52 protein-coding genes and 7 tRNA genes (2 of these 59 only partly in view) are annotated in these 57,671 nt (G+C 44.5%); 32 read left to right on the top strand and 27 right to left on the bottom strand.

The features are described from left to right. Positions 1-1,361: the 3' end of a DNA methyltransferase gene (locus N5J47_RS02590; RefSeq protein ID WP_279958742.1), read on the top strand. Its footprint begins 1,804 nt before the window's first position; only the last 1,361 of its 3,165 coding nucleotides appear in the window; its start codon lies beyond the left edge, outside the window; it ends in the stop codon at positions 1,359-1,361. A gap of 117 nt (positions 1,362-1,478) precedes the next feature. Further along, a complete protein-coding gene (locus tag N5J47_RS02585; RefSeq protein ID WP_279958741.1) occupies positions 1,479-4,793 on the top strand; it encodes a DEAD/DEAH box helicase family protein in 3,315 nt (1,104 codons plus the stop codon). On the opposite strand, the gene N5J47_RS02580 is transcribed toward N5J47_RS02585, so the two are convergent. Then, a complete protein-coding gene (locus N5J47_RS02580) occupies positions 4,784-4,939 on the bottom strand; it encodes an Arm DNA-binding domain-containing protein (protein ID WP_279958786.1) in 156 nt (51 codons plus the stop codon). The two genes, N5J47_RS02585 and N5J47_RS02580, sit on opposite strands and share 10 nt — an antisense overlap. Before the next feature lie 183 nt (positions 4,940-5,122). Further along, positions 5,123-5,212: transfer RNA gene (locus N5J47_RS02575), tRNA-Ser, on the bottom strand. Positions 5,213-5,332: 120 nt separating this feature from the next. Here N5J47_RS02575 and N5J47_RS02570 point away from each other — a divergent pair. From N5J47_RS02570 to N5J47_RS02560, 3 genes are all read left to right on the top strand, one after another. Continuing rightward, the gene (locus N5J47_RS02570) at positions 5,333-7,213 is read left to right on the top strand and encodes a potassium transporter Kup (RefSeq protein ID WP_279958740.1); all 1,881 of its coding nucleotides are present in this window, start codon (positions 5,333-5,335) and stop codon (positions 7,211-7,213) included. 159 nt (positions 7,214-7,372) lie between these two features. Further along, the gene (locus N5J47_RS02565; protein ID WP_279958739.1) at positions 7,373-8,446 is read left to right on the top strand and encodes a DNA/RNA non-specific endonuclease; all 1,074 of its coding nucleotides are present in this window, start codon (positions 7,373-7,375) and stop codon (positions 8,444-8,446) included. A gap of 70 nt (positions 8,447-8,516) precedes the next feature. After that, the gene (locus tag N5J47_RS02560) at positions 8,517-8,759 is read left to right on the top strand and encodes a hypothetical protein (protein ID WP_267980840.1); all 243 of its coding nucleotides are present in this window, start codon (positions 8,517-8,519) and stop codon (positions 8,757-8,759) included. A 39-nt stretch (positions 8,760-8,798) separates the two neighbouring features. On the opposite strand, the gene N5J47_RS02555 is transcribed toward N5J47_RS02560, so the two are convergent. Then, complete coding sequence (locus N5J47_RS02555; protein ID WP_279958738.1) at positions 8,799-9,806, bottom strand: AraC family transcriptional regulator; 1,008 nt, start codon at positions 9,804-9,806, stop codon at positions 8,799-8,801. Between the two features lie 117 nt (positions 9,807-9,923). On the opposite strand from N5J47_RS02555, the gene N5J47_RS02550 reads away from it, so the two are divergent. After that, positions 9,924-10,568: a sterol desaturase family protein gene (locus N5J47_RS02550; protein ID WP_005006322.1), complete on the top strand. Its 645-nt coding sequence runs from the start codon at positions 9,924-9,926 to the stop codon at positions 10,566-10,568. A 444-nt stretch (positions 10,569-11,012) separates the two neighbouring features. On the opposite strand, the gene hisF is transcribed toward N5J47_RS02550, so the two are convergent. After that, on the bottom strand, positions 11,013-11,771 hold the full coding sequence (hisF, locus tag N5J47_RS02545) for an imidazole glycerol phosphate synthase subunit HisF (RefSeq protein ID WP_279693624.1): 759 nt from the start codon (positions 11,769-11,771) through the stop codon (positions 11,013-11,015). Positions 11,772-11,882: 111 nt separating this feature from the next. Here hisF and N5J47_RS02540 point away from each other — a divergent pair, with 111 nt between their 5' ends. The 4 genes from N5J47_RS02540 to N5J47_RS02525 are packed head-to-tail and all read left to right on the top strand — an operon-like array spanning position 11,883 to position 14,211. Next, positions 11,883-12,833: a homoserine kinase gene (locus N5J47_RS02540; RefSeq protein WP_279958737.1), complete on the top strand. Its 951-nt coding sequence runs from the start codon at positions 11,883-11,885 to the stop codon at positions 12,831-12,833. Positions 12,834-12,842: 9 nt separating this feature from the next. Next, entirely contained in the window at positions 12,843-13,460 is a 618-nt protein-coding gene (locus N5J47_RS02535) for a DUF1294 domain-containing protein (protein ID WP_279958736.1), read from the top strand. 24 nt (positions 13,461-13,484) lie between these two features. Beyond that, complete coding sequence (locus N5J47_RS02530) at positions 13,485-13,877, top strand: hypothetical protein (protein WP_004683474.1); 393 nt, start codon at positions 13,485-13,487, stop codon at positions 13,875-13,877. Positions 13,878-13,890: 13 nt separating this feature from the next. After that, positions 13,891-14,211, top strand: coding sequence for an antibiotic biosynthesis monooxygenase (locus tag N5J47_RS02525; RefSeq protein WP_279958735.1), 321 nt, complete (start codon positions 13,891-13,893; stop codon positions 14,209-14,211). Between the two features lie 8 nt (positions 14,212-14,219). Here the strand turns inward: N5J47_RS02525 and N5J47_RS02520 are convergent, their stop codons facing one another. From N5J47_RS02520 to hisB, 6 genes are all read right to left on the bottom strand, one after another. Beyond that, complete coding sequence (locus tag N5J47_RS02520) at positions 14,220-15,110, bottom strand: DMT family transporter (RefSeq protein ID WP_279958734.1); 891 nt, start codon at positions 15,108-15,110, stop codon at positions 14,220-14,222. Positions 15,111-15,258: 148 nt separating this feature from the next. Continuing rightward, the gene (gene hisA, locus N5J47_RS02515; protein WP_004760490.1) at positions 15,259-15,990 is read right to left on the bottom strand and encodes a 1-(5-phosphoribosyl)-5-[(5-phosphoribosylamino)methylideneamino]imidazole-4-carboxamide isomerase; all 732 of its coding nucleotides are present in this window, start codon (positions 15,988-15,990) and stop codon (positions 15,259-15,261) included. 65 nt (positions 15,991-16,055) lie between these two features. Then, positions 16,056-16,718 carry a 3'-5' exonuclease domain-containing protein 2 gene (locus N5J47_RS02510; protein ID WP_279958733.1) on the bottom strand — a complete coding sequence of 221 codons (663 nt, stop codon included), beginning with the start codon at positions 16,716-16,718 and terminating at the stop codon, positions 16,056-16,058. A gap of 100 nt (positions 16,719-16,818) precedes the next feature. After that, complete coding sequence (locus tag N5J47_RS02505; RefSeq protein WP_279958785.1) at positions 16,819-17,364, bottom strand: DUF805 domain-containing protein; 546 nt, start codon at positions 17,362-17,364, stop codon at positions 16,819-16,821. Between the two features lie 88 nt (positions 17,365-17,452). Next, a complete protein-coding gene (gene hisH, locus N5J47_RS02500) occupies positions 17,453-18,070 on the bottom strand; it encodes an imidazole glycerol phosphate synthase subunit HisH (protein ID WP_004760491.1) in 618 nt (205 codons plus the stop codon). Beyond that, on the bottom strand, positions 18,070-18,663 hold the full coding sequence (hisB, locus tag N5J47_RS02495) for an imidazoleglycerol-phosphate dehydratase HisB (protein ID WP_267980828.1): 594 nt from the start codon (positions 18,661-18,663) through the stop codon (positions 18,070-18,072). The genes hisH and hisB overlap by 1 nt, the downstream gene beginning before the upstream one ends. 104 nt (positions 18,664-18,767) lie before the next feature. Here hisB and N5J47_RS02490 point away from each other — a divergent pair, with 104 nt between their 5' ends. The 5 genes from N5J47_RS02490 (at position 18,768) to N5J47_RS02470 (ending at position 21,001) form a co-directional block, all read left to right on the top strand. Further along, positions 18,768-19,145: a GNAT family N-acetyltransferase gene (locus N5J47_RS02490; protein ID WP_004760493.1), complete on the top strand. Its 378-nt coding sequence runs from the start codon at positions 18,768-18,770 to the stop codon at positions 19,143-19,145. Between the two features lie 108 nt (positions 19,146-19,253). Then, positions 19,254-19,329: transfer RNA gene (locus N5J47_RS02485), tRNA-Phe, on the top strand. A gap of 138 nt (positions 19,330-19,467) precedes the next feature. Continuing rightward, positions 19,468-19,543, top strand: a tRNA-Phe gene (locus N5J47_RS02480). 222 nt (positions 19,544-19,765) lie between these two features. Beyond that, positions 19,766-20,212, top strand: a complete 447-nt coding sequence (locus N5J47_RS02475; protein WP_279958732.1) for a hypothetical protein — start codon at positions 19,766-19,768, stop codon at positions 20,210-20,212. Between the two features lie 57 nt (positions 20,213-20,269). Then, the gene (locus N5J47_RS02470) at positions 20,270-21,001 is read left to right on the top strand and encodes a hypothetical protein (RefSeq protein WP_279958731.1); all 732 of its coding nucleotides are present in this window, start codon (positions 20,270-20,272) and stop codon (positions 20,999-21,001) included. A 57-nt stretch (positions 21,002-21,058) separates the two neighbouring features. On the opposite strand, the gene N5J47_RS02465 is transcribed toward N5J47_RS02470, so the two are convergent. Beyond that, a complete protein-coding gene (locus N5J47_RS02465) occupies positions 21,059-22,579 on the bottom strand; it encodes an acetyl-CoA hydrolase/transferase family protein (protein ID WP_004760495.1) in 1,521 nt (506 codons plus the stop codon). Positions 22,580-22,786: 207 nt separating this feature from the next. Between N5J47_RS02465 and N5J47_RS02460 the strand changes: the two genes are divergently transcribed. Next, positions 22,787-23,143: a hypothetical protein gene (locus N5J47_RS02460; RefSeq protein ID WP_279958730.1), complete on the top strand. Its 357-nt coding sequence runs from the start codon at positions 22,787-22,789 to the stop codon at positions 23,141-23,143. On the opposite strand, the gene N5J47_RS02455 is transcribed toward N5J47_RS02460, so the two are convergent. Together N5J47_RS02455 and ompR are read right to left on the bottom strand one after the other, a co-directional pair. Then, positions 23,140-24,591, bottom strand: a complete 1,452-nt coding sequence (locus N5J47_RS02455) for an ATP-binding protein (protein ID WP_279958729.1) — start codon at positions 24,589-24,591, stop codon at positions 23,140-23,142. The two genes, N5J47_RS02460 and N5J47_RS02455, sit on opposite strands and share 4 nt — an antisense overlap. A 17-nt stretch (positions 24,592-24,608) precedes the next feature. Beyond that, positions 24,609-25,373, bottom strand: a complete 765-nt coding sequence (gene ompR, locus N5J47_RS02450) for a two-component system response regulator OmpR (RefSeq protein ID WP_004678831.1) — start codon at positions 25,371-25,373, stop codon at positions 24,609-24,611. A 587-nt stretch (positions 25,374-25,960) separates the two neighbouring features. Here ompR and N5J47_RS02445 point away from each other — a divergent pair. The 4 genes from N5J47_RS02445 to N5J47_RS02430 all read left to right on the top strand — a co-directional run bounded on the left by N5J47_RS02445 (position 25,961) and on the right by N5J47_RS02430 (position 31,030). Next, complete coding sequence (locus N5J47_RS02445; RefSeq protein WP_279958728.1) at positions 25,961-28,318, top strand: Tex family protein; 2,358 nt, start codon at positions 25,961-25,963, stop codon at positions 28,316-28,318. A 98-nt stretch (positions 28,319-28,416) separates the two neighbouring features. After that, a complete protein-coding gene (locus tag N5J47_RS02440; RefSeq protein WP_279958727.1) occupies positions 28,417-29,829 on the top strand; it encodes an IS1182 family transposase in 1,413 nt (470 codons plus the stop codon). Between the two features lie 179 nt (positions 29,830-30,008). Beyond that, positions 30,009-30,716, top strand: a complete 708-nt coding sequence (locus tag N5J47_RS02435) for an AzlC family ABC transporter permease (protein ID WP_279958726.1) — start codon at positions 30,009-30,011, stop codon at positions 30,714-30,716. After that, positions 30,713-31,030: an AzlD domain-containing protein gene (locus N5J47_RS02430; RefSeq protein ID WP_279958725.1), complete on the top strand. Its 318-nt coding sequence runs from the start codon at positions 30,713-30,715 to the stop codon at positions 31,028-31,030. The genes N5J47_RS02435 and N5J47_RS02430 overlap by 4 nt, the downstream gene beginning before the upstream one ends. A gap of 47 nt (positions 31,031-31,077) precedes the next feature. Here the strand turns inward: N5J47_RS02430 and N5J47_RS02425 are convergent, their stop codons facing one another. Continuing rightward, complete coding sequence (locus N5J47_RS02425; RefSeq protein WP_279958724.1) at positions 31,078-31,833, bottom strand: SDR family oxidoreductase; 756 nt, start codon at positions 31,831-31,833, stop codon at positions 31,078-31,080. Between the two features lie 106 nt (positions 31,834-31,939). On the opposite strand from N5J47_RS02425, the gene N5J47_RS02420 reads away from it, so the two are divergent. Together N5J47_RS02420 and N5J47_RS02415 are read left to right on the top strand one after the other, a co-directional pair. Next, complete coding sequence (locus N5J47_RS02420) at positions 31,940-32,824, top strand: LysR family transcriptional regulator (protein WP_279958723.1); 885 nt, start codon at positions 31,940-31,942, stop codon at positions 32,822-32,824. A gap of 99 nt (positions 32,825-32,923) precedes the next feature. Then, complete coding sequence (locus N5J47_RS02415) at positions 32,924-33,688, top strand: HD domain-containing protein (RefSeq protein WP_279958722.1); 765 nt, start codon at positions 32,924-32,926, stop codon at positions 33,686-33,688. Between the two features lie 66 nt (positions 33,689-33,754). Here N5J47_RS02415 and N5J47_RS02410 read toward each other — a convergent pair whose 3' ends face one another. Both N5J47_RS02410 and N5J47_RS02405 read right to left on the bottom strand, forming a co-directional pair. Beyond that, positions 33,755-35,047, bottom strand: coding sequence for an MFS transporter (locus N5J47_RS02410; protein WP_279958721.1), 1,293 nt, complete (start codon positions 35,045-35,047; stop codon positions 33,755-33,757). Positions 35,048-35,258: 211 nt separating this feature from the next. Next, entirely contained in the window at positions 35,259-35,636 is a 378-nt protein-coding gene (locus N5J47_RS02405) for a MerR family transcriptional regulator (RefSeq protein WP_279958720.1), read from the bottom strand. A gap of 101 nt (positions 35,637-35,737) precedes the next feature. Between N5J47_RS02405 and N5J47_RS02400 the strand changes: the two genes are divergently transcribed. Beyond that, a complete protein-coding gene (locus N5J47_RS02400) occupies positions 35,738-36,838 on the top strand; it encodes an SDR family oxidoreductase (protein ID WP_279958719.1) in 1,101 nt (366 codons plus the stop codon). A gap of 61 nt (positions 36,839-36,899) precedes the next feature. Here N5J47_RS02400 and N5J47_RS02395 read toward each other — a convergent pair whose 3' ends face one another. Together N5J47_RS02395 and N5J47_RS02390 are read right to left on the bottom strand one after the other, a co-directional pair. Beyond that, on the bottom strand, positions 36,900-37,787 hold the full coding sequence (locus N5J47_RS02395; RefSeq protein WP_267980814.1) for an SDR family NAD(P)-dependent oxidoreductase: 888 nt from the start codon (positions 37,785-37,787) through the stop codon (positions 36,900-36,902). 249 nt (positions 37,788-38,036) lie between these two features. Further along, a complete protein-coding gene (locus N5J47_RS02390; protein ID WP_279958718.1) occupies positions 38,037-39,314 on the bottom strand; it encodes an aminotransferase class I/II-fold pyridoxal phosphate-dependent enzyme in 1,278 nt (425 codons plus the stop codon). Between the two features lie 569 nt (positions 39,315-39,883). Between N5J47_RS02390 and ettA the strand changes: the two genes are divergently transcribed. Further along, entirely contained in the window at positions 39,884-41,545 is a 1,662-nt protein-coding gene (gene ettA, locus N5J47_RS02385; RefSeq protein ID WP_279958717.1) for an energy-dependent translational throttle protein EttA, read from the top strand. Between the two features lie 57 nt (positions 41,546-41,602). Here ettA and N5J47_RS02380 read toward each other — a convergent pair whose 3' ends face one another. Then, complete coding sequence (locus tag N5J47_RS02380) at positions 41,603-41,971, bottom strand: sel1 repeat family protein (RefSeq protein WP_267980811.1); 369 nt, start codon at positions 41,969-41,971, stop codon at positions 41,603-41,605. 227 nt (positions 41,972-42,198) lie between these two features. On the opposite strand from N5J47_RS02380, the gene N5J47_RS02375 reads away from it, so the two are divergent. The 5 genes from N5J47_RS02375 (at position 42,199) to N5J47_RS02355 (ending at position 49,699) form a co-directional block, all read left to right on the top strand. Then, positions 42,199-42,597, top strand: a complete 399-nt coding sequence (locus N5J47_RS02375; protein ID WP_279958716.1) for a cation efflux protein, CzcI-like — start codon at positions 42,199-42,201, stop codon at positions 42,595-42,597. Between the two features lie 54 nt (positions 42,598-42,651). Further along, the gene (locus N5J47_RS02370) at positions 42,652-44,076 is read left to right on the top strand and encodes a TolC family protein (protein WP_279958715.1); all 1,425 of its coding nucleotides are present in this window, start codon (positions 42,652-42,654) and stop codon (positions 44,074-44,076) included. A 4-nt stretch (positions 44,077-44,080) separates the two neighbouring features. Further along, entirely contained in the window at positions 44,081-45,328 is a 1,248-nt protein-coding gene (locus tag N5J47_RS02365; protein ID WP_279958714.1) for an efflux RND transporter periplasmic adaptor subunit, read from the top strand. Further along, positions 45,318-48,479, top strand: a complete 3,162-nt coding sequence (locus N5J47_RS02360; protein ID WP_279958713.1) for a CusA/CzcA family heavy metal efflux RND transporter — start codon at positions 45,318-45,320, stop codon at positions 48,477-48,479. The genes N5J47_RS02365 and N5J47_RS02360 overlap by 11 nt, the downstream gene beginning before the upstream one ends. A gap of 275 nt (positions 48,480-48,754) precedes the next feature. After that, complete coding sequence (locus tag N5J47_RS02355) at positions 48,755-49,699, top strand: cation diffusion facilitator family transporter (protein ID WP_279958712.1); 945 nt, start codon at positions 48,755-48,757, stop codon at positions 49,697-49,699. Positions 49,700-49,730: 31 nt separating this feature from the next. Here the strand turns inward: N5J47_RS02355 and N5J47_RS02350 are convergent, their stop codons facing one another. Next, positions 49,731-50,069: a hypothetical protein gene (locus tag N5J47_RS02350; protein ID WP_005156642.1), complete on the bottom strand. Its 339-nt coding sequence runs from the start codon at positions 50,067-50,069 to the stop codon at positions 49,731-49,733. A gap of 229 nt (positions 50,070-50,298) precedes the next feature. Here N5J47_RS02350 and N5J47_RS02345 point away from each other — a divergent pair, with 229 nt between their 5' ends. Beyond that, a complete protein-coding gene (locus N5J47_RS02345; RefSeq protein WP_279958711.1) occupies positions 50,299-51,918 on the top strand; it encodes a hypothetical protein in 1,620 nt (539 codons plus the stop codon). A gap of 200 nt (positions 51,919-52,118) precedes the next feature. Beyond that, positions 52,119-53,027: a hypothetical protein gene (locus tag N5J47_RS02340; protein ID WP_267980881.1), complete on the top strand. Its 909-nt coding sequence runs from the start codon at positions 52,119-52,121 to the stop codon at positions 53,025-53,027. Positions 53,028-53,111: 84 nt separating this feature from the next. Here N5J47_RS02340 and N5J47_RS02335 read toward each other — a convergent pair. The 7 genes from N5J47_RS02335 to N5J47_RS02305 all read right to left on the bottom strand — a co-directional run bounded on the left by N5J47_RS02335 (position 53,112) and on the right by N5J47_RS02305 (position 57,258). After that, a tRNA-Glu gene (locus tag N5J47_RS02335) sits at positions 53,112-53,187 on the bottom strand. Positions 53,188-53,226: 39 nt separating this feature from the next. Then, a tRNA-Glu gene (locus tag N5J47_RS02330) sits at positions 53,227-53,302 on the bottom strand. Positions 53,303-53,547: 245 nt separating this feature from the next. Beyond that, positions 53,548-54,954, bottom strand: a complete 1,407-nt coding sequence (locus N5J47_RS02325; RefSeq protein WP_279958710.1) for an amino acid permease — start codon at positions 54,952-54,954, stop codon at positions 53,548-53,550. 113 nt (positions 54,955-55,067) lie between these two features. Next, positions 55,068-55,143 (bottom strand) — tRNA-Glu (locus N5J47_RS02320). Positions 55,144-55,198: 55 nt separating this feature from the next. Then, positions 55,199-55,274: transfer RNA gene (locus N5J47_RS02315), tRNA-Ala, on the bottom strand. A gap of 58 nt (positions 55,275-55,332) precedes the next feature. After that, positions 55,333-56,841 (bottom strand): glutamate--tRNA ligase, encoded by a 1,509-nt coding sequence (gene gltX, locus N5J47_RS02310; protein ID WP_279958709.1) that lies wholly within the window; start codon positions 56,839-56,841, stop codon positions 55,333-55,335. A gap of 108 nt (positions 56,842-56,949) precedes the next feature. Then, positions 56,950-57,258: a DUF4179 domain-containing protein gene (locus tag N5J47_RS02305; protein ID WP_267980802.1), complete on the bottom strand. Its 309-nt coding sequence runs from the start codon at positions 57,256-57,258 to the stop codon at positions 56,950-56,952. Between the two features lie 411 nt (positions 57,259-57,669). On the opposite strand from N5J47_RS02305, the gene N5J47_RS02300 reads away from it, so the two are divergent. Then, on the top strand, positions 57,670-57,671 hold a 2-nt sliver of the coding sequence (locus N5J47_RS02300) for a sulfate ABC transporter substrate-binding protein (protein WP_267980801.1). Its footprint extends 994 nt past the window's final position; a 2-nt sliver of its 996-nt coding sequence is all that appears in the window; only part of the start codon is in view: it crosses the right edge, with 2 bases visible at positions 57,670-57,671; its stop codon lies off the right edge, out of view.

Below are 57,671 nucleotides of genomic sequence, written 5' to 3'. Positions count from 1 at the left end.
GTTTAGATAAAAGTGAGAAATCTTTAGCACGATATCCGAAAGAAGATAGCAAAGGACGTTTCTCGTGGGCAAACTTTATTAGATCTGGAAATAATGATAAAAGAGAAGATCGTCCTAAACTTTATTACCCAATTTTTGTTAGTGATAATGATCAAATTAGAGTTCCTAAAATGGAATGGTCTGATTTGGAGGGGCAATACGTATTACTTGAGCAACCCTTACCAAACGAAACTATTGTTTTTCCTGATGTTAATAAGGATGGAAAAATTATACAAAAAAATTGGCAAAGAGGTAACCAACGAGTTGGAACAGAACTTGAAGAATATAGAATTCGCAGAGATCAGGATAATAAGATTTCAATAGATTTTAAAATTAGAATGGATGTAACAGCATTACCAATAACTTGGTGGGATAAATCTACTTACGCATCTTCTAATTATGGAGCGTTAGAACTCAAAAATTTATTTGGTGAGAAATCTTTTGATTTTGCTAAAGCCCATGACTTAGTTTTAGATTGTTTAAGAACAAGCGGAGCTAAGTTAGAAAATAGTAATATTCTGGACTTCTTTGCTGGTTCAGGTACAACAGCTCATGCCACTATTGCTTTAAACCGTGATGACCCAGGTGGTCGTAAATATATCCTTGTGGAACAGGGTGAATATTTTGATACGGTCATCAAGCCACGTATCCAAAAAGTTGTGTATTCAGCAGATTGGAAAGAAGGAAAACCAACCAAACCTGAGTCAGGTATCAGCCATTGTTTAAAAGTTGTTAAACTTGAAAGTTATGAAGACACTTTAAATAACTTGGAGTTGGTACGTAAAGGCACACAGCAAAATCTTTTAGCAGAGCAAAAGACTTCAACGAAACCTGAAGATCAACAAGCCTATAACGATTATTTAATGCACTATATGCTTGAGTTAGAAAGCAAAAATTCATTGCTGAATGTTAAAGATTTCCAGAAGCCATTTAGCTATCAAATGAATATTACTACGGATAGCGCAGGCGCGTTTGAACGTAAAACGATCGATTTGGTTGAAACTTTTAATTATCTCATTGGATTGAATGTTCAGGAAGCCGATTACCAATTAGACAAAGGCTATGTACAAATCACAGGTAAATTGCGTACAGGTGAGTACACGACAGTTCTATGGCGTGACTGTGAAAAGATTGGCTATGCAGAACTTGATCAATTACTTGCAAAACTCAAAATTAATCCAAACGATGGCGAGTACCAATTGATTTATATCAATGGTGATCACAACGTAGCAAGCAAATATACCACTAAAGAGGGTGATGAGAAGCAACTCAAAGTCCGTTCAATTGAACAAACATTCTTAAAAAATATGTTTGAGGAGTAATGCACTGTGGCAAAGGCTCCTAAAGCAAAAACTAAAGCAGTTAAAGTAAATTTCCACGAGCAATTGATTTTAAATAAATGGTTGTGGTCGAAGTTTAATCCAAACCGTTTGGAGGGCATGAAGCAACAGCTAGACTATCCTCAGTTTGAGGGAATCGAGCATGAGGGTGATAATGCAGGTCAAACGAAATTTTTTAGTGTAATCACCAACACACTGTTTAATAAACAAGTTGTTGATATTGATGTTCTACGTCGTTATGACTTAAACATTGTGAAGCATTGGCAAAAAATCACTGAAAAACGTAATGAAATAGAAGGGCATGTTTTAAACCTAAAATATTTCCAATACCTTTCATTGCTATTTACAGAACTGTATTTAGATCAATATTTTAATCATCAAGCGGACATGCTCAATGAGCTAAATGTTGAACTTCAACAATATAATGATGATCAGAAAATTGATGCAGATCAATTTCAGCAATATTTACCTGAAGACCTAAATAAAATTGGTTATTGGAATGCGACAGGTAGTGGTAAAACACTGCTTATGCATGTCAATATTTTGCAGTATTTAGACTATTTCCAACATCAAAATGGCGATAGCACTTACCCAGACCAAATTATTTTACTTACACCGAATGAAGGTCTAAGTGAGCAACATTTGCAAGAACTCACTGACTCTGGTTTTCAAGCGACCTTGTTTGATAAGCAAAAAAGCCGTAATAGTCTTTATAGAGATGAAATTCAAATCATCGATATGAATAAGCTGAGTGATACGGATGGTGATAAAACTGTTGCGACGATGAGCTTGGAAGGTAAGAATCTTGTTCTGATCGACGAAGGGCACCGTGGTACGAGCAGTAGTGCAGGTGCTTGGATGGAGCGTCGTGATATTCTCACTAAAGATGGTTTTAGTTTTGAATATTCGGCTACCTTTGGTCAAGCTGTAAGTAAGGCAGACAACGTCTATAAACGCTTTGAAGATGCAAAAAAACAAAAAGCCAAAATGCTATATGGATCGACAGCGATTGGTAAGCTGACAGAAGAACAGCAAAAAAATATTCAGTTGGATGATTTAGATCAGCAAAAATACCGTCGTGAAGCGCTTAGAGAGGTCTATGCTAAAAGTATTTTGTTCGATTATTCGTACAAATATTTCTATGCGGATGGTTATGGCAAAGAAGTTAATATCCTTAACATGAAGGAATATCACGAGGATGATGAGCGTAATCTTTACCTAACGGCATGTTTACTCTCTTTTTATCAACAGCAATATTTGTTTAAAAAGAATCAGATAAAGTTAGCGAAATTTAATATTGAAAAACCTCTGTGGGTCTTTGTTGGTAACAAAGTTAATGATGATGACTCTGACATTTTGACCATCGTCAAATTTTTGGCAGACTTTTTGGATTCATCACGTAAACCTAAGGTAATCGGTTGGTTGAATGACTTGATCACGAATACATCTCGTTTGGTCGATACAAATGGCATCAATATTTTTGCTAATCGATTTGTACCACTACATGGTCAAGATGCAACTGAGCTTTATCAAGATATTTTAAAAAGCTTCTTTAACTCCACAATCAATCAACGATTGAATGTGGTACGTGTCACGGCAAACAAAGGTGAATTACGTTTACAGGTTGGTGAAAATATACCTTTTGCGGTGATTAATGTCGGTGATGAAAAAGGCTTATATGATAACTGTGAAGAATCAAGCCAGACACATTATCTAAATGCGCGTACTGATGATTTTGCTGAGTCATTGTTTCCAACATTGAATAATGATGATAGTGAAACAAACCTTCTCATTGGTTCTCGTAAATTTACCGAAGGTTGGAGTAGCTGGCGTGTATCGACCATGGGTTTATTGAACATGGGTACGGGTGAAGGTGCGCAAATTATTCAGCTCTTCGGACGTGGTGTACGTCTAAAGGGAGAGAGTTTCTCTTTAAAACGAACACCAAGAGAAATTTACAATAAAGCTGAGTATAAAGGGCTACATTTAGATTTGATGCAAACCATTAATATTTTTGGTTTACGTGCTGACTACATGGAGAAATTCCGTGAATACCTGAATGATGAAGGCATTATCCTGAATCAGGATTTGGTCACATTGGATTTTCCAACAAATAAAATTAAAGCGCCTCGTTTAAAAACGCTGACTTTAAAAGATGGCTATAAAGATAATCAAGCCAATGGTTTTAAGGCTCAGTCAAAACTGTCAATGTTCAAGATTCCAAAACACTATGAAGGAAAAATTAAAAAACCTTTTGTTGTTTTGGACTTGTATCCTCGTTTGCAGGCCTTTCATACAGATAAATCTAAGCGCCAAACGGACATAAAAGATAAGCGTCAAGAACATGAAATTTCACCAAAAATCATGTGTATGTTTGATTTTGATGAAATTTACTTACAACTTCAGCAATATAAGTTCCAGCGTGGATATAGCAATTTACAGTTGGATGTTGATGAGTTACAAGAGTTTTGCCTAAGAGATATCAAGTCCTCTATGGAAGATTGGTACAAGCTTTTGGTTGATTCGTCAGAATTAACCAATGACGTGAGTGGAATCAAAAAACAGCAAGCGATACTAATTGAGCTATTACAGTCTTATATGGATAAGTTCTATCATGCGATTAAGAATGCCTATGAAGGGCAGTTTTATGAAGTGACTGAATTTAGCTTAGATGATAAAGATTTACCTGTGCAAATCTGTGAGCAATATACCCTCACAGCGAAAGAAGGCAAAAATAACGAAGCACAAGAAGTATTTGACCGTCTAGAGGTCTTGAAGGACTTGGTTGCTAAGGGTGAGGTGGAAAAATTAGCACCGTGGAAAGAGGATGGTAGTTTTAGAGCGATTACTTTTGATCGTCATCTGTTCTATCCATTGTTGGATAAAAAGGATGAAAGCCTACCATTCACTTGGTCACCAATGTTGTTTGATTACACCAGTCATACGCAAAGTAGTGAAGTAAAGTTTGTTCTTGATTTACAGGATTATATTAATAAACCTGCTACTGATGAATTGCTCAAGGATTATGAACTTTACTTATTACGAAATGCGGATAATAAATATCGTGGATTAGGTTTTGCTTTGGCAGGTAACTTTTATCCAGACTTTTTATTATGGTTAGTGCATAAGGAGACAGGACAACAATATTTAACTTTGGTGGATCCAAAAGGCATTCGAAACATGAATCATGACGATGCTAAAATTGAGTTCTACAAAGAGATTAAAAATATTGAGGCTAAGCTTGAGCATCCTGATTTAATACTAAACAGCTTTATTTTGTCTATTACACCAATGAAAGATATTTTGAATAACTCTCTGTCCGAAGCAGAGTTTGCTGAAAGAAATGTTTTATTTATGGTAGGTAATGGAACTGCTTATCTTGAGAAAATGCTTAAAAAGATACTTCAAGAATAGGCTGGAATATTTTTTATTACAGCGGTATTAACATAAAACAATCTTTCACTTGATGTAATGACTTCCAGATACATGCCTTTTTCATCAGAATACTTGGCTTTCTTCTCTAATGGTTTGATCTTTCTGACCTGAGCATCTGTAAGCATTGCAACGCTTCCCGTAGAAATTTGGGGGTATAAAAATAGGGGTAATTTATTATACCCCCAGTTATACCCCCAGCTAATTCAGGATTCAATAGGGTCAATTGGAAAACATAAGGCAATAAAAAAAGCCTAAACCCTTTAGATTTAAGCTTTTCAGACATCATCGGATGTCGTCTGAAATAATCTTGGCGGTGAGAGAGGGATTCGAACCCTCGATACGCGCAAACGTATACACACTTTCCAGGCGTGCTCCTTCAGCCACTCGGACACCTCACCAAGGTGTGCGATAGTAACCAAAAAAAAGCGAGCTGCCAAGTTGTTACAGCATAGATTTGCAGAAAAACTTTTTGGCTAGTGATAATATTGCGCTATAACGCTCTATATTGAAGACAATATATGCAAAGTACTGCAAAAAAAGCCGCATTGCCTGCGATGACGCTGGCAGCCTTAGGGGTCGTATTTGGAGATATTGGAACGAGTCCGCTTTATGCAATACGGCAATGTTTTGTTACAGGGCATGTTGCGATTAATGAATCCACCATTCTGGGAATCCTCTCCCTGATTTTCTGGTGCATGAACCTCACCATTAGCTTTAAGTATGTATCGATGATTATGCGTGCGGACAACAATGGTGAGGGCGGGATCATGTCGCTCCTGGCACTGAATCTACGCTCAACGGTATTTACCGATAAAAATAAGATATTTCTGATCGCGCTTGGCTTTATTGGCGCATCACTGTTTTTTGGCGATGGTATTATCACCCCAGCAATTTCTGTCCTGTCAGCAATTGAAGGCTTAAGTTTGGTCACGCCAGCTTTGGACCAATGGCTGGTGCCAATTGCGCTGGGCATTTTAACGGCCTTGTTTCTGGTTCAGCGTCACGGAACCGCCACCATGGGCAAGTTCTTTGGGCCTATCACCCTGTTATGGTTTATTTCCATTGGTTTGATTGGGCTATGGAGTATTATCCAGACCCCTTATGTGCTGATGATGGTCAATCCCTATTGGGCGCTTCATTTCGTATTTGACCAGCCTGTGATTGCGTTCATTACTATGGGTGCGGTGATTCTGACCATGACAGGTGGTGAGGCACTGTATGCCGATATGGGGCATTTTGGACGCCTACCGATTAAACTAGCGTGGTTTATTGTGGTGTTGCCTTGCTTATTGCTCAATTATGCAGGACAGGGTGCTTTGCTGTTGCGCGATATCAAGGCCATTGAAAACCCATTTTATTTGCTGGTGCCTGAATGGGCGTTGTTCCCGATGATTGGGCTGGCAACTGCGGCAGCGGTCATTGCTTCACAGGCGGTGATTACAGGCGTATTTTCCATGGCGAATCAGGCAATGCAACTACGTTATTTACCCCGTTTGGCGGTTTACCATACTTCAGATGTGGAGCAAGGACAGATTTATTTACCTTTTATTAATTGGGTTCTTTATATTTCAGTGGTGATTTTGATTTTACTGTTTGAAAGCAGTGCGGAACTGGCCAGCGCCTACGGTGTTGCAGTGACCATGACCATGCTGTGCGGTACTATCTTAATCTCCACCCTAGCCTATGGTGTATGGCGTTGGCCGTTGTGGAAAGTGGCAATATTCGCAGTACCATTCTTGATCATTGATCTGGTTTTTGTGGGTTCGACCTCATTAAAAATTCTCTCAGGCGGATGGGTGCCAATCCTGATTGGCGTGGTGGTGTACACCATATTGATGACCTGGAAACGTGGACGGGAAATTGTATATACCCGTATGGAAACCAATGCCTTGCCAATTGAGCTATTCATTAAAAGTATTGGCATGAGCAAGGAAACCCATTTTGTGCCAGGTGAGGCGATCTTCTTAACAGGCACACCGAATATTGTTCCCCATGCCATGCTGCATAACATCAAGCACAACAAGGTACTGCATGAACGTAATGTGATGGTGACAGTGTATACACAGGACATTCCCTATGTGGCGGCAGAGGAGCGTTTAAAGGTTGAAAAACTGGATGATCATTTCTATCGCATCTTTATGTATTACGGTTTCAAGGATCAACCAAATATTCCGAATGCGCTGGAACAGGCTTATCAGCAGCTTGGCTTTGAGTTTGATATGATGCAGATGAGCTTCTTTATTTCACGCGACCGCATTGTGCATACGGTGGGGGATGGCATGTCGCCGTGGCGTGAAAAATTGTTTATTTCAATGCAGCGTAATACCAGTCCTGTGAGTGACTTCTACCAGATTCCAACCAACCGTGTGGTGGAGTTGGGGAGTCAAATCGAGATCTAGTGAAAATACAAATAAAATGGCACTTTCGAGTGCCTTTTTTATTGCCTGCTGATCAAGTGAACAGTTTTGCGACATAAAGTGTCGTTCTAAGCGGTAGCACGATATACAGCATGTCCCTGAATTGTTAAGCTTCGCGTTCATGTTGATCTTGATGTGGTTATGGCAAAGAAAACAACCAAAAAGGCTAAAACTCAAGCTAATTTTTTAAGCCAAAATGTTGGAAAGATTCTGCTCGCCCTAGTTGCAACGGGAAGTTTTGCAATCGCATTTGGCAGTGAAAAAATTGCCAAACTTCTTCCTGTCTCAGGCGGCAACAGTGGATGCCTAAAACAGTTCTACCGTGATGTACCACCTATACTCAACAGGGAAAGCCTGAAAAAAGACAGTTATGCGCTGTGCTTTAACGACTTTAACGTGATGTATTCGGGGGTCTCTAAAACCCCGTTGTGGTCAGCCGAGTATCTGACACCTGAGCGTTTAAGCATCAAGATCAAGCGTGAAGACAATTTCCATGAGGAAACACGGGTGCAACAGGCGCATCGTGCATTGCTGACAGACTATCGTGGTTCAGGCTATGACCGTGGACACATGGCACCAAATGGCGATATGGGCAATACGGCTGCCCAGTTTGATAGTTTTTCTCTCGCAAATATTGTGCCGCAGGCACCCAAGAATAATCAGGAAGTCTGGCGCAAGCTGGAGGAAGCCGTGCGCGCGATTGTGACCAAACAACATAGGGATGCCTATATTGTCACGGGACCTGTGTTTGAGGGAAAACGGCTCAAAACCATTGGACAGGGCGTGATTGTGCCGACAGCCGTGTATAAGGCGGTCTATTTGCCCAAACAGGGCATTAGCGGTGCCTATTATGCGCCCAATAATGATTCCCAGCAGGTCAAGGTGGTCAGCATCTGTTATCTGGAAGAGAAGCTAGGCATTAATTTATTCCCGCAACTGACCGAGCAGCAGAAGCGTAACATCTATCAATTGCCAGTATCGGCACAACAGGTCAAGGCCAACAAGGACATCAGCTATTCACACTGGGATGGGCAAAGCCAGTGTGAGGAAGAGGTGGACACAGCCAGCATTCAGGCTCAACAGAAGCAGTTTGCTTCAGGGCAAACCCAGACCGCTGAAAGTAAGTTCCCACAAATTGATGAGGAAACCAAGCAGGCCATGATCAAGCAGTTGGTGGATATGCTGGTGCAGTATTTTTTACAATTGTTGAGATAATGTAGAGCATCTTGCAAATCATCTATGTTTAGCTCAGTGTGATGAAAAGAGAATAATAATGGGGAACAAGATGTTTAAGCCTTTTGTGGATGGAAATGAGTCTTCGGCAATCTATGACCTGACCCTGGAAAATCAGGTTGATTGTGTGAGTCTATATGGCAACCTACAGATCACCAAAGATCAAGAGGGATTAAAAACAGCCAAGGCCCTGCAAGACTTTATTAATGCGGTGGTGGTAGCCTTGGAACAGGAAAATCTCCCTGAGAAAATTCAGCGCCAACCTGAACAGGAAATCGAAAATCCATTTCTATAAAAAATGCTTTAAGAAACCATTGTTTCCTTATCAACTTGATTAAGAACTATAAATGGTATTGTTCTTCCGCCACTGTTGTGGGGTTAAACCAGTCCAAAGCTTAAATGCGCGCTGAAAAGCGCTTTGTTCTGAATAGCAAAGCAGCAGGGCAATCTCCTGTAAACTCAGGTGTGGGTCTTTTAGATATTCAGTTGCCAGCATAAAGCGAACTTCCTGTACCCGTTCCTGAAAAGTGGCATTTTGCTGTTGCAGGTGGCGTTGTAACTGCCGAACCGAAACCCCCAGTTTCTTCGCAATAAAGTCGATCTGGTATTGGTTCTTTTGCAGGCCTGTCAAAATGGCGTGCTGCAAGCGTTGGTCGAGTTGGGTCGAGTTGGGTAGCTTGTCCAGAAGTGCCTGTGCCTGCTGTAAAAGCAGTTGCTGTAAGGTGTGGTCTCCTGTTCTGAGAGGCTTAAATGCCTCAGCCACAGGCAAAATTAGTTGGGTTCTCGGTTGGTCAAAGCGCACACGGCACTGAAAATATTGCTCATAAACCGAAATATTCTTTGGTGCGGAATTTAAAAAATGGACTTCATGCAGGTTGATGCCCTCACCCGACATAAATAGTTTAAGAAACTGTATCATCAAGGCAATTGCAATTTCATCGGTCAGTTGGGTTGGATTCGGTTCGGGTGCTTCCCAGCGAATCGAGACATATGGATGGTTAAATTCAACCAGTAGCGGGCTGCCATCATAAATAAGACGGTGAAAGTCCTGGTAGCATGCCATGGCCTCACCCAGATTTTCACAGGAAAGGGCTAGGTAGGCGATAATTCCCAAATGCTTGGGTTGGACATATGCGGCAATTTCCAGTCCCAAACCTGTCCGTGGATGGAGACGGTTTAAGTCTTCAAGCAGGTCGCGCCAGATCACGTAATCAAAGCGCTCTAGGTTCTGAACCTGTTGTAATTGTCCAGGTATTTCTATACCTTTCGCCTCACAGTAGGCTTTTAGCAGGTGTCCTAAACCACCATAAACCGAGCCTGTATAATTCTTGAGTTGAGACATCCTGTCTGTTCCCCAGTTTGTCGTGTTTTGTCAATACAAATATAGCGCATCGTCAATACTTCGCCTACAAAAATTTATATCTTTAATAAAAATAAGGAAACATTGGGAGACTACTGCATGTTAAAGGGTTTTGTTGCAGGTTTGGTGATTGCAAACGGTTATGAATGGTTTGCCCATAAATATCTACTGCATGGGGTTCACCGTAAAGGCAAGCCACGTTTCAGCCCAACGCCAAAACAGATGGAATCGCACTGGGCACACCACCGTGAAGTGCGCAAGCAGGGCTTTTCTGATGATTGTTATGTCGAGGGTCTGGACAACTGGCGTACGCGCAATGAGTTAATGTCACTTGCTGTAGCCGCAGGTGTGTTAAGTGTTGTGTTCTATCCTTTTTCAAAAGGCATGGCGCTTGCAGCGATTTATAGTGCGGGGAATTATTATTATGTTCATCGCCGTGCCCATCTTGAGCCTGATTGGGCGAAGCGTACCATTCCTTGGCATTACGATCATCATATGAATTCGAATCAAGATGCGAATTGGTGTGTAACGCGACCATGGTTTGATTATGTGATGGGAACACGAGTAGTTTCTTCAGCTGATCTGAAAGAGGACAATCCGCTAGGTATCAAGTTACCAGCCCCTATTTCTAAAGCGCTTAGTCATGCAATTGAATCCGTATTTCCAGCAAAATGGGTCGAGCAAAAGCCAAAACTGGTTAAGCCTCCTGTCGTAGAACAAGAGCAAAGTGAATCAGTCGCTTAACTTATAGGTTAAGGGTAAATAAGCCAGACAAAGTTTTATTTTGACAATTCACGACAATAAAGATGAGCTTGTCGTGAATTGTCAATAAAATTGGATTTTAATGTCAATATTTATGCTGAGTTTCTCGCTACCTTAGCTCAAGCCTTTTTATTGCTTAATATTTATCCAGATTTGCTGTATTTTGTTTACCCTCTAGCGTTGTATAAACGCATTTTTCCATACCTTGCTTAGGCAAGGTATTTTTTTGCCTAATCGTTTTGCAGGCTTAAACCTGTGAGCAGGTGACGTTCATCACTATCTTTAGATTTTAGTGAATATTGAAAACAGAAAAAACATGCAACTTGCAAAAGTAAAAATAACAGTCCAGAGTAAAGTATCATACTTATTTTTATTCTTTTAAAAATTAAGGCGTAACCGAAAACCCAGCTACGCCTATGATAGCGCTTACAAACGCATTTCAATGCCTTGTTCGGCCAGATATTGTTTGGCTTCTGGAACGGTGTGCTGACCAAAGTGGAAAATAGATGCTGCTAATACGGCATCCGCACCGCCTTTTAATATCCCATCCGCTAAATGCTGTAGGTTTCCAACACCACCTGAAGCAATGGTTGGAATGCTGACACGATCATTGATTTGACGCATTAAGGCAATGTCATAACCTGCCTTGGTGCCATCGGCATCCATACTGGTTACCAGCAGTTCACCAGCGCCGAAGTCCGCCATTTTGACAGCCCATTCAATCGCATCAATCCCAGTCGGTTTACGTCCACCATGGGTAAAGATTTCCCATTTATTCTCGCCCGTTTTTTTAGCATCAATGGCAACCACGATACATTGTGCGCCAAAACGCTGTGAGGCTTCCTGCACAAACTCAGGGGTAAACACCGCAGCCGAGTTGATACTGACTTTATCAGCACCTGCATTTAGTAATAGGCGAATATCTTCAACTTTACGCACCCCACCACCCACAGTTAAAGGCACGAACACGCTTTCCGCCATCCGCTCCACCGTACGGTAGGTGGTGTCCCGTCCATGATGGGTGGCGGTAATATCTAAAAAGGTAATTTCATCGGCACCCTGTTCGTTATAACGGCGTGCAACCTCAACAGGGTCACCTGCGTCACGAATATCAAGGAATTGAACGCCTTTAACGACTCGGCCATTATCAACATCCAAGCAAGGGATAATACGTTTTGCGAGCATAAAATTTTCCAAAAAATCGCCAAGAGAGAAAGGAGACCGACTCTGGTGCTACACCTTCATGGAGGGAACGGGTATTCTATCAAAATCAGAGTGATATTTTGCAGGTTTTCCATGTCGGTTTATACCCCGTTGAGTTTAGAAGAAGTGCAGGCATTTGCCGAGCCTTATGGTTTGGCGGTGATTGACCTGATTCCAATCCAGGGCGGTATTCAAAACACCAACTTTTTTTTGGTGGATCATACACAGAAACAGTATGTTTTAACGGTTTTTGAGGAGCTGGATGCCGAGGGGGCGGGGGAACTGGTGCCTGTGCTGGACTGTTTGGGACAGGCGGGTGTGCCCGTTGCAGTGCCGTTGAAACATCACGGTCAGGCTATCCATAGCATTGCAGGCAAACCTGCCCAGATTGCGCCACGTTTAATGGGTGAGCATCCTGAGCAGGCCAGCATTGACCAGGTGCAGGCGATTGCACAGGCGCAGGCCAAACTGCATCTAGCGTTACAGGATTTTCCATTACAGCGTGATTTTAACCGTAACCATCAGTATTGGTCTGATGTGGCTGAGCAGTTAAAGCCACAAATGAATATGGAAGATCAGGATGTGTTGGCGCAGGTTTTTCAACAATTTGCACAGACCACACAACAGCATCCAGATCGCCCATCGGGCTTTATTCATTCAGACTTGTTTCGGGATAACACTCTGTTTGAGGGCAGTCAACTCAACGGTATCCTCGATTTCTATGAACTTAATCAGGATGAATGGCTGTTTGATATCGCCATTAGCATCAATGATTTCTGTACCAGTTATCCGCAGGTACATCTTAAGCAGGACAAGGTTGATGCCTTTCTGGCTGCCTATCAAACCATTCGGGTACTGACCAGCGATGAGCAAGCCTGTCTGGACATTTTCCTGGCAATGGCGGCCTGCCGTTTCTGGAGTATGCGTTTACAGGTGGCCCAGAAAAATGCTGAACAGGGGCGCACAGGGGAGGATATTTTGCAAAAAGACCCACTGGAAATGCGCATGATGTTACAAGACCGTTTACAACGAATCAAAGCTTAGGGAAAAGTCATGCGAGATCAAGGTCGTTTGGTGGAATGGTTTGATGACAGGGGCTATGGCTTTATTCAACCCAATGATGCGCATAAGGAGCGTGTGTTTCTGCACATCAAGGACTTTGCCCGTACAGGGCCACGTCCGATTGTCGGCTGTGCGCTGGAATATACAGTGATTCTGGATGAGCGTGGTCGCTATCGTGCCCAGCAGGTGACCTACCTGAAAGCGTCACAGGTGATTGAGCATCGGGCTGAACCAGCTCAACCAAAACAGTCTAAAGCGTGGTCACCCATGCAGATTGGTATCATCATTTATATTATCTTTATGCTGATTGCAAGTTTTAGCAGGCTGCTGCCACCCTATACGCTACTGTTTGTCAGCCTGATGAATGTCCTGAGCTATTGGCTATATGCACAGGACAAAGAGGCGGCCCAGTTGGGGAACCGCCGTATTCCAGAACAGACCTTGCATATCGTGGATTCCTTGGGGGGATGGTGTGCGGGTTGGCTTGCACAACAAAAATTGCGACATAAAACACAAAAACAACCATTTCGTAAGATTTATTTCTGTACCATAGCCTTTCATATACTGTTGATATGTTGGTTAATTTCGCCGCTCAATGTCTTTTATTGAGGGCGTGTCTGGAGATAAATAAAAATGAATTATTCCGTTGATCAAGACCCGAACCGTACTCTAACGCTGGTTCTTTATGTGCTTTATATTATTGCAATTTTTTCTGGTGGTTTATTGGCAGTCATTGCGCTCATTATTAATTATGTCAAGCGTGGTGATGTGCGTGGCTCAATCTTTGAAAGCCACTTTACCTGGCAGATCCGTACATTCTGGTGGTATCTGGCCTGGAACATCATCGCCTTTATTCCATTTTTCTTCCTATTCTTTACAGGGGACAATGCCAATGCATTTGCTGGCGTTGCGCTCTCTGGTACGGTATTTTGTGTACTGGTGATTTTTGCTGCGTGGGTCTGGATTGTTTATCGGGCTATTCGTGGTTTAATCGCACTGAATGATAATAAACCCATGTACCAATAAAATAGGATAAAGCATGATTATTGAGCATGTGCATTTAAATATTAAGCCTGATCAAAGTGAGGCATTTGAGCAGGCTTTCCAGCAAGCCAAAGAGATTATCTATCCCATGCACGGCCTAAATGCCGTGCAACTGATTAAGCATATGCAGCAGCAGGATCGTTATATACTGATGATTTTCTGGGACCAGCTTGAAAACCATACCGAGGGTTTTAGGAAGTCCAGCGCCTATCAGGAGTGGAAAGCGTTGCTGCATCCATTTTATGAGCCCATGCCTACGGTGGAATATTACCAACCCTGTATGTTAATGAAAAAGAAAGAGCCATCAGCAGCATAGAGCGCTTTTTAGCGCTCTTTTTGTTTAGGCTTGTTCCATTTTAACTCACTGACCAATACCCCTAGAACCACCATTAAACCTCCCAGCAAGGCCAGTAAAGGCAGTCGCTCACCCGCAATCCGCCCAAATAAGCCTGCCCAGACAGGTTCACCAGCATAGATGATTGCGGCACGGGTTGGATCAACCATACGCTGTGCCCAGTTCATCACGAACTGAATCAGGGCACTGGCTAAACCTAGGGCCACAGCAATCAGCAGCAGTGCCCATGAAAATTCAGGAATCTTGTGTTCACCCACCATCGGCATACTGGCAAAAGAGAGGAGTGAGGCAACGGCAAGCTGAACCACCGTAACCCGCCTGAGATTGACCTTTCCAGCAAAATAACCAATCAAGATAATTTCCAGGGCAATCACAAAGGCACAGATCAGGGTCAATACCTGCCCGTAATTGAGGTGAATACCTGAGAAACCATTTCCCGTTAAAAGTACCAGACCTGTAAATGCCAGTGCTGTGCCCACCCAGGTCATTAAACTGGGGCGTTTCTGGAAAATAACCCACATCAGTATTGGTACGAGTGGAACGTACAGGGCAGTCAGAAAGGCCGATTCACTGCTGAGAATGGTCTGTAGGCCAATGGTCTGCGTGCCATAACCAATTGCAATCACTACACCAATTGCGGTGCCTGCCAGTGTTTCCTTTAGGGTTAACCCGCGAATGGAATTGATTGAGATCAGTAGGATGGCCAAGGCTGCGACAGCAAAACGACAGCCGACAAAAAACATGGGGCTACTAAAATTCAGGGCGTATTGCACTGCCAGAAATGTGCTGCCCCAGATCATGGTAATAAAAATAAGCGCAAACTGGGCAGCTCTGGGAGAGGAGGCGAGATGGGTTGGCATGTTGTAAAAACAGTAAAAATCAACTTTATATTGTGTATAAACTGATAGCATCTATGCAAGAGAAATCATCTGTTCCAGCGTGGATCAGGCAATTTATTCAACTCACAAATAAAAAAAGAGCCTGACGGCTCTTCTTTCAATGCTTTGTTTAGAGGCGATCTTCATCCAGCAATAACTGAGCCTCGCGAAGGTTCAAGGTACCCTCATAAATCGCACGGCCTGTAATTGCACCTAAAATCCCTTTCTGGCCTTTCAGGTTGCGGACATCATCAAGGTTGGTGACACCGCCTGAAGCAATCACAGGTAAGCCTGAGTATTCAGCCAAACTCACGGTTTGCTCAACGTTGACACCTTGCATCATGCCATCACGTGCAATGTCGGTATACACAATGCTGGAAACACCTGCATCTGCGAAACGCTTGGCCAGATCAGTTGCCTTGACATCAGTCACATTGGCCCAGCCATCGGTTGCGACCATACCGTTGATGGCATCAATCCCCACGATGATGTGGCCTGCAAAGCGTTTGCATGCCTCTTCCACAAACTCAGGCTCTTTCACCGCTTTGGTGCCAATAATCACAAATGACACGCCAGCTTCTAAATAATGCTCGATGGTTTCAAGGGAGCGGATACCGCCACCGATCTGGATTGGAAGCTCAGGCTGTGCGCGGGCAATCGCCTCAACAACAGGTTTATGAATTGGCGTACCTGCGAAAGCACCATTCAAATCCACTAAATGTAAACGACGTGCGCCTTCATCCACCCAGTGTTGTGCTGTTGCTACAGGATCATCAGAGAAAACAGTGTCATCTTCCATGCGTCCTTGCTTTAAACGGACACATTTACCATCTTTCAGGTCAATTGCAGGGATGATTAGCATGCTTTCGCTCCTTGCATCATCTAAAGTTTAAATTGGCTACATATTAGCAAAGTATTGGACGATCTCTAAGTCCTGGATACTGAATCATCCAGTATTCTGCTGATTTGTTGCTGGAGTTGAGGGGTGAGTAACTGCTGTGTATAAAGATGGTCAAAAATCAGCAGGGCTGCATAGGCATCTGCCGCCGCATAGGCGATTTGTTTGGAACTCAGATTCTTGACAGCCCAGTTTGAGGTGCTTATTTTTTTACTCTTGGCAAAATAACGCTGAAAAAGTAGGGCCACCGCCGTTTGTACTCCGACCTGTGAGGTATAGCCAAAGCTGGAAAAGCTTTTAGACAGCTCAATCAGGGATTTTGGTTCAATTCCGTGGCGACGGAATCCACTGGTATCATTCTTGAGGCCAAAACCCACCTTAAGTTGCCGCTCATTTTCCAGAATCGGTTTTAAGAAGCCCAGAATCTCTGTGCTGATCTGAAAAAGATAGGCTTTGTCATGGCTTGCCAACTGAATGAGGTGGGGACCTGTGGATTTTTCACCCACCTTGAATGTAGGTTTGGATTCGGTGTCAAAACCAAGGATTTTAACCTGATTCAGTTCATCCTGAATTTCCAGACACTGTTCGAGGGTACGAATGACCAGAATATTTTCAGGATGTAGATTCTGGAATGCGGGTAACGCTCGTATTTGCTCTTTGCTTAGTGCAACGGTTTGTTCTTGCATTTCCATCTTCACTGAAACTTAACTGATGGGTTGAGCTTAAACGCTTTTGCACAAATGAAAAAGCCAAGTGAGAAAACTTGGCTTTAGAATAACTTTGGGTCAGGATTTATTCAGTATTGTGATTATATTGCTGCTGTGTCTGTTGGGCTCTTTGTACATAGTCCTGATAAGCAGGGATTGCAATTGCAGCGAACACCCCTAAAACAAAGGCAATTGGGATAAGGATAATATAAATCCAACCCAAGACTTTTTCCCAACCCTGAGTGATTCGTGCTGGACCAAAATTATTTTCACCCACTGTACCCTTGGCACAGAATAGGTAAATCAGGAAAATCAGATTTACAAGAGGGACGATGATCAACAACGACAACCATCCGCTTTGATTACGGTCATGTAAACGACGAATGATGAAAATAAAGGTGGGGATGCTGGTTGAGCCGATAATTGTAATAAAAATAAGAATGGCGCAAATAGCTAAAATATTATTATAAGGTTCAGCATAGGTATGAGCATAAATCATTGAGGTGATCGCTAAAATAAGCCCGATTGATAGAATCAAGTTACTTATACATAGCCATGCAGCAAAAGACAGTCGTCCAAAACGTCCCTGCGGATTAAGTGGATGAGATAAATTATTAGCAGTAGGGAGCATCATCATTATTCTTTGGCTAAATTATTATTCTGTGGGCAGGTAATAAAAAAATCGCCAAGTTAAATGGCGATTTTTTCAGTGAATTCGATTAAATCTTCCATTCCACAAAGTTTTTTAACAACTGCAAACCAGCGGTATGACTTTTCTCTGGATGGAACTGGGTCGCGAACAGGTTGTCCTTATGAATGGCGGTACAGAAGTTCACGCCATAATCACAGGTTGCCGCCGTAATGGCCGAATCTTTTGGCTCCACATAATAACTATGCACAAAATAGAAACGTGCGTCCTGCTCAATGTTGTTCCACATTGGATGATCTGGATCAAGCTGGTGAACCTGATTCCAGCCCATGTGTGGTACTTTTAAATGTGGAATTTCAGGGAAGTGTTTCACTACACCATCAAAAATACCAAGTGCATCGACACCGCCATTTTCTTCCGAACTTTGCAATAGGGCTTGCATTCCCACACAAATCGCAAGAACAGGTTTATTGAAAGCTGCCTGACGCACCACCTCATCAATGCCTGCCTCATGCATACCCTGCATACAGTCACGCATTGCGCCAACACCTGGAAAAACAATCTTGTCCGCCTTGGCAATCAGCTTTGGATCATTGGTGACATCAACCGTTGCACCCACATGCTCTAGTGCTTTCGCCGCAGAGTGCAGGTTGCCCATACCATAGTCAAGTAATGCAATACGAGTCATTACAGACTCCCTTTGGTAGATGCAATGGTATTTTCGGCACGTGGATCGATTTCACAGGCCATACGCAGGGCACGCGCCAGCGCCTTAAACACACTCTCAATCTGGTGGTGGCTGTTTTTGCCTTTCAGGTTGTCAATATGCAGCGTCATCAGTGCATGGTTGACAAATCCCTGAAAAAATTCCGAGAATAGATCAACGTCAAAGCTTCCGATACGGGCACGGGTGAATGGAATATCCATAAACAGGCCTGGACGACCAGACAGGTCAACCACAACACGAGACAGTGCCTCATCGAGTGGCGCATAAAAATGCCCATAACGACGCAAGCCCTTTTTATCACCTAAAGCTTGCGCAAAGGCTTGTCCCAGCGTGATTCCACAGTCTTCCACCGTGTGGTGATCATCAATTTCAAGGTCACCATCGCAATGAATGTCGATATCAAATAGACCATGGCGCTTGATTTGATCAATCATATGGTCTAAAAATGGAACTCCAGTGTTGAGGGTGCCTTGACCAGTACCATCGAGATTGAGACGAACTCGAATTTTGGTTTCGTTGGTATTTCTTACCACTTCACTGATACGTTGCGTCATGGACACGTTCCTCAAAAAACGTCAAAAATGATTGAATTAAAAACCGATAGTTTCGCTGTGACGAAAAAGTGACAGCATCATAGTTTGCTCAGGAGGGTTAATCAATGCCTATTACCGTACATGCTTACCGTTCTCTAGATAATCTAGGGATTCGTACCCAGCTAGAGCGACTTTATGACACCAGCCCAGAGTTTGGTGATGGGCAAGATGCAATGCAGCAACTTGAACAAGATCTGCAACAATATACCACAGTTTACACCGCTGAATTTAACACCAAAATTATAGGTGCAATTTGGTCAACAGGACAAGGTGAAAGCCGTGTGCTGGAATATATTGTGGTTCACCCTGCCAATCGTGGACGGGGCGTGGCAGAGCGTCTGGTTGAGGAGGTTTGCCGCATTGAAGAGGAGCAGGGCGTGAAGCAGTTTGAGCCAGGCTGTGGCGCGATTCACCGCTGCCTGTCGCATCTGGGCAAGATCTAGCTGAAAATAGGTTCCTGTTCAGTATTGTAGCAAAATTAAACAGTGAATAGAAAAATCCACAAATTGACTTGACGAATTTTGACAAACATTGTTTAATACGCCCACTTTGGCGCGATAGCTCAGTCGGTAGAGCAACGGATTGAAAATCCGTGTGTCCCCAGTTCGATCCTGGGTCCCGCCACCATGAATTTGAAATTTCAATCCCTGATCCCATCAGGGATTTTTTTTGCCTGATGTTTTTGTGTGAAAAATCGGCATTTAAAACAAAAGCTCAGGATAGTTGTTGACTATTTGCCTGAGATGCGGCTTAATACACGCCATTGGCGCGATAGCTCAGTCGGTAGAGCAACGGATTGAAAATCCGTGTGTCCCCAGTTCGATCCTGGGTCCCGCCACCATATTCAAAAAGCCCCAAACGAAAGTTTGGGGCTTTTTTTATTGTTTGATAAATTTTATTGATTCATTGACCAACCATGCGCTAAGCTTTCAAGAATTGCATGAAAAATGTGATTGCAAAAATAATAGGCGAATGACGCCATGATATGCGTCTTTTAAAGACTTGGGTAGAATAACTCAGACGATCTAAAAACTTTAAATACAATGATATAAAAGGTATTTCTATGTTCAATACAATTAAATTAAGTACAGCCGCATTTTTATGCATATTTTTAACTGCTTGCGGGGGCGGCGGCGGTGGTTCAGCAAGTACGGACTCTTCCTATTCTAAAAAAATTACCAAAGGTGATGTGACCTATACCTGTAAATCACAATCTGCGGCGGATGCCTGTGAAAGTCAGAATAACTGTTCCGCCTGTGAATCATCAGATAATTCAAGCCCAAGTACGACCATTACCGCACAGTGCGCAACGGGAACCAATACGGTTACGGCGACACAAAATGGTTGTGTTGCATCGATTGGACAGGTCCAGCAAACCAGCGTATGTGTGGGCACATCACTCAGAATGCTTACAGGTACAGGCTTTACTAAACAGTATGTTATTGATAATGGCACATCATTTAGCAGTGGAGTGACCTTGAACGGAACAAAAGTCAGCTGTGCTTCATAATTAAGCCGTAAGTCATGTTTTAAAGGTGGTGTATCCACCTTTAATTTTGGAATACCTATGGAAAAATGGCTTTATTTGTTATGTTTAAGTGTTGGATTTGGCTTGGGGTATCTGGTTGCGGATTTTCGGCATTTGCCAACAATACCGTCAAAACCAGTGCCGACGGTCGTAAAATCCGATCAACATTCTCCTGAAATCACAGATGTTGATGATCTTACGGCTTTTACCGTACGGCAGTTGGTAAATAATAAAGCACAACCATTAAGTACACTTTCTGGGCAGCAGCAACGGCAAATTTCGCAAATTCTTGCCAACACACCCGAACAGCAAGTCTCTGACTATCTCAAAAAGGCATTTCCCCGACAGGATTTCTCCATGATTCGGGACAAAAAGGTTTTTGCCCAACGTGCCCTGGAAGAACTTGGTTCACAAAATGATGATCAGGTGTTGGCAGGTCGGTTGGTGCTGGCACTTACGCCAGTCATGCCACAATCTTCAGAGGATTTACGCCAGGTCCATCATTTCCAAAATATATTTGCTCATTTTGATACGCTAGGGAAGTTTCCTGCGGATCAGCAGGTTTTTATCCGCTGGTTAAATCGGGACACAGGTGAGATTCTGGTGTTTACACCAAGAAATATTAGTCAGGATTCATCACAAAACTGGATCAGTACTGTACCCACAAATGGCTGGCAGAAAGGGAATTATGATGTCAAAGTCTACCAGATGTCCGATCAACTCACCCCGATTGCACAGGCAAGTTATCATATTGCGGAAGTGTTAAACTAATGCAGATAAAAAAGCCAGTTCAACAAGACTGGCTTTTTTATCTCGTAGCTTAGGAAATTAAGCCGATTTAGCAACCTCAATATTGCTAACCAGCATATGGCCTGTTTCTTCAAAATTTGCATGCCAGGACAGCGCTTCACGAAGCAGGTGAGGTGTATGTCCACCACGTTCACAGGCGCGCTCAAAATAGTCCTGAAGTGCGTTACGGTAAAGTGGATGTACACAGTTCTCAATGATCACCTTGGCACGTTCACGAGGTGCCAGGCCACGTAAATCCGCTAAACCAATTTCAGTCACCAAAATATCAACATCATGCTCGTTGTGGTCAACATGGCTGACCATTGGCACGATAGAGGAAATATCACCGCCCTTGGCAATCGACTTGGTTACGAAGATGGCTAGGTGTGCATTACGGGCGAAGTCACCTGAACCGCCGATCCCATTCATCATTTTGGTGCCGCAAACGTGTGTTGAGTTCACATTGCCGTAGATATCAAACTCAAGCGCGGTATTGATACCAATGATGCCTAAACGGCGCACCAGTTCTGGATGGTTGGACATTTCCTGTGTACGCAACACCAGCTTGTCACGGTAGGCCTCAATATTGCCAAACACCTTTTCGCCATATTTCTGTGACAGGGTGATGGAACAGCCTGACGCAAATTTCATTTTTCCAGCATCAATCAATTCAAAAGTACAGTCCTGCAATACTTCTGAATACATCACCAAGTCTTCAAAAGGAGAATCCTTTAAACCTGTCAGTACCGCATTGGCAATCGAACCAATACCTGCCTGTAAAGGTCCCAGGTTTTTCGGTAAACGGCCCTCAGCCACTTCTTTTTCAAAAAAGGCGATCAGGTGATTGGCAATACCCTGGGTTTCGTCATCTGGCGGGGTGACGGTTGATGGCGAATCCAGCAGGGTGTCATTGAATACAATACCGACAATTTTGGCAGGGTCGATATTGATGGCCGTACTTCCCATGCGCTCATCCACCTTGGTCAATGGAATTGGCTGGCGTGTTGGGCGGTAGGTCGGGATGTAGATGTCATGCAGGCCTTCAAAGGCGGTGCTGGTGTTGGTATTGATTTCAACAATGACTTTTTCAGCAAAAATCGCAAAGCTGGCCGAGTTGCCCACTGATGTGGTTGGAATGATGCCACCATCTTCAGTAATCGCCACAGCCTCAATCACCGCAATATCTGGTTTTTTCAGTTGCAGGTTACGCATGTGCTCCACAGTTTCGGACAGGTGCTGGTCAACAAACATTACTTCGCCGTTGTTGATGGCGCGGCGCAGGGTGTTGTCCACCTGGAATGGCATGCGACGTGCCAATACACCTGCTTCAGTGAGCTGTTTATCGAGGTCATTGCCTAGACTTGCACCTGTAATTAACGTGATTTTTAACGGATTTTTCTTGGCGCGTTCAGCAAGTGCCTGAGGAACAGCTTTCGCTTCGCCTGCGCGGGTAAAACCACTCATACCCACCGTCATGTCATTTTCAATAAAGCTGGCAGCCTGCTCAGCACTCATCACTTTGTCATGCAGTGAGGCAAGGCGAATACGATCTAGAGACATCATCCATTCTCAATTTTGATTTTCATTGGATATGGATTTTAGCGCTAAAACGTGAAAAGTGAATTGAACTAAGGCTAAGGTCTAATAGGGTGAAAACAATAGGACGAGGGGTTAGTTGGAACTTACTTAAATTCAGTATATCCACTTCTTTAATATCTATAGATTTTAATGGTAATTTAGCTAAGAACCGCATGATTGAGCAAGTGAATGAAAAAAAATCAAAGTGTAATTGTTTTGATGAGTATGCTTGCTTTACATGGCTGTAAAGTTGTTAATCATCATACCGTGAAGCTGACAGGTTCCGCAGAAATGCAGGGAGCAGAAATACACTTGCCGATTACAACGGGGCATATTTATCTCTCAACCCATCAACTGACTGAGAAAGATAAAGAAATTTTGAAAAGCATTTTGCCTTTTCAATGCCTGAAAATTACCTCTTCTGAACCCTTTGATATGCAAAATCGGGCTGTTCACTTTCGTGACTTCAAGTTTAAAAAGTTGCCTGTTGGCGATTCAGAATGTGGCAAGATAAAAGTGGGAACACGTATCAGTGTGACATTTTAAAAATGACCGCTTAGGGTTTGCTTGATCTTGTCGATGGTGTTGCTATGTGATTCATCTTCAGGTGTGGGAATAGGCAGGGAAATCACCACTTCCAGACCGCCTTGCTCTCGGTTGCGGATGTTGATCTGTCCCTGGTGGATGTCCACAATACGTTTCACAATGGCGAGGCCCAGACCACTTCCCTGAATGGTACGTGCGGAATTGCCACGTACAAAAGGTTGCATCAGTTCCTCCACCTGATCGGGCGGGATGCCTTCCCCATGATCGGCAACAGTAATTAAAATATACTGGTCAACATGACTGGCAGACAGTTCGATGGGTTCGGCACCATAACGCTTGGCATTATTGATCAGGTTGGCAATCAGACGCTTGAGTGACAGGCTGCGTGCAGGAATCACGGGAAGTTCCTGTGCCTCAAAACGGATGTCCAGCGGCTTGAACTGCACCACCAGTTCTTGCAGCAAGCTGTTGATATTGGTATCCGTCAGCTCCTCATCCGAACCATCTCGCATATAGGAAATAAACTGATTCAGGATGGCATCCATATCATCTACATCATAAATCAGCCCCTCACGGAAAAACTCATCAGGCAGCATTTCCGCAGTCAGGCGAATACGGGTTAGCGGAGTGCGCAAATCGTGGGAGATGCCCGCCAGCATGACACGGCGGTCACGCTCGGTTTGTTCCAGTGTATACACCATGTGGTTAAAGGCCTGATTGACCTGACGGATTTCCAGTGGTCCGTGGTTGGTGTCCAGATAGGGGGCCTTGCCCGTTTTACTGTAATTGTTGGCGGCATTCTGTAGGCGGCGCAAGGGACGGTTCATCTGCCGCACCAGAATCAGGATAATAACGGAGGACAGGATCGGCACACCAAACAGCCACGATGCAATCAGTTCAACACTGTAGTTGGTGTAGGTCTTGAGGGGTTCCCTGACCCAGTTGCCATTCATTTCAGGCGTTTGAATCCAGATACGTGGAATCGGCTTGAATTTAAAATAAACGGTAACTTTCTCGACACCCAGCTCTTTGGCAAGCTTTTGCTCAATCTGGTCGGTGAAGAATTCAGCCAGAAACTTATCTTCCAGTACTGGAAACTCCCGTGGATCGGTTACATATTCAATCCCGATACGGTTTTTTAGCCATGTGTCGATATCGACTTCGGTATCGCGGTGTAGGATGCGAATGTCAGGATTGTTGACCAGTTCCAGCTCAATGGCCAGATAGCGTGCATGCTGTTGCAGTTCAGGAAGATAGAGGGTTCGCCAAAAGAACCACAAGGACATGAATAGACTAAAGAACACCGTAAACAGTACCAGTACGGTGGTACGCATTGCGGCAGACCGTGGCTTGATCTTGTCTAAAAAACGTTCCCACTGGGTCCGTGGCTTTTCAGAGTAGGTCTCAAAGTCGGTAAATTCTTGTGGATCAATAGGTTCAAGTTTCAAGGTTGAGTTTCCCGCACTTACTCAGCACCATCTGGAACGAAAACGTAGCCTACGCCCCAAACAGTCTGGATGTAGCGGGCGCGGGCAGGATTGTCCTCAATTAAGCGGCGTAAGCGAGACACCTGCACGTCAATCGAGCGCTCCATCGCACCCCATTCACGGCCACGGGCAAGGTTCATCAGCTTGTCACGGGTCAACGGCTCACGGGGATGCTGAACCAGCGCTTTCAGCACGGCGAACTCACCTGTGGTCAGGGTCACGACTTGTCCCTCACGGGTGAGGGTGCGGGTAGACAGGTCCAGCGCCCACGGCCCAAAACTAACCACTTCAACCTGCTGGCTTGGTGCGCCTGGCACCTCGCGAACCTGACGGCGCAGTACCGCACGGATACGAGCCAACAGTTCATTCGGGTTAAATGGCTTTGGCAGATAGTCATCTGCACCCGCTTCCAGACCTGCAATACGGTCAGAGTCACTGCCACGTGCGGTTAGCATGATGATTGGGGTGTCAATATTGGACTGGCGCAGGCGACGACAGATACTTAAGCCATCTTCCACGGGAAGCATAAAGTCGAGCACGATAAGGGAGAACAGTTCACGCTGTAGCAAACGGTCCATCTGGGTGGCGTCATGCGCGGTTTTTACCACAAAGCCCTTGTCTTCAAGAAAACGTTGTAACAGTGTACGCAAGCGCACATCATCATCGACGACTAGGATGCGTTCGACCCGATCGGTTTCATGGTGTACGGTTTCCGTTGATTCGGCAGGTACAACTAAACTCATGATGTGCTCCTTTTATCGTTTATTGTCATCGTCTTTATGCAATGCTATAGGGTTTGTTAATATTTCAACCATACCTTGCGTTATCGGCTAAAACCACACAAACAAGGCATGAAACGTAGGCAATGGCGACCCCCTTGTCAAGTTTCATAACGAAGTTTGGGGCAGTTTTAGCCATAACCCTGTGGGACAGGGACATTTTTTGTCGTTACTGCGTTATGTCTTACTCATTTAGAATCACTAAATTTTGTAAGCCATGTCTTGTACCGCCTAAAAAATGTCCTCTGTCGCAAGTGTGAGTGAAATATCAACAGACCCTCGAGTATACGATTCATTGCACAGTTTTGGCTATGTTATAAAGCAACAAATATTGCCAATAAAATCAAGAGATAGATACCAAATATATACAGGCAAAATGATGACAATCAACCTATTTTTCAATATTTAGCCTAAAAAACGCCGTTATTTTAGAAACATTGAGGGATTTGCAAAAACTACTGGTTAAATATTCAAAAAAACAATGGTGGATTTTATAGCCATGAACTTTATAATCAGTGCTTTTAGACTTAACCCTTGTGGAATCAATCACGATGACTGACTTAGTTCAGCAGTTGGCAAATGAACTTGCCGTACGTCCAAACCAAGTAGAAGCTGCTATTCGTTTAATTGATGAAGGCGCCAGTGTTCCCTTTATTGCACGTTACCGTAAAGAGGTCACGCAAGGCTTGGACGATACCCAATTACGTCAACTCGATACACGTTTGACTTACTTACGTGATTTATACGAACGTCGTGAGAAAGTGATCCAGTCTTTACAAGAACAAGATAAATTAAGTGATGATTTATTGGCGCGTGTCAATGCCGCAGAAACCAAGAACGCACTGGAAGAAATTTACGCACCTTACCGTCCAAAACGGACCAGCAAATCATTTAAGGCAAAAGAAGCAGGTCTAGGTCCAGTTGCTGAAAAAATTATTTCAGATCAAATTGATCCAACTGAGGCATTGGCTGGTTTTAGCCATGAAGATTATCCAGATGTAGAAAGCCAGCTTGATGCAATCCAGCATATCCTGATTGATGACTGGGCGCAAAATATTGCCTTGACCACTGAGTTAAAGCAAAGCTTTGCCAAAACTGCGGTGTTGAAAAGTGCTGTAGCTTCTGAAGATAAAAAAGAAGTTGGCAAGAAGTTCCGTGATTATTTTGAGTTCTCTGAAAACCTGAATAAAGTGCCATCACACCGTTTACTGGCAATGTTGCGTGGTCGTCAAGAAAATGTATTGGGCTTAAAAGTGGATGGTGAAGATGATGCACCACTGGCACGTATTGAAACCGAATACAATCTTGAAACGTTACAGCCACAAACACGTCAGGACTATTTAAAGCAAACAGCAAAACTGTTCTGGTTGGGCAAGGTCCGTCCACAGATTGAACATTCATTACTAACAGATAAACGTTTGTCTGCTGAAGCGGAAGCCATGGATGTGTTCGCTGAAAACCTGCGTCATCTACTGCTTTCTGCACCAGCGGGTGGTCGTACCACTTTGGGCGTTGACCCTGGTATTCGTACAGGCGTGAAGCTTGCGGTGGTGAGTGATGCGGGTGATGTGCTTGCCTACAGCACCATTTATCCATTTGCCCCGAAAGAAGATAAAGAGGGGTCTATTGCGGAACTTGCCCGTTTATGTCGAGAGTTCCACGTGGAACTTATTGCGATTGGCAACGGAACTGCAAGCCGTGAAACAGAGGCAGTTGTTGCTGAAATGATGGCTGCCAATACCGACCTGAAACTGACGCGTATCACAGTGAGTGAGGCAGGTGCATCAGTTTATTCAGCAAGTGAACTCGCTTCGCAAGAATTACCAGAGCTTGATGTGTCGATTCGTGGTGCAGTGTCAATTGCCCGTCGTTTACAAGATCCATTGGCTGAGTTAGTCAAAATTGATCCTAAATCGATTGGTGTGGGCCAGTACCAGCATGATGTGAACCAGACAGGTTTGGCAAAAACACTGGATGCCGTGGTGGAAGACTGTGTGAACGCGGTGGGTGTTGATGTAAATACCGCTTCTCCAGCAATTCTTGCCTATATTGCAGGTTTAAACAAGGCCATTGCCCAGCAAATTGTTGAATACCGTAAAGAACATGGTCGTTTTGATAACCGTCAGGCATTGAAAAAAGTACCACGTTTGGGCGAACGTACGTTTGAGCAGTCAGCAGGTTTCTTGCGTGTCCAGAATGGTTCAGAGCCATTGGATGCATCTGCGGTTCACCCTGAAAGTTATGGTCTGGTGGAAAAAATTGTTGCGGCAAAAGCAACAACCGTAAAAGACATCATTGGCAATACTGAAATCATTCGCCAGGTCAAGGCGGATGAGTTTGTCGATGACAAGTTTGGTTTACCTACGATTCAGGATGTTTTGGCTGAACTGGAAAAACCAGGCCGTGATCCACGTCCAGAGTTTCGTACTGCTAAATTCCGCGAAGATATCACTGAAGTTGCACAATTGACTGAAGGCATGCAGCTTGAGGGTGTAGTGACCAATGTGACGAACTTCGGTGCGTTCGTAGACGTGGGTGTGCATCAGGATGGCTTGGTGCATATTTCTGAACTGGCGAATGAATTTGTTTCTGATCCACATAAGGTGGTGAAACCAGGTCAAATCGTGCAGGTGCGTGTCATGCAGGTGGATGTGGAGCGTAACCGTGTCAACCTGAGTATGCGTGCTGAGGGTTCTGCACCTGCAAAAGCATCGCGCCAACAGCAGCGTCCACAGCAAGACCGTGCGGAACGTTCAGAGCGTAAGCCACAGGGACAGCGTCCACCACGTAAAGAGGGTGACTTTAAACGTCCGCAAAACAACAAACCAAAAACCGAGAAACCACAAGAGCAAAAAATTGGTGGATTGGGTGCCTTGTTGTTGCAGGCGGGAATTAAAGGGACGAAATAAGTCTATTACAATTTTTGATAATGTAAAAAACCTCCCTCGGGAGGTCAGATTGCTGACAAAGGGTTTCCGTTAGGAAGCCCTTTTTCTATAATATGGATATGCTGAAATCAATCTCATCCCAACAAGAAATCGAGATGGTGACATTAGATAGCCTCGTGCCGAAAGACCATCTTGTCCGTAAACTCGATAGATTCATTCAACTGGATTTTATTCGGGAACGTGTAGCTCATCTATACTGTCCCAATAATGGACGACCTGCACTTGATCCCGTTGTATTTTTTAAACTGCTGTTACTTGGTTATCTCTTCGGAATTCGTAGTGAACGCCAGTTAATGCGTGAAGTTGAGGTCAATGTTGCCTATCGCTGGTACATCGGTTATTCCCTCACACAGAAAGTTCCTGATGCCTCAACCCTGAGTCAGACCAGACGCAGGCGCTTTCATGAGAATACGATTTATCAGGACCTATTCGAGGAAATCGTGCGTCTTGCCATAGGCCATAAAATGGTAGATGGTCATATTCTTTATACTGATTCCACCCACCTCAAAGCCAACGCCAATAAAAACAAGTTCATCAATCAGGTTGTACAGGACAGTACATTAGGTTATTTAGATGATCTGGAACAAGCCATCACAACAGAACGGCAAAAGCATGGTCAGAAGCCCCTAAAACCAAGAAAGGAGAAAGATCATGACGATGAACCACCTAAAGGCTCATCAGGCAAAAGTAGAAATATCAAAGTCAGTACCACAGACCCTGACAGTGGTTATATGAACCGAGATGGAAAACCCAAAGGGTTCTTCTATTTAGACCATCGCACTGTAGACAGTAAATTTGCGATTATTACCGATACCCATGTGACCGCAGGCAACGTTCATGACAGCAGACCATATTTAGAACGATTGGATCATCAAATGCATCGTTTTGATTTTAGTCCCCATAGCGTTGGTTTAGATGCAGGCTATTCGACCAATGCAATCTGTTATGGACTGGAACAGCGAGATATTGCCCCAGTGATGGGCTATCGGCGACCAGTCCATCGGAAAGGCTATTTCTACAAAGGAGAATATATTTACAGTTCAACACAAGATCATTACACCTGTCCCCAGGGACAAACCCTGATTTATAAAACCACGGATCGCAATGGATACAAACACTACCATTCTGATGCAAGGCATTGTTTACAGTGTCCAGTTCGAGAGAAATGCACACAGAGCAAAACGGGGACTAAAGTTCTGACCCGCCATGTATGGGAAGACAGCAAGGATAGGATGAATGCAATCCGTCTAAGTCCACAAGGTAAGAAGATATATGCGAGGCGCAAGGAAACCGTTGAAAGAAGTTTCGCTGATGCCAAGCAATTGCATGGACATCGTTATGCACGATTTCGGGGATTAACACGTATTATGCAGCAATGTTTAATGGCAGCAACAGCACAGAATATGAAAAAGATTGCCCTACACCTATGGAAAGTGTTTTTTATCTTGTTTTTTAGTTATCAATTTGCCTGAAAATCACTCAATATCAATTTATTCTCCAGAAAATAAACCCTGATTAAAAAGCTAATCAGGGTTTGTCAGCAATCTGACCTCCCTCGGGAGGTTTTTTACATTCAAAATAGATGATTTTTCCATTTTTATTTTGAACTTTATTATAATTCCTCAGTTCCCAACGCAAACTTGTTGTTCTTATGTCCCCAGATTCTGCTGAAAATCTTTCCTCACCCCAGCGCGCTTTTTTACAAGGGGTCATCAAAATACTTCCCTTATGTTTCGCAGTGTTGCCGTGGGGTTTGCTGGCAGGCTCAATGGCGATTCAGGCTGGCCTAACCACTGGGCAAGCGATAGGAATGTCTGCACTGGTTTTTGCAGGTGCAGCACAGTTGATGACACTAGGTTTGGTCATGGCGGGTACACCTGCACTCACCATTATCATTTCAGTATTTTTGATTACCACACAGCATTATTTATATGCCCTATATTTTCGTGAAGAAATTGCCAGACTGCCATTAAAACAGCGTTTGTTATTTGGTTTCTTGCTGACTGATGAATTGTTTGCTGTTGGTATTCATAAGCGTGAACATTATATTTATTTTTTGCTTGGAGCTGGCAGTTGTTTCTATTTGGCTTGGGTGCTATTTAGTATTGGCGGTATTGTGTTGGCTTCCTCTCTACCAAATTTAGACCAATATCATCTCGATTTTTCCATTGTTGCAACTTTTATCGCGATTGTGATTCCCTTTATTAAAAACCTAAATACGTTGGTGGGTGTACTGGTTTCGGTGATTTTAACGGTGGTGTTTCTAGGCCTGGGCATTAAAAGTGCAGCCATCTTGGCAGGGGTGATTGGAATGTTGACCGCGACGTGTTTACAGAATCTTCGGGAGCGTGTGGCATGAGTTGGTTTCTCCTGATTATTTTGGCAATTGTGGTGTTTATGAACCGCTATATCTTGCTCGAACCGAATCTTCCCTTGCGTTTGCCCAAATGGTTTCAACAGTCTTTGCAATATTCAGCACCATGCTTATTGACTGCGATTGCCACCCCGATTGTGTTTATGGATGAGCATGGTGCATTTCGTTCAACCCTGCTCAATCCTTATTTTCTGGCCACGATTTTAACCATTGTGATTGCCTATAAGGTCAGACATACCTTATTGACCATTATCCTGAGTTTGGCGTGTTTTTATGCCTTGGTGTTTTGGTTAAATTAGCAGGCCTGGGCAATATGGAATTTGCCACAAGCCCCATTTAAAAACTGTTAACGTGTGGTATAACCACCATTGGCAAAAATCGTTTGTCCCGTAATCCACCAGCCATCAGTGACCAAGAAGCGAACTAAAGGCTCAATATCTTCAATCTTGGTTAAGCCACCTAAAGCTGAAGCAGATTTGTGGTAGGCCACTGCTTCAGGCGCTTCCTGACCATAGAAAAAAGGTGTATCCATTGGGCCAGGTGCAACGGCAGTCACTGAAATACTGCGTTCACCAAATTCCTTGGATGCCGCACGGGTATAGTGTTCCACGGGCGCTTTCAAGCCCTCATAAGTGGAATAAAGTCCTGTATAGGCGGCAAGTAAACTGGTCACAATGGTACAGATTTTTCCATTGGCATTGAGATGACGACCTGCTGACTGGATAAAGAAATAGGCAATCTTGTTGTTGATGTCATTCATGACATCAAACTCTTGCTCGGTGGTGTCCAGATATGGTTTTTTTAACACACGCCCCACGGTGTTAATGGCAATATCCACACCGCCAAACTCTGCTTTGGCCCTGATAAATAAATTCTCGATGTTTTGAATATCGGATAAATCGGCTTGTACCAAGATGGCTTTTGCACCTAAATCTTGAACAGCTTTTAAGGTGTCTTCGGCATCGGCTTGGGTTGATGTGCTGTTGTAATGAATCAATAAATTCGCACCTTGCTCAGCAAATTTACGCGAAATTAAACCACCTAAGTTTTTTGCACCGCCTGCGATCAATACCGTTTTACCTTTTAAGTCATGCTGTGACATCTGTTTATCCTCGTCTTTGTTTTGCATAAAAATTATGCTAATTGAATTTATTTGTTTGAAATAGTTGTTAGTATTGAACTGATTGTGCAGAAAAGTTGAATAATAAATGGACAAGATTGAGCGTTTAAAAATTTTCTGTCTGGTGGCGGAGAAACGGTCTTTCGCACAGGCAGCGGTGCAATTGGGACTACCACGTTCCAATGTCACCTATGCGATTCAGTCCCTTGAAAAAGAATATGAAGTGCTGTTGTTTTACCGTACCACCCGTAAAGTGGCTTTAACCCATGAGGGCAGCTTGTTTTATGAAGAAGCGATTCGCTTGGTCGCACAATTAAAAGAACTGAATCGCTTTAAAACCCATGTGCGTAGTCAGGAGGGAAAAATCAGCATTGGCATGCCGAAACGCTTGGCAACACAGGTGCTTATTCCAAACTTATTGGCCTTTTATCAGCACTATCCAAAAGTAAAAGTGTTGATTAATGGCAGTGATGATTTTTCCAACCTGATTGAACAGCAACTGGACTGTGTGGTGCGGGTGGGACAGGTTCAGGATGAGTATCTACTGATCAGACCCATTAAACCAGCCAAAATCTGGACGCTGGCATCACCACATTATCTGGCAGAATTGGGCGAGCCTAAAAACCTCGATGAGTTACAGCAGCATTTTGCCGTGGATTACCATGTGGCAAAACATTATCGTGAGTTAAGTGAACTGGAGTTTCGTGACCAGCGTGTCAAAATGCCCTACCGTCTACTGATTGAAAATACCGAGGCCTATATTCAGGCAGGTTTGGCGGGGATTGGCATCATCCAGATTCCTGAATTTGATGCCAAATCTTATGTGGAACAAGGACAGTTACAACGCCTGTTTACCGATATTCCAGCTTTGGAATTGCCTGTAAGTATTCTGCTGACAGATCGGCAATACCGTCCAAAATATTTTCAGGACTTTATTGACTGGCTGGATGATTTGCTGAAAAGAAAGCTCTAATTTCCTGTTTTTATCAATCGAAATTGCTTTGACATCCCTGTTTATTTACAGTAAAACTAAAAATTAGAGTAATTACTCTAATTTTATTGGAGGGTAAATATGCAGATTGGTCGACAGGCCTGGATGGCACAAACTTCGGGCGATTTATCATTGAAAGATCGTATGGCCTTATTGAGCCATAGCCTGCTGCCTGTGCTTAAGCAAAGTGTAAAAATGTATGCCTTGGCACATCGCCCAAAGGCAACGGTGCAGGGCAGTCTGACACTGGATGACCTACGCTTGCCCGACAGTGCAGAGGTCAGGCAGGCGCTGGAAAAGATGCAGTCCTGTAGTTCCGATGCCTTGCAGAACCATTGCCTGAGAACATGGTACTACGCCATTGGATTTGCCAGGATGCAGGGCTTAAAGCGTGATGATGAGTTGTTGGCGGTGTCCTGTTTATTGCATGATTTGGGCATGACCGAACCGCATTATCAACACCATGCAAATTGCCGCTGTTTTGCAGGACAGGGTGCCTACGCCGCAAAAGACTGGTCGATTGAACGGGGCTGGACCATTCCAAGGGCTGACCAACTGTTTGATGTGATCAGTATGCACATGAATCCCCATGTATTCCTTGATGAGGGAACGGAAGCACACTTGCTGCAACAGGCTGCCAGTTGTGATGTGATTGGAAGCCGAGGTTTCGAGTTTGCCCCGCAGTTTAGGCAACAGTTATTTCAACAGTATCCCCGTTTAGACTTTAATCGGCACATGATTGAATTTACCCAGCAGGAAGCAATCCACCGTCCCAAATCACGTACCGCAATGGTGGTGCAGAGTGGCTTTAAACAGTTGGTCAACCTCAATCCCTATCTCAAGTAATGCTTGAAAAATAAAAAACCACCTTTGCCTGAACAAAGGTGGTTTTTATCTTATAGCCTTGTTTTACTAGTGGTCATGTTCCAGATATTCAGGTTTTTTCGGTAATGCCAGACTACAGAAGAAACAGATGATGAGCATGATAATCACGTAAACGAAGAACGTGTTTTCAATCCCTGCATCCTTGAACAGTAGCGCCACAGAGGGCGCGGAACCACCAAACAGGGCATTACCCACCGCATAGGAAAAACCGACACCCAGGGCACGGACATGCGGTGGGAACATTTCAGCTTTCACCAGACCACTGATGGAGGTATAGAAACTTAGCAACATCATCAGGAAAATCAGCAATAAAGTGATAATGATGGGTGAGTCGACAAAGCTGCGCATCCCTGTCACCATCACTGGATAAATAAAGATGGCACTGAGCAGGCTGAAAGCCAGCATGGAGGTACGTCGCCCAATCCGATCAGACAGCATCCCGAAGAATGGCTGGGCAATCATAAACACGAATAGGGCTATGGTCATGATAAAGCCAACGGTTTTGCCGTCCATGCCGATGTTGGTGAGGTAGGTCTTGGAGTAGACCGTGACCACATAAAATGTGAGTGAACCCGCTGAGGTATAGCCCACCACCAGTAAAAAGGTTTTCCAGTGCTTTTTTAGCAGGGCAATCAGGCTACCCGATTCCTCACGCTCAGCATCCTCATGCGACAGGGTTTCCTCCAGACGGCTACGGGCAGCCAAAGACAGCAATGCGGCGATCCCACCAATCACAAAGGGAATACGCCAGCCACCATCATTCAGCTGCTGTTCAGTCATGAAGCCAAGCAGGATGACGCCGAGCAGGCTGGCAAGCAACTGACCGCCTGACAAGGTCACATACTGGAATGAGGCAAAGAAACCGCGTTGGCCTTTCAGGCCCAGCTCACTCATATAGGTGGCAACCGCCCCGTATTCACCGCCCACGGAGAGACCCTGCAACAGTCGAACCATCAGCAACAGGAAAGGTGCAAACATGCCCACCTGTTCATAGGTTGGCAATGCTGCAAATAGAAATGAACTAAGTGCCATAAGGCAGATCGAGATCACCATGGACTGCTTGCGTCCATGTCGGTCGGCAATCCGCCCAAACAGCCAGCTACCAATGGGGCGCATAAAGAAGCTTGCGGCAAACACCCCCCATACATAGATGGCCTTGGTGGTGGGTTCCATATCGGGAGCGGTCAGTGCATGGGTGAAATACGCAGCAAAAACGGCATAAATATAGAAGTCGAACCATTCAACCAAATTCCCTGATGCCGCACCGATAATACCCTTAATGCGGCTTGCTCTTTCTTCCCTGCTATATGTCTGAGTCATATATGTTCCTTTCTCAACCAGGCAAGATTCTGTAACTGAACCTTTACAGAATGTTATATACCGCTAAAAAGCATGAAAATGACGCGATTTTGTATGCTTTTTATGACTATATTTTTATATGGAGAGAATAAAAGCGGTTTTAGCTCATCATCTAAAAAAGAGGGAAATGGGCGCTATGGTCAATGGAAGATTTTAATTTTTTGAAAATGAATCAGTTTAATTCAGGAATCGGACAATCCTTTCTCAACGGGCAGGCCTCACCCTGGGTGAAGCGGCTGAGCATGGTCCTGATTTGATGTAACTGGGCAATCTTCTCATCAATCATGTTCAGCTTTTCCTGAAAGATACCCTGAACCTGTATGGCTGGAATTTCATCCTGTGCGGTCATTTCCAGAATCTGCTGGATTTCACCCAGGGAAAAGCCCAGATTCTTGGCGCTACGAATCAACTGCAACTGTTGCAGGGTTTGCTCAGGATAGTCCTTGTAGCCATTATTGCGCGTGATCGACTGGATCAACTGCATTTTTTCGTAGAAGCGAATGGTGTCGCGGCTTAACTGTGCCTGTTTTGCCAATTCCCCAATCAACATGCTGCCACCGTTATTATTTAAAGATATGAAAAAAACTGCTTGACCATTGAGTGTACTCCATCCTTTAGCCTATGCCTATATTCAAGAAATAGGATTTAAAAATGGAAAATAAGCCAACCAGACTAGATCAGCAACAGCTTGCCCTGGTTGCAGGCGCAACAGGCTTTGTTGGGCGATTCCTGATTGCAGAGTTGTTAAAACAGGGACATCAGGTTTTTGCCCTGGTCCGCAATCAGGCGGCGCAGCAGCCTATACTGGAAAGCTGGCTGAGTGAAAAACAGCTTGCTCTGGATAAACTGACATTCATTCAGGGGGATATAACCTCGCCAAATCTGGGAATCAGTGGGCAGGACTGGAACAGGTTGGCTGTGGTAAACACCCTGTACAACAGCAGCGCACTGTTTGCCTGGAATCTCGGTATGCAGCAGGCACGCGCGGTCAATGTTGAGGGAGCACTGAATTTACTGCGCTGTGTCCAGCAGCACTGCACACTAAAACGTGCTGTGCATGTGTCGGGTTATATGCTCACCATAAAAGATCATTTACATCAGGCTGGTGTGTGTCTTGATCAACCAGAAAAGACCGATTGGCAGGCTGTTTATCAACATTTAGGTGCTTATGAGGCATCCAAGATTGAGGCACATTTTGCATGGATTCAGCAGGCAGAAAAACTGGCTGTGGACTGGACCATCATTCATCCCGCAACAGTGATGGGAGATGAACTGACAGGTGAGATTCCCATGAACCAGCCGATTGCCCAGATGGTTGACCTGCTAAAGCGCAAAAAAATGAGTGCGATTCCTGCAACACCCCAGCATTACCTGCCTCTGGTCAGGGTCGATGACTTATGTCGGGTCATGCTGAATGCCGCCGCGGATGCCAAATTATGCAATCAGGCTTTACTGGTGGCAGCTGAACAACATATTCCAATGTATCAACTGATTCAAATGATTGCCGATCAGCTTGGTGTTTCGGCTCCCACCCAGCACGTGCCAATCGGACTATTAAAAATCATCTTAAAATGGCGATGGCTGGCCCAAAAGCTGGAGATGTCGGGGGAAATGCTCAGTTTCCTCAGAACTGAACAGCTTGACCTAAAGGCATTGCAACAGTTTAGGCAACGCTGGAATATGCAGTCAGGTCATCTGGAGGCCGCCATTCGTAAAACAACTGACTGGATCAATCAGGGGGCGGTGGGCTAATTGGACAAATAAAAAAGCAGCGTTGTTGATACGCTGCTTCTTGAGGTTTGGACTGGACAGATTACCAGTGTTCACCTGGGAACAGGCGGGCATAGGCGCGCTGTACAATCGTTAATTTCTCTTGTTGACCAATAGAGGCAGTTGAACTTGGGAACAGGTTAAAGCCAATTGACATCAGGATGTTGTTAATGTCTGGTGCAACTGCATAAGTAATTGAAGCAATGCGACCAAGGTTGGTTGCAATTTTCTTTGGACGTTTCACAATGGCAGTCGCAATTAAATCTGCTGCTTCCTCAGGAGATAAGGTTGGAACATATTTATACATCTTGGTTGGTGCGATCATTGGGGTACGCACTAAAGGCATATAAATTGAAGTAATTGCAATCTTGTGTGAATGCACTTCAGCAGACAGACAGCGGCTAAACGCATCCAGCGCAGCCTTGGACGCAACATAAGCCGAGAAACGGGTTGCATTGGCAAGCACACCGATTGAGCTGATGTTGATGATCTGGCCATCCTTGCGCTGCATCATATGAGGCAACAAGTTAAGGACTAAACGCACTGCACCAAAGTAGTTAAGTTGCATCGTGCGTTCGAAATCATGGAAACGATCAACAGATTCATGTACAGCACGGCGAATTGAACGTCCTGCATTGTTGATCAAGATATCAATGTGATCTACGCTTGCCAAAATTTCTTTTGACACGGCATCAATTGATTCCATATCGTTGAGATCACATGGAAAGACCGATGCCTTGCCACCCTCTGCCTCAATTTCCGCCTTGACTTCATCCAGTTTATCTTTGGTACGTGCAAGCAACAACACATGAGCGCCAGCTTGAGCAAGATATTTTGAAACCGTTAAACCAATACCACTCGATGCACCAGTGACAATGATTGTTTTACCGTCGACTTTTTGCTGAAAAAGTTTTTTAAGTTTTGCGTTCATGTACGTGTCCTACATTAATCAAGCTGTTGTTTGCATTGCCATCCAGGTTGCGATTAGCACTGCACTTTATTTTGTATGTATATTAACCGATATTTTTTGTTTGTCTAGTGTAAATTGTTGAAAAATAATAATTTTTTTAGAGTAAAAACTCTAAAACAAGATATTGTAATAGTTGAAAAAGATATTATATTTTTGGGTTGCTGCATAAAAAATAGCCCCTAAAAAGGGGCTATACGGTTTTAGTTGAAATCAGACCTGGGCAAGGGCCTGTTCGAGGTCAGCAATCAGGTCGTCAACATGCTCAATGCCAATGGACAAGCGGACCAGGTCCTCGCTGACCCCCGCAGATTTTAGTTCCTCTGCATTGAGCTGGCGGTGGGTGGTGGTTGCTGGGTGGCAGGCCAGACTTTTGGCATCCCCAATATTCACCAGACGTGTAAACAGTTGTAATGCATCAATAAAGCGAGTACCACCCTCAAGTCCATCCTGTACCCCAAAGGAAAGGATGGCAGATGGTTTCCCTTTCACATATTTTTGTGCCAAATCATGCTGCGGATGGTCTTTCAGACCTGCATAGTTGACCCATTTCACTTTTGGATGCTGTTTTAAATATTCGGCAATTTTGATGGCATTTTCAGTATGGCGCTCCATTCGCAGGTTGAGCGTTTCCAGTCCCTGCAAGATCAGGAATACGCTGAGTGGGCTAATGGCAGCGCCTGTATTACGCAAAGGCACCACACGGGCGCGGGCAATATAGGCGGCCGCACCCAATGCTTCCACATAGTTGACACCGTGATAGCTCGGATCAGGGGTATTCAGTGCCTTGAAGCGTTCAGGATACTCACCCCAAGGGAACTTGCCGCTGTCGACAATAATGCCGCCAATGCTGTTGCCATGCCCGCCGATATACTTGGTCAAGGAGTGAATCACAATGTCAGCGCCAAATTCAAATGGCTTGAGCAGGGCAGGTGTCGCCACAGTATTGTCCACAATCACAGGTACACCATATTCATGTGCAATCTTGGCAATGGCTTCCAGATCGATGATATTGCCAAGTGGATTACCAATCGATTCAACAAACACCAGCTTGGTTTTATCATCAATAATGGAGCGTAATGCTTCTGGATTCTGGTAATCAAAGAAGCGGACTTCAATACCTTGTTTTGGTAAAGTATGGGCAAATAGGTTATAGGTTCCGCCATAAAGGGTTGAAACCGAGGCAATGTTGTCGCCAACTTCAGCAATGGTCTGAATGGCATAGGTAATTGCTGCCATGCCCGATGCCAAAGCAAGCGCTCCAATACCACCCTCTAGTGCCGCGATCCGCTGCTCCAGTACCGCCGTGGTTGGGTTCATGATACGGGTATAGATATTGCCCTGAACCTTTAGGTCAAACAGGTCTGCACCATGCTGTGTGTTATCAAAGGCATACGAGGTGGTTTGATAGATTGGCACCGCCACTGCCTTGGTGGTGGCTTCTGGTGAATACCCTGCATGAATGGCTAAAGTTTCATCTTTATAGGTCATGGTTACATCATCTACGTGAGTTAAATAATAGGGTTTGTTGACATTTCAGCCATGCATTGCGTTATAGGCTAAAACGACATAAACAAGGCATGAAACGCAGGCAATGGCGACCCCCTTGTCAAGTTTCATAACGCAGTTTAGGGAAGTTTTAGCCATAACCCTATGGGACAGGGACATTTTTTGACACTACTGCGTTATGTTCTGCTTACTTAGAATGACTAAGTTTCGCAAAACATGCCTTGTATCGTCTAAAAAATGTCCTCTGTCGCAAGCATCTGTGAAATGTCAACAGACCCTAATGAGTGTAGCTCAAAAGCTATCCAAAATGGTGCATAAATTATGCGATTTTTAGCATTTTTATTCATATAAATGAAATGATGATAACAGTGCCTGTATTTTTCCTGGCAAGGTCCTTGCCGCTCTGCAATGTCTTGAAAAAGAAAATCCTTTGTTCGGGACAAACAAATCCTATCTTAACTTCAAGTTGATTGGGTTTTCAGCGTATAATACGCCCGATTATTTTATTCGCTTTTTTGCGATGTATTGGTTTTTCAATTGAGGAGTCCTGCGTGGCCCAATATATTTATACGATGAACCGAGTGTCGAAAATGGTTCCGCCTAAGCGCGAAATCCTGAAAGACATCTCTTTATCATTTTTCCCAGGCGCAAAAATTGGTGTGCTTGGTTTGAACGGTGCAGGTAAATCAACCTTGCTCCGTATTATGGCTGGCGTAGACAAAGATTTCTCAGGTGAAGCACGTGCACAACCAGGAATCAAGATCGGCTATCTGGAACAGGAACCGCCACTTGACCCAAGCAAGGATGTTCGTGGCAACGTTGAAGATGGCGTACGTGAAGCGCTGGATGCTTTAGAGCGCCTTGACCAGGTGTTTGCTGAATATGCCGACCCAGATGCTGACTTTGACAAGCTTGCCAAAGAACAGGAAAAACTGGAAGCGATTATCCAGACTTGGGATGCACATAATTTAGATAACCAGTTGGAAATTGCAGCAAATGCCTTGAACCTTCCAGCATGGGATGCTGACGTATCTTTGCTTTCAGGTGGTGAGCGTCGTCGTGTTGCATTATGTCGTTTATTGCTGTCCAAGCCAGACATGCTACTTCTTGACGAACCGACCAACCATCTGGATGCAGAGTCAGTGGCCTGGTTGGAACGTTTCCTAAAAGATTTCCCTGGCACCATCGTTGCGATTACGCATGACCGTTATTTCCTGGATAACGTGGCCGAGTGGATTCTTGAACTTGACCGTGGCATGGGGATTCCTTATCAAGGAAACTATTCTTCTTGGCTGGAACAAAAGAATGCCCGTCTAGAGCAGGAACAGAAGCAGGAAGAATCTTTTGCCAAGGCATTGAAAAAAGAACTTGAATGGGTTCGTTCAAATGCCAAGGGTCAGCAAAAGAAAAACAAGGCACGTATGGAGCGTTTTGAAGAGTTGAACTCTAAAGAATTCCAGCAGCGTAATGAAACCTCTGAAATTTACATTCCACCTGGTCCACGTTTGGGGAACAAGGTTGTGGAAGTGGAAGGCATCAGCAAGTCATTCGATGGTCGTCTATTGTACGAAAACCTGACCTTTACTGTGCCTCCTACAGCGATTGTCGGCATTGTTGGGCCAAATGGTGCAGGTAAAACCACACTGTTCCGTATGATGACTGGCGAACAGCAGCCTGATACAGGTACTGTGACTTTGGGTGAGTCGGTTAAAGTTGCGTATGTCGGTCAGATTCGTGACACCCTAGATAATAACAAAACTGTATGGGAAGAAGTTTCTGGCGGTTTGGATATCTTAAAAATCGGTGATTATGAAATTGCATCGCGTGCTTATATTGGTCGTTTTAACTTTAAAGGCCAAGATCAGCAAAAACGCGTAGGTGAATTGTCTGGTGGTGAACGTAACCGTTTACAACTTGCCAAGATCTTGCAGATGGGCGCAAACGTGATCTTACTGGATGAGCCATCAAACGACCTGGATATTGAAACCCTGCGTGCGCTTGAGGATGCCATTCTGGTGTTCCCAGGTACCGTTATGGTGGTATCGCATGACCGTTGGTTCCTTGACCGTATTGCCACGCACATCTTGTCATTTGAGAATGAACAGCCAGAATTCTACACAGGTAACTATGCAGAATATGAAGCTTATCGCCAATCACGTCTAGGTGATGATGCAGCTCAAAAACGTACCAAGTACAAAAAAATTACAGGTTAAGTCCTGATATAAAAAAACCAGCTTTCGGGCTGGTTTTTTTATTGCCTGAATCTGGTTTTAAAATGCCAGTTCACTATAGGCCTGAGATAAATATCTTTTTGCTTCAGGATGCCCCTGACTGGCAGCGCGTTCCAGCCATTTTTCTGCTTTCTGATAATTTTTATCCAGTCCCAAATCACCATGCAGATAGCTGACCCCAAGCTTAAACGAAGCATTGGCATCCCCACGCAAAGCGGCACGCAGAAAGTACCAGATGGCATTGCGGTCATTTGATGACACCACATAGGCATTTTCATGCAGATGGGTTTCATGGGCGAGATGTTCAAAAAATTCAGCGCGCTCAATTTCCTGATGCGCATCTGACAACTGCAAGGCAGGAGTAAAGTATTTAGGCAAGAGATGTTGCAGCAACTGTCTAATATTCATGATTCCCACCCCAAAAAAATAATTGTTCTATCTTTCTAATATATGCCTGTTTTTCATTGGCTTGATATAAAAATTGTAAGGAAATTATTTTTGGCTGTGCTATTTAATTGGTTAAAAATAATACCATTTCAATATGGGATGATAATTGGTATAAATTCTGTTTTTGTAATTTTATTACATGGCGCTTAGTTGCTATAGTGACGCAAATTTTGAACAGTTGATGAAGTGTGCGCCATTCCGCCGTATTGATGACCCTCTTGCTGAGTTTGTTCATGTTCCAGAGTCTCTGGAATGTGGCGGCGGCTTTTTGCGGTCATGAAACGGTGAGCCAGTCCAAAGGTCTGCACCACTTTGGGCATCATGTGGTTGATACTTCTTCCTGTACCACACCACATCAGCATACTACTGACCACACTGCATCCAATGGTGCAGTGCCAGTCAGCCTGCAAGATCACCATGATCATTTGCCCTCATGTTTCCATGTGGTGGTGACTGAAGCACAGCAACAACTGCTTCAACCGATTCCTCAAATCCAGCAGTTACAACCACAATATCACTGGTTCAATTCCTATCAGTCTCCTGATTTAACTGGACACCATCCGCCTCCTGTATTGACCCCGCTATAGGTGGGGTAGCCGAAAAATAGCCCACCGCAACCTTATTTATTTGCGGGGCTTTCTATGTCTTTAAATTTAAATCAGCGTATTGATGCTTTTAAAAAGCATACGCTTAAACATCATGTCTTTGTACCATCATCAAGATACTCAGTTTTGGCTATCGCTTTATCTGCGGTGGTTCTCAGTCCATCCGTCACGGCAAAACCCTTGCTGGATGCCAATCAACCCTCAACTGTTGTTCAGGGAACTAGCAGTTTTGAACAAATTTTAGTGCGGGTTCGGACCTACCAGAACCAGCAAGCCAGTTGGCAGGTTCAGCAACAAATGGCAAATGCTCAACTAAAACAAAGTGGTCTCTGGACTAATCCCAGTATCTCGATTGAACAGACGGGTTTGCAAAGTAATCAGGATCGGGAGTTGGCAATTGGCATTTCCCAGCCGTTGGACCTATTTGGGCAGCGTAAAGCGGCGCAGGTAGTCGCAAAGCTTTCAGCTAGTCAAGTGGATCTGGATCAGCAGCGCTATGATGCGGAACTGGAACTGATCGTGCAGTATCTCTGGTCACAGGTGGCGTTATTACAACTGGAAAAATCCGTCATTCTCGAGCAGCTACAGGTTAGTCAGCAAAATCTGGAGGCATCAGAAAAGCGTTATCAGGCAGGCGGTATTGCACAGGTCGATGTAGACCGTATTCGTATTGCTCATCTGGAAAACCAGCGCATTTACCAACAGGCGGATTTACAACTGCAAGTGGCGCAAAAGCAATTGGCTAGTCTGTGGGGAGAAAACCGCAATACATTTGTGATTGAGCCAAGTGTTAATGATCTGTGGGTACAGGCAACACGGATTCAACCTACAATTGAGCACAACCAGAATGTATTTGAACGTAGCCTACAGTTGGAAACCCAACGACAACAGGCACATATTCAGCAACTCAAGGCACAGTCACGTTCACAGCCGACCATGACCTTGGGCGTAAATCGTACCCGTTCGGCAGATCAAAACAGCGAAAACCAAGTGCGGTTGGGTGTTGAAATTCCATTAAATATTTTCAACAAACAAAAATATGGGATTCAGATTGCTGAGGCCAAACAAACCCTGATTCAGCAACAGCAGCGTTTCTACCGTCAACAGAACCAGATGGATATTGATGTTCGCCTAGCAGAGCTGAATGGCTTGCAGGCACAGTTCCAGCAACTGAATGATCAGCAAATTCCTTTAGCCGTTCAAGTCCAACAGAAAACCTTACAGGGTTTCCGTTTAGGCAAATTTGCAGTGACCGATGTACAGCAAGCCACCGTGCAACTACAGGATGTGCGTTTGCGCAAGGTGCAACTACTGAAACAGGCATGGCAGCTCAGTGTTGAAGTGCAAAGCGCACGTATGGGGCTGGCAACAGAACAAATCACTGCAAAAGATGCCTTGATGCAACTCAATCAGCGTATGTGGCAACAAAGTAACACTTTTCCAAGCCAGCTAGGAGAATAAAATCATGAATATCAAACAGAAAACACGTTCTCAGTGGCTTTGGATTGTTGTGGTTGCAGTCATTACCCTGTTGCTGTCTGGCGGATTATGGTGGAGTGGCAAAAATAAAACGGCTGAAAACGCAGATCAGGGACATGCGCATCAGGAAAATGAAAAAGATGAACATGGACATGACGAGGGTGAAGAACATGATGAGGAAAGTCTAAATCTAACCACCGAGCAGATACAGCAACATGGTGTCAAGCTGGAACAGGTGGCATTAGGTGAGGTCAATCAGGTTCAAACGTTTCCTGCAAAACTGGTGGTGAATACCGACCGTCAGGCGCATGTGTCGCCAAGCTTTGCAGGCCGTGTTGAATTGGTCTACGTTGAGTTGGGTCAGCAAGTGAAACGGGGTCAGGCTTTGGCAAATCTGCTTGTTCCTGATTTGGTGGATCAACAGGCCAATTTACAAATTGCCCAGACCAATCTGGATTTGGCCAAACAGGATTATGAGCGTGAGCATCGCTTATGGTCGCAAGGTATTTCTGCCAAGCAGGATGAACAACGTGCCTACAATGCCTATCGTCAGGCACAAATTCAGGTGCAGGCAGCCCGTTCGCGTCTTACCGCTTTTGGTGCAGGCTCTGGCTCAAATGGTCGTTATACCTTAACCGCACCCATCAGTGGTGTGATCAGCAATAAAGACATCGTGATTGGTGAGAACGTTCAGCTTGCGGATCAATTGTTTACTATTGATCAGCTCGATCAGTTGTGGCTGGAATTTGTGTTGCCGACTATGGCGAATATCAATGTACAGCCAAATCAGCAGATTCGTTTTAAATCGCTGCAAACAGGTAATCTCTTTAATGCCCAGGTTCAAAGTCTAACCACGGAGGCCGATGCACAAACAGGTCGATTACAAGTTCGTGCCAAAGTGTTGTCCAATGCGGCTGAATTACGTCCAAACCTGATGGTGAATGTGGAACTACAGGCAGGCTCTAAAGCATCTGTGATCCGTGTCAATGCGGAAGCCATTCAGCAGGTTGAGGGCAAGGATGTGGTCTTTGTTGCACAAGCCAACCAGAACAAAGGTTTTGACTTTAAAGCTGTCCCTGTTCAGATCGGTCAACGTCACATTCCAAAAGAGCAAGGGGATGGACAATGGGTCGAAATTATTCAGGGTCTCAGTGAGGGGCAGTCTTATGTGGCAGCAGGCAGTTTCTTGTTGAAATCGGAGCTTGAGAAAGGAGAGGCCGAGCATGGACACTAATGCTTCTCAACTCCCCAAACCTGAAGGTTTGTTTGATCGGCTGATTCAGTTTGCGATCAGCAACGCCATCTGGGTGATGCTGTTTGTCATGACATGGATTGCGGTTGGTGTTTGGAGTTATCAAAAGCTGCCGATTGATGCGGTTCCCGATATTACCAATACGCAGGTACAGATCAATACCCAGGCCAATGGCTATACCGCACTGGAGGTTGAACAGCGGATTACTTATCCGATTGAAACGGCAATGGCAGGGATTCCTGATCTGGAACAAACCCGTTCGATTTCTCGTTATGGTCTGTCACAAGTCACCATTATCTTTAAAGATGGCACTGATATTTACTGGGCAAGGCAGTTGATTAATCAGCGTTTACAGGAAGCGGATGGGCAATTGCCTGATGCGGTTGATCCCGTGATGTCGCCAGTTTCCACAGGGCTTGGCGAGATTTACCAGTGGGTGATCAAGGCCAAGCCTGATGCAAAAAAGCAAGATGGAACGCCTTATAGCGCAATGGACTTGCGTGAAATTCAGGACTGGATTGTACGTCCGCAATTGCAACGGGTTAAGGGTGTTGCCGAGATCAACAGTATTGGGGGCTACAACAAAACCTATATTGTTTCACCTGATTTGAAACGTTTACAGCAATTGCAAATTTCTTTAACAGTGTTTCAGGCTGCGTTGCAAGAGAACAATGAAAACCGTGGTGCAGGTTTTATTGAAGAAAATGGACAGCAACTCACTGTACGTGTACCAGGTATGTTGAGTACGGTTGAGGATATCCAGAACATCACGGTTTCAGTTAAGAACGGCCTGCCAATTCGTGTTGCCGATGTGGCTTCGGTTGCGATTGGACATGACTTGCGTACAGGTGCGGCGACCTATAATGGCGAGGAAACCGTACTGGGCATTGCCATGATGATGATGGGGGAAAACAGCCGTACTGTTGCACAGGCGGTTGATGCCAAGGTCAAGGAAATCCAATCGACATTGCCAAAAGGTGTCGAAATTGAAACGGTGTATGACCGTACCAGTCTGGTCAATAAGGCTATCAAAACCGTTCAGAAAAATCTGGTGGAAGGTGCGATTCTGGTGATCGTGATCCTGTTTATTTTCCTGGGTAATTTCCGCGCAGCCTTGATTACCGCCTGTGTGATCCCACTGTCGATGCTGTTCACCTTAACGGGCATGGCTGAGCAAAACATCAGTGCCAACCTGATGAGTCTGGGTGCACTGGATTTCGGCATCATTGTTGATGGTGCGGTGGTAATCGTGGAGAACTGTATTCGACGGCTGGCGGAGGCACAGCATCATGCAAGACGCTTATTAACACGACAGGAACGGTTTAAAGAAGTATTCCTTGCGGCAAAACAGGCACGTAAACCGTTGTTGTTTGGTCAAGCCATCATTATGGTGGTGTATTTGCCGATTTTTGCATTGACAGGTGTAGAAGCGAAAATGTTCCATCCAATGGCGATGACCGTGGTGATGGCGCTGCTCGGTGCCATGATTCTGTCTGTGACTTTTGTGCCTGCGGCAGTTGCCTTGTTTATTACAGGTGAAGTCAAGGAGAAAGAATCGCGCTGGATGCAGGTCTTAAAACGTCAATACCAGCACATCCTTGATTGGGCTTATCAATTTAAAATGGTGGTGGTGGCTTTAGCCATCAGTATTCTGGTCCTAACGGGTGTATTGACCACACAAATTGGTAGTGAATTTGCCCCACAATTGAGTGAGGGAGATTTTGCCCTACAACAAATGCGTTCACCAAGCACAGGTCTGGAACAGTCTTTACGCATGCAGGAAAATACCGAAAAGCTGATTTTGAAGAATTTTTCAGAGGTAAAGGCTGTATTTGCCAGAACGGGGACTGCTGAGGTTGCCACCGATGTGATGCCACCGAATATTTCCGATGCGGTGATTTTATTAAAACCACGTGATCAATGGGAAAACCCGAAACAAAGCATAGATGAACTGCGTACGCGTATGCAGGAATTTCTGGAAACTATTCCAGGCAATAACAGTGAATTTTCTCAGCCGATTGAGCTGCGTTTTAATGAGCTAATCTCAGGTGTTCGTAGTGATGTTGGGATCAAGGTCTTTGGCGATGATATGGATGTGCTGAATACGCAGGCACAGATGATTGCGCAAAAGGTGCAGAAAATTTCGGGTGCAACCGCAGTGAAAGTAGAGCAGACCACGGGTTTGCCTGTGCTCAATGTGGATATCAATCATGCATTGGCGGCGCAATATGGCCTGTCGGTCAAAACCATTCAGGATGTGGTCGCTGCCAGTGTTGGCGGGCAAAATGTGGGACAGATTCTCCAAGGTGACCGTCGCTTCGACTTTGAAATCCGTTTGCCTGATGAACAACGTACCGCACAGAATCTGGGACAACTGCCAATCCAGTTGCCGAATGGCGGTTTAATTCAGTTACAGGATGTTGCCAAAGTAGAAACCATTTCAGGCATGAGTCAGGTCGGACGTGAAAATGGTAAACGTCGAGTCATTGTGACCGCCAATGTAGAAGGGCGTGATTTAGGTTCATTTGTCCAAGAGTTACAAGCAAACCTTAAACAGCAACCTTTACCTGCGGGCTATTGGCTGGAATATGGTGGGCAGTTTGAAAATCTGGCCTCTGCGGCAGCCCGAATGCAAATCGTGATTCCATTGGCATTGATCACTATCTTCATTTTGTTGATGGCGGTGTTTCATAACTTTAAGGAAAGCTTTTTGGTGTTTAGTGGTGTGCCATTTGCATTGTCAGGTGGTTTGATTGCACTGTGGCTACGTGATATTCCCTTGTCGATGTCGGCAGGCGTAGGCTTTATTGCGCTTTCAGGTGTTGCGGTACTGAATGGTTTGGTGATGCTCAGTTTTATCAAGGAGTTGCGTGAGCAGTTTGATGTACATAAGGCCACATGGCAGGGGGCGATTTTACGCTTGCGTCCCGTGTTAATGACGGCATTTGTGGCATCACTGGGCTTTATTCCGATGGCGATTGCCACGGGGACAGGTGCGGAAGTACAGCGTCCTTTGGCAACCGTGGTGATTGGCGGGATTATTTCATCGACTTTGCTGACCTTGGTGATTTTGCCTGTGGTGTATCGCTGGATGAATGAGAAAGCTGCTGTTCAGTCTAGCAATATTTCATAAGTCATCGAAATTCTGAATGTGCTGTGTATAAAGTTTTTGCCTTACTTTTCAAAGATGAAAAGTAACAAAAATCTTTTGTTGGACAGAGGGTACATCCCTGTAACCCCTGTCCAACGGGCGGCATCCATGCCGCCACCACGATAGTAAATGTGTACTAGAGATATAGGATCGAAAGATTTTAGGACAATTATTTGCACTTCATAAATCATATTCATTAATGATTTGAGATAGTGTAATTAAAAAGCAGTTTGAGCTTTGTATATAAGGAGTCCAACATGAGTGGACATCATGGGCATGACCATAGTCATGCAGTGGTGACTGAGGGCAATGCCAGAAAACTTACTATTGCCTTAATACTCACCAGCACATTTTTAGTGATTGAAGTCATTGCAGGCTTAATTACACAAAGTCTGGCCTTGCTGTCTGATGCTGCACATATGTTTACCGATGCAGCCGCTTTGGCGATTGCTTTGGCGGCGATTCAAATTGCCAAACGTCCAGCAGACAACAAACGGACGTTTGGCTATCAACGCTTTGAAATCTTGGCGGCATTGTTTAATGCCTCTATGCTGTTTTTTGTGGCGATGTACATTCTTTATGAGGCCTACCAGCGTTTTTCCCAGCCGCCTGAAATTCAGAGTTTGGGGATGCTGATTGTTGCATCAATTGGATTAGTGATTAACCTGATCTCAATGAAGATTTTAATGTCGAGTGCTGCTGACAGCTTGAATGTAAAAGGTGCCTATTTAGAGGTGCTTAGCGATGCCTTAGGTTCGGTCGGAGTCATTATTGGTGCGGTGATCATCTATTTCACCAACTGGTATTGGGTCGATACGATTATTGCAGTTGCGATTGGTTTCTGGGTGTTGCCAAGAACATGGATTCTACTTAAGCAAAGTATCAATATTTTGCTGGAGGGCGTGCCTGAAGAGGTGGATATTGAAAAACTGCGCAATGACTTACTGGCACTGGATGGCGTTGAAAGTATCCATCAATTGAAAGTCTGGGCGATCACTTCAAAAAATATTCATCTGACTGTACATCTGTTCGCGCCAAATGCTGATCGGAACCAACTGCATCATGCCGCAGCAGAGATGCTATCGCACGAGCATGGTATTGCCGAGGTGACCTTGCAAATTGAGGATGATGCAGAAATGAATTGCCAGCATACGCATCAACATGATGAAGATGAGGAGCATGGTCATTCACATCAGCATTAAGCTGATGTGAAACCCACTTCTTTTATGTGGTTTAATTCTGCCATTCATGATTGCAGTCACGGCATTTCCAGTGCTTTTGCGCCTGCATAAAGGCCTGCATAGAGATTTTAAAATCTGGCAGATCACGCCAGAATAGAACACCTGCAATTACACAGACACCAAATACCGCAACAGTTGCGATTTGCAGTGTTTGTCCTGCACCATTACCAAAAATCCACATCCCAACACTGATCAGCACCAAAACCAGTAAAATAAAAATGGCGGGAACGAGAAGCACCAGGCTTTTTGGCACATTGGGACGAGGGCTGTTGGCACCCTGACTGACAGGCATAATTTTCACGCTTTGACATTTAGGGCAACGGTATTGCATAGAGGATTCCTATAGTGTTTTGGCTATTTTAGCGAAAATTATGCAAAAGCTAAAATCCTGAATTATTCAAATACATAATTTTACTTGTTTTGTACTTTTAACTGCTATCGAATCAGCGCTGGAGTTAAGCCAAAGGTCTATATACAGCTCGTCTAAACCTGTTCGCAAAACTACAATCAGTCATGATAATTTTGTTCTAGGGTTTGTTTACGGTTGTGAAAGGAAACGCATGTTATCCACCAAAATTCTAAAATTGCGTTTGTCACGGATTGCAAAGGGCAAGGAACATCTTTCCACTCAGGACAAGTTGATGCTGGTCAGTATGGAAAGTCCTGATCTCAGTGCCAATTTCTTTTTACGGCTCTTTAAGATGTCTTTGCCAAAACAATGGAAATTCAGGCATGAGACAGAAGAGGACATCCTGTATTCAACACAGCTGATTCAATTGATTGAAGATGAGTTTATTCCTGCCTATGAAAGCCATGCCAGAAAACATGCCTGGTATGAACAATGCCTGATGTATCGACTGAACTTCATTACGCCACAACCGACTCAGCAGCAAATCAACATCTATTTGCGTCAACTCGCCCCATGTTTGGACCAGCAGCCTAAACTGGATTTGCTTCATCATTTTCAGCAGCAATATCCAAGTGCCCAGCATGCGGTGGCACTGGCGAAGTCCTATGCAGGTGCAGGGCAATATGCGCAGGCCATCACACAATATGAATGGGCGGCGCAGCAATCCACCCAGCGTAATGAAGTTGCCTTTTATGGCTATATCGACTGCCTGATTAAGCGGAACCAGCCTGAATATAAGCCACGCCTAAGTGATGTGGAATATGCAGTTGAGTTGTTAAACCAATATGGCAAACCGATTGACCAGAAAACCCATGCCATGCTGTTGCAGCGGGCAGTGAGCCTGTTGTTACCCGCCAACATTTTGCAGACACGGGCAACTGAAACCAATATTCTGGCGGATGTTGGACGTGGTTTAAATTCACTGGGGAAATCCTTGGGAGGAATACTGGGTGGAAGAGAGTTGCATCTTCCTTATAGTCAGGATGTGATTGCCAGCGCGCCCCAGCTTTTAATGGATCAGACCATTCTTGCGAGCCTGGCTCATTCAAATAACATGCAGGCAGCGTTAAAACGTATTTTAAACCCTGAAAATGATTTGGCAATCACACAGGATAATGCTGAACAACAACTTGGGTGTTTATGGCTTGCTGTTCAGGCCAATCCTGATATTTTGAAATTATTGAACCAACCTGAGCAATTGACAACAACGCTGACCAATACAAAGGCATTGGGTGAGACCAATTTAAATCTGGGAACAATCCAGACCATTCTAGCGCAGGGCTTAATGGCCTATCTAGGCGATATTCGTCTGGATAAACACCATCCTGAAAGAACGGCCTTGTATGACCAGCGGGATGTGGTGATCACAGAAATGACTGCATTTGCCCAATGGTTCCATCAGGATATTTTAAAGGTCTACCTTGAGCAACAAAGCAAACGATTGCAGCACATGCTGCGTTTGTTGCGTGAGCAGACGGTTGAGGCTGGGCTGACAAGCGGGCTGTTTGCCTATCAGTTTGAACAGCAGCAGCGGGCTCAGGACCTGTTTAACTGGATGCAGCAAAAACTGGAAAAGGGCAATGATTTTGACAGGATGCAGGCTGCATGGGTGGCGCTGAGGGAGATTGTTCATTTCCATCTTGAGGGTGTGGAAGAAAAGATTGAGTTACTCCAGCAGGCTTTGGAAAAGTATAAAACCATCCGTCTGGAACAGGTGTGGGTACGACCAGAGCAGCCTGAAAACACATCCATCAAAGAAGATGAAAAGTAACGTTTTTTTCTTAGAGATTGTATGTCTGACGCATTAAATAATTTGAAGTTACGCAACAAAAAGACGCAATTTGCCATGCGTTGCATGCTAATCTAGAAAAAAACGTTGAATAAGTTTAAGTAGAGTGTAGCCCATAGAAATGGGCCAGTAAGAAAGGGAAGAGGGAGAACATCTTGAATCGACAAGATGATAAAAAGGCAATGTTTGATATTATGCCAGCAGACTCAGATGAATCGGGTGAAAAACCATCACTGTCACGTCGGCTGATCAACAAGACCCTGCAACATGCGCAGGATGCGGTTGAATTTGCCACGGACACATCCCGTAATATTGCAGGTGTTGCGGATGCCGCACTGGATGCCCTGGATCATGTGACCCACCAGACCAAACGGGGAGTGGAGGGGATGCGCAATTCCGTGCGTGACATGGTTTCCGAAACCAGCGAGGCAGCGCGTCAGGTTGCATTGGCAATGGCGAGGGCATCTCTGGGTAAAGGTACAATTACCCTGTATTTGCCTGAAATGTTATTGAACAGCCAATTGCGTAAACGCATCAATCGGGCGGAAATTGATGACATTAAGGTGGAATGTGGCAATGACCGCTTTCACATTGAACTGGACGGGCATTACCGTCGTTTTCTCTATCGTCTTTCGCTTGAGTTCAATGTGCTGGAATGTCGCATTGGTCAGGAAAAGTATTTACGCCTACGCCAAATTGATGAGCATTTAGACCTGCAAATCCGTCATGGTGGCACGCTAACCAACTGGGCGGCACGTCGGGTGGGTAATGTCAGCTTTGAAGTCATTAATTCCTTGCCCATTCCTTTTTTAATTAATCACCTGATCCGTGATGTGCCAGGCATCCAGAAAGAGGGGCACCGCATTTGGTATATCGACCTTGAGGAAGCGGGCTTTATTGATTTTATTAACAATCGTTCATGGATGGTTGATAAGCTGCTCAGCCTGTCTGATTTTAGCATCCTGCCTGGCTTGAACATTTTGCAGGAAAGCCGTGAGCTGGTACAGCAACTGGTGGACCAGTTTGAGATTCGTGGCTTACGGGTACAGTCAGGACGGCTGGAAGTACAGGTTGGTATCGGAACAGATTAGGGTAGGGGCGTATTGTATACGCCCTGTAAATTGCATATGTCCAATAAAAAAAGCCACTGTCAGTGCAGTGGCTTTTTTAGAATCTGGCGTCCCTACGGGGATTCGAACCCCGGTTACCGCCGTGAAAGGGCGATGTCCTAGGCCTCTAGACGATAGGGACTTATTGAGGCATACATCTGATTAATTTATTTAAATTAATTGGCGTCCCTACGGGGATTCGAACCCCGGTTACCGCCGTGAAAGGGCGATGTCCTAGGCCTCTAGACGATAGGGACGTTTCAGAGGTGGGCGTATATTAGGTTGAATTGCATAGGGTGTCAAACACTTTTCTCAGGAAAATCCAGAAAAACTTGATAAGTGTCTAAAAATAAAGCGTTGTGCGGAATAAATAAGCAAAAATGGTTTTAAGGTCAGTTGTTTCAGCCAAATCGCCTTTTTATGGAGATAAAAAATGCAGCTTGAGCAAGCCAAAGCGATTGAAGCTTTGGCGAAGTGCAAGTGCATTTTTATTGAGTCAATTTTATGTACGGTCACGATAGAAAACGTAATGGCTGAGATAACAGGCTGCGATAAACAGTAAACATCCGATAAAGCCAGCCTGCATTTCAGGATCTGCCGCCATACTTAAGCCTGTAATAAAGCAGAAGACAAAACCCAGAATCGGAACAATCGGATAAAGTGGTACAGCAAACTTTAGGTCTTTTGCGGAGTGACCAGCCTTGTACCATGTACGTCTAAAGTTGAACTGGCTCCAGCAGATGCTCATCCACACAATCACCATAGTAAAAGCGGCAATACCGAGTAAATTCTTAAAAATGGTTTCAGGGGCAAAATGCTCTGATAACAGTCCTGGAATTGCACCAAACATGGTGACCACCAGTGCAATCACAGGTGTGCCGCTACTCGACAGGCGCGAGAACACTTGTGGAAGCTGGCGCTGGGCGGACAATGACCACATCATCCGTGATGCCGCATACAGACCAGAGTTAGCGGCAGACAACAGTGCGGTAATAATCACGAAGCGGATAATGTCATCGGCATAAGGAATACCAATGTAGTTAAACACAGTCACAAAAGGACTGTTGCTTACACCCTCACCACCCAGGCCTGCAACCTGAAATGGCAATAAGGCGCTAATCACCACGATAGTGCCGACAAAGAAAATCAGTAGCCGCCAGATTGCGGCATTGATGGCTTTTGGCACATTCACCGCAGGGTCTTTGGTTTCACCTGCTGCCACTCCAATCAGTTCAGTGCCTGAAAAGGCAAAGTTTACAATCAGCATGGTGGTGAAAATTGGAACCAGTCCCTGGGGAAACCAGCCTTGCGCAGTAAGGTTGTGGAATAGGGGGGCAGACTCGGCACCGTGGAAAGGAATCAGGCCGAAAATTGCCAGCAAACCCAGGATAATAAAGGCAACCACAGTCACCACTTTAACCAGTGCCAGCCAAAATTCAGATTCAGCAAAAATACGGGTTGAGCTGAGGTTCAATGCAAAAATGGTGATGGCAAAGATAATGGTCCAGATCCACATGGAAATATGTGGAAACCACTCCTGCATCAGCAAGGCTGCAGCCGTAAATTCGGTCCCCAGGGTTGCGGTCCATGTCAGCCAGTAGACCCAGGAAATCATGTATCCCGTACCTGGACCAATGTATTTTTGCGCGTATGCACCAAAGGAACCCGCCACAGGCATGTGTACCGCCAGTTCACCCAGACAGAGCATGACCATATAGGCGATCAGGCCGCCTAAAATATAGGCAATGATGGCACCAACTGGACCTGTTTGGGCGATGACTTCACCAGAACCAAGAAACAGGCCTGTACCAATTGCACCACCTAAAGAAAGCATGACCAAATGGCGGGTACTCATCGCACGTTTCAGTGCCTTGGTTTCTGAATTCGCATTTGAGTTGGAAGATTGCATAGCACAATTTGTCCAAGCATGGAGAAGCGGCTATTTTATGGAAAATTCGGAAATGTGCAATCTGAATAATGGAAAGATTGAGAGAAAAGTATAATTATTGGATAAACAGAATATGGCGTCCCTACGGGGATTCGAACCCCGGTTACCGCCGTGAAAGGGCGATGTCCTAGGCCTCTAGACGATAGGGACAGATGAGGCAGTCATTTATCTGCATAGCGCAGATGAAACATACACATAAAAAACTTGGTGGAGTCAAGCGGGATCGAACCGCTGACCTCTACAATGCCATTGTAGCGCTCTACCAACTGAGCTATGACCCCAGTATGTGTGACAGCAATCTTAGGGGGATTGCCATCACACGTCAATGATTAGATTGAATTAATTTTCACTGTTTGCATCATTTTTCGGCAATTTCAGCGTTTCATTCAACTTTTCCCAAACTTTCAGTTCCTTCTTGCTTGGAGAACCAACAATCTCAAGCGCATGGCGTAGACGGGCAAAGGTCAGGTCAGGCCCAATGGTCACCATGGATTGCATGACAGGCGTGGAGCTGGTTGAACCTGCAATCGCAATAAAGAATGCAGGCATGAAGTCACGCAGCTTCACTTCCATCTGGTTTGCCAAATCCATCAGTGTCTGGCTGACCGTATCATTGTTCCATGTGAACTGGCTTTCCAGACGCCAAATGGCAAACTGTAGACTTTGGCGAACCTGTTCTTCAGTCAATTTCTTGCTTTCAAACTGTTCCTTGCTGATTTGAGGCATGTGGTTGAAATAGAAACCTGCCCAGTTTACCGCTTCAGACAACAGGTTAATACGTGGCTGAATGGCGGTGGCAATATCTTCCAGCGTTTGACGGTCGCTTTTCCATGCCAGTAAACGGTCCAGCAATTGTCCAGGAGTCAGTGCCTTGATCCATTGACCATTCAGCCAGTTGAGTTTTTCAACATCAAAGATTGGACCACCCAGTGAAACACGCTGTACATCAAAGTTTTCCACCATTTCCTCTAAGGTGAACACCTCACGCTCATCTGGCATTGACCAGCCCATACGGCCTAAATAGTTGAGCAGGGCTTCTGGTAACACGCCGATGTCACGATAGTAGTTAATTGAGGTTGGATTTTTGCGTTTAGATAATTTTGATTTGTCTGGGTTACGCAATAAAGGCATGTGGCACAGGGTTGGCATGTCCCAGCCAAAATATTGATACAGCAACTGGTGCTTTGGTGCAGAAGGCAGCCATTCCTCGCCGCGCAATACATGGGTGATTTCCATTAGGTGATCGTCAACCACATTGGCAAGGTGGTAGGTCGGCAAGCCATCAGTTTTTAACAATACCTGCATGTCTACCTGTGCCCAGGGAATCTCCACTTCACCACGCAACAGGTCATTGATCTTGCATACTCCCTCTTCAGGGACTTTCATGCGGATCACATGGGGTTCGCCCGCAGCAAGACGATGTTCCACTTCTTGCTGTGATAATTTTAGCCCACGACCATCATATTTGGGTGTTTCACCACGCGCCTGCTGTTCAGCACGCATCTGGTCGAGTTCTTCCGCGGTTGCAAAACAGTAGAAAGCATGACCTTTTTTAACCAATTCCAAGGCGTATTGCTTATAGATTCCCATCCGTTCCGATTGGCGATAAGGCGCATGCGGCCCACCAACATCAGGACCTTCCGACCAGTTCAGACCCAGCCAGCGCAAAGAGTCCAGAATCATCTTTTCAGATTCAGGTGTTGAACGAAGCTGGTCGGTATCCTCAATACGGAGAATGAACTCACCACCATGCTGTTTGGCAAAACACAGGTTGAACAGGGCAATATAGGCAGTGCCTACATGCGGAAAGCCTGTAGGAGAAGGAGCAATACGGGTACGAACTTTCATAGGGGAATGGGTTTTTTAAAATAAAATTGGCACTATTATAACGAAAAAGCCTAGTCACGACATGACTAGGCTTATTTAAACATGCAAGGGGACTAGATATTTAAAAAATCAGGAATTTTGCTGCTGGAACAGGCTCTGCACAAAACGTGAAAAACGTTGGTTCTGCGTTGCAAAGAAATTCTGTGTTGGCGTGGTGCGGATGGTGTTCAACATTTTCAATTCATCATCTGTCGATGGAATCATGCTGGTGTTGCGTTTTTGCTGATCCAGCGCCTTGCCAATAAGTGAAGATGAGGTCGATTTATCAATCGTTTTTATGTTACTGCTTTCTTTAATTGCAGCTGCATGCCCGAACTGGACTGAACATACCAAAAATAGGCTTAAGCATAATGTTTTTTTCAATTTTAATGCTCGCATTGCTAACATCCCCTACATGATTTTGAGTCTACAAGACTAACTAAGCGAATATAGTATTGCTTTAATGATACAATTCAAACATAAATATTAATGAAAAAGTAGAACCAAGTCACATTTTTTACAAAAAAGATAAAATTCCATTAATTTTATGTCCAATATTTATAGCTGTGTGGCTACTTTGTGTGCAAGTTAAATTTAGCAGGCAAATATGTAGAAAGCGTGAAGAAGTGTCATTATTCTTTATTTTATTAAACTTTCTTAATTTTAGCTTTTTTTCTGCTAAGTGTAGGTGGTTTTACTATATCTCTAAAACTGGATAATAAACAAATTATTAATATAACTATATGATTGTAAAATAATTATAAAGAAATATAGTGGTCGTCAATGGGGCGAAAAACGAGTAATCGGTCAAT

This window comes from Acinetobacter sp. GD03645, from assembly GCF_029845285.1.
GTDB lineage: Bacteria > Pseudomonadota > Gammaproteobacteria > Pseudomonadales > Moraxellaceae > Acinetobacter > Acinetobacter corruptisaponis.
Note: the sequence above shows the minus strand (reverse complement) of the source record. Positions and strands in the feature narration are given on the sequence as shown.

Excerpts from the sequence above, each read along its gene's own strand:
- N5J47_RS02510 (WP_279958733.1), bottom strand. The coding sequence starts at position 16,718 with ATGGAAATGCAAGAACAAACCGTTGCACTAAGCAAAGAGCAAATACGA.
- N5J47_RS02355 (WP_279958712.1), top strand. The coding sequence starts at position 48,755 with ATGAGTGGACATCATGGGCATGACCATAGTCATGCAGTGGTGACTGAG.
- N5J47_RS02360 (WP_279958713.1), top strand. The coding sequence starts at position 45,318 with ATGGACACTAATGCTTCTCAACTCCCCAAACCTGAAGGTTTGTTTGAT.
- N5J47_RS02460 (WP_279958730.1), top strand. The coding sequence starts at position 22,787 with ATGAAAAAAAATCAAAGTGTAATTGTTTTGATGAGTATGCTTGCTTTA.
- N5J47_RS02505 (WP_279958785.1), bottom strand. The coding sequence starts at position 17,364 with ATGCTCCCTACTGCTAATAATTTATCTCATCCACTTAATCCGCAGGGA.
- N5J47_RS02345 (WP_279958711.1), top strand. The coding sequence starts at position 50,299 with ATGTTATCCACCAAAATTCTAAAATTGCGTTTGTCACGGATTGCAAAG.
- N5J47_RS02410 (WP_279958721.1), bottom strand. The coding sequence starts at position 35,047 with ATGACTCAGACATATAGCAGGGAAGAAAGAGCAAGCCGCATTAAGGGT.
- ompR (WP_004678831.1), bottom strand. The coding sequence starts at position 25,373 with ATGAGTTTAGTTGTACCTGCCGAATCAACGGAAACCGTACACCATGAA.
- N5J47_RS02370 (WP_279958715.1), top strand. The coding sequence starts at position 42,652 with ATGTCTTTAAATTTAAATCAGCGTATTGATGCTTTTAAAAAGCATACG.
- N5J47_RS02380 (WP_267980811.1), bottom strand. The coding sequence starts at position 41,971 with ATGAATATTAGACAGTTGCTGCAACATCTCTTGCCTAAATACTTTACT.
- N5J47_RS02445 (WP_279958728.1), top strand. The coding sequence starts at position 25,961 with ATGACTGACTTAGTTCAGCAGTTGGCAAATGAACTTGCCGTACGTCCA.
- N5J47_RS02530 (WP_004683474.1), top strand. The coding sequence starts at position 13,485 with ATGAATTATTCCGTTGATCAAGACCCGAACCGTACTCTAACGCTGGTT.
- N5J47_RS02565 (WP_279958739.1), top strand. The coding sequence starts at position 7,373 with ATGGCAAAGAAAACAACCAAAAAGGCTAAAACTCAAGCTAATTTTTTA.
- N5J47_RS02420 (WP_279958723.1), top strand. The coding sequence starts at position 31,940 with ATGGACAAGATTGAGCGTTTAAAAATTTTCTGTCTGGTGGCGGAGAAA.
- N5J47_RS02490 (WP_004760493.1), top strand. The coding sequence starts at position 18,768 with ATGCCTATTACCGTACATGCTTACCGTTCTCTAGATAATCTAGGGATT.
- N5J47_RS02350 (WP_005156642.1), bottom strand. The coding sequence starts at position 50,069 with ATGCAATACCGTTGCCCTAAATGTCAAAGCGTGAAAATTATGCCTGTC.
- N5J47_RS02395 (WP_267980814.1), bottom strand. The coding sequence starts at position 37,787 with ATGAACGCAAAACTTAAAAAACTTTTTCAGCAAAAAGTCGACGGTAAA.
- N5J47_RS02325 (WP_279958710.1), bottom strand. The coding sequence starts at position 54,954 with ATGCAATCTTCCAACTCAAATGCGAATTCAGAAACCAAGGCACTGAAA.
- hisH (WP_004760491.1), bottom strand. The coding sequence starts at position 18,070 with ATGACTCGTATTGCATTACTTGACTATGGTATGGGCAACCTGCACTCT.
- N5J47_RS02340 (WP_267980881.1), top strand. The coding sequence starts at position 52,119 with ATGTTTGATATTATGCCAGCAGACTCAGATGAATCGGGTGAAAAACCA.
- N5J47_RS02430 (WP_279958725.1), top strand. The coding sequence starts at position 30,713 with ATGAGTTGGTTTCTCCTGATTATTTTGGCAATTGTGGTGTTTATGAAC.
- N5J47_RS02580 (WP_279958786.1), bottom strand. The coding sequence starts at position 4,939 with ATGCTTACAGATGCTCAGGTCAGAAAGATCAAACCATTAGAGAAGAAA.
- hisB (WP_267980828.1), bottom strand. The coding sequence starts at position 18,663 with ATGACGCAACGTATCAGTGAAGTGGTAAGAAATACCAACGAAACCAAA.
- N5J47_RS02550 (WP_005006322.1), top strand. The coding sequence starts at position 9,924 with ATGTTAAAGGGTTTTGTTGCAGGTTTGGTGATTGCAAACGGTTATGAA.
- hisA (WP_004760490.1), bottom strand. The coding sequence starts at position 15,990 with ATGCTAATCATCCCTGCAATTGACCTGAAAGATGGTAAATGTGTCCGT.
- N5J47_RS02425 (WP_279958724.1), bottom strand. The coding sequence starts at position 31,833 with ATGTCACAGCATGACTTAAAAGGTAAAACGGTATTGATCGCAGGCGGT.
- N5J47_RS02400 (WP_279958719.1), top strand. The coding sequence starts at position 35,738 with ATGGAAAATAAGCCAACCAGACTAGATCAGCAACAGCTTGCCCTGGTT.
- N5J47_RS02555 (WP_279958738.1), bottom strand. The coding sequence starts at position 9,806 with ATGTCTCAACTCAAGAATTATACAGGCTCGGTTTATGGTGGTTTAGGA.
- N5J47_RS02405 (WP_279958720.1), bottom strand. The coding sequence starts at position 35,636 with ATGTTGATTGGGGAATTGGCAAAACAGGCACAGTTAAGCCGCGACACC.
- N5J47_RS02305 (WP_267980802.1), bottom strand. The coding sequence starts at position 57,258 with ATGCGAGCATTAAAATTGAAAAAAACATTATGCTTAAGCCTATTTTTG.
- hisF (WP_279693624.1), bottom strand. The coding sequence starts at position 11,771 with ATGCTCGCAAAACGTATTATCCCTTGCTTGGATGTTGATAATGGCCGA.
- N5J47_RS02470 (WP_279958731.1), top strand. The coding sequence starts at position 20,270 with ATGGAAAAATGGCTTTATTTGTTATGTTTAAGTGTTGGATTTGGCTTG.
- N5J47_RS02520 (WP_279958734.1), bottom strand. The coding sequence starts at position 15,110 with ATGCCAACCCATCTCGCCTCCTCTCCCAGAGCTGCCCAGTTTGCGCTT.
- N5J47_RS02585 (WP_279958741.1), top strand. The coding sequence starts at position 1,479 with ATGAAGCAACAGCTAGACTATCCTCAGTTTGAGGGAATCGAGCATGAG.
- N5J47_RS02440 (WP_279958727.1), top strand. The coding sequence starts at position 28,417 with ATGCTGAAATCAATCTCATCCCAACAAGAAATCGAGATGGTGACATTA.
- N5J47_RS02465 (WP_004760495.1), bottom strand. The coding sequence starts at position 22,579 with ATGTCTCTAGATCGTATTCGCCTTGCCTCACTGCATGACAAAGTGATG.
- N5J47_RS02570 (WP_279958740.1), top strand. The coding sequence starts at position 5,333 with ATGCAAAGTACTGCAAAAAAAGCCGCATTGCCTGCGATGACGCTGGCA.
- gltX (WP_279958709.1), bottom strand. The coding sequence starts at position 56,841 with ATGAAAGTTCGTACCCGTATTGCTCCTTCTCCTACAGGCTTTCCGCAT.
- N5J47_RS02365 (WP_279958714.1), top strand. The coding sequence starts at position 44,081 with ATGAATATCAAACAGAAAACACGTTCTCAGTGGCTTTGGATTGTTGTG.
- N5J47_RS02560 (WP_267980840.1), top strand. The coding sequence starts at position 8,517 with ATGTTTAAGCCTTTTGTGGATGGAAATGAGTCTTCGGCAATCTATGAC.
- N5J47_RS02540 (WP_279958737.1), top strand. The coding sequence starts at position 11,883 with ATGTCGGTTTATACCCCGTTGAGTTTAGAAGAAGTGCAGGCATTTGCC.
- N5J47_RS02535 (WP_279958736.1), top strand. The coding sequence starts at position 12,843 with ATGCGAGATCAAGGTCGTTTGGTGGAATGGTTTGATGACAGGGGCTAT.
- N5J47_RS02475 (WP_279958732.1), top strand. The coding sequence starts at position 19,766 with ATGTTCAATACAATTAAATTAAGTACAGCCGCATTTTTATGCATATTT.
- N5J47_RS02390 (WP_279958718.1), bottom strand. The coding sequence starts at position 39,314 with ATGACCTATAAAGATGAAACTTTAGCCATTCATGCAGGGTATTCACCA.
- N5J47_RS02525 (WP_279958735.1), top strand. The coding sequence starts at position 13,891 with ATGATTATTGAGCATGTGCATTTAAATATTAAGCCTGATCAAAGTGAG.
- N5J47_RS02415 (WP_279958722.1), top strand. The coding sequence starts at position 32,924 with ATGCAGATTGGTCGACAGGCCTGGATGGCACAAACTTCGGGCGATTTA.
- N5J47_RS02435 (WP_279958726.1), top strand. The coding sequence starts at position 30,009 with ATGTCCCCAGATTCTGCTGAAAATCTTTCCTCACCCCAGCGCGCTTTT.